At 62.2% G+C, this 54,652-nt stretch carries 54 protein-coding genes and 1 riboswitch (2 of these 55 cut by a window edge); of the genes, 20 read left to right on the forward strand and 34 right to left on the reverse strand.

Going from position 1 to position 54,652, the window contains the following annotated elements:
* On the forward strand, nt 1-1,527 hold the 3' portion of the coding sequence (locus tag ACNAZA_RS15620) for an efflux transporter outer membrane subunit (RefSeq protein ID WP_415797515.1). The gene continues 54 nt to the left of window position 1, outside the view; 1,527 of the gene's 1,581 nt are visible here — the last part of the coding sequence; the start codon falls outside the window, past its left edge; it ends in the stop codon at nt 1,525-1,527.
* Nucleotides 1,528-1,538: 11 nt separating this feature from the next.
* Here the strand turns inward: ACNAZA_RS15620 and ACNAZA_RS15625 are convergent, their stop codons facing one another.
* Entirely contained in the window at nt 1,539-1,904 is a 366-nt protein-coding gene (locus ACNAZA_RS15625; RefSeq protein ID WP_415797467.1) for a hypothetical protein, read from the reverse strand.
* Nucleotides 1,905-2,024: 120 nt separating this feature from the next.
* Here ACNAZA_RS15625 and ACNAZA_RS15630 point away from each other — a divergent pair, with 120 nt between their 5' ends.
* The gene (locus ACNAZA_RS15630; RefSeq protein WP_415797468.1) at nt 2,025-2,693 is read left to right on the forward strand and encodes an ABC transporter ATP-binding protein; all 669 of its coding nucleotides are present in this window, start codon (nt 2,025-2,027) and stop codon (nt 2,691-2,693) included.
* Between the two features lie 23 nt (nt 2,694-2,716).
* Here the strand turns inward: ACNAZA_RS15630 and ACNAZA_RS15635 are convergent, their stop codons facing one another.
* Genes ACNAZA_RS15635 through ACNAZA_RS15650 form a run of 4 tightly spaced genes read right to left on the reverse strand, consistent with a single transcriptional unit; the run spans nt 2,717 to nt 5,370 of the window.
* Nucleotides 2,717-3,538, reverse strand: coding sequence for a LytR/AlgR family response regulator transcription factor (locus tag ACNAZA_RS15635; RefSeq protein WP_415797470.1), 822 nt, complete (start codon nt 3,536-3,538; stop codon nt 2,717-2,719).
* Nucleotides 3,535-4,605 (reverse strand): sensor histidine kinase, encoded by a 1,071-nt coding sequence (locus ACNAZA_RS15640; protein ID WP_415797471.1) that lies wholly within the window; start codon nt 4,603-4,605, stop codon nt 3,535-3,537. The genes ACNAZA_RS15635 and ACNAZA_RS15640 overlap by 4 nt, the downstream gene beginning before the upstream one ends.
* A gap of 52 nt (nt 4,606-4,657) precedes the next feature.
* Nucleotides 4,658-4,954 (reverse strand): 2TM domain-containing protein, encoded by a 297-nt coding sequence (locus tag ACNAZA_RS15645; RefSeq protein ID WP_415797473.1) that lies wholly within the window; start codon nt 4,952-4,954, stop codon nt 4,658-4,660.
* Nucleotides 4,955-4,968: 14 nt separating this feature from the next.
* On the reverse strand, nt 4,969-5,370 hold the full coding sequence (locus ACNAZA_RS15650; RefSeq protein ID WP_415797516.1) for a DUF2306 domain-containing protein: 402 nt from the start codon (nt 5,368-5,370) through the stop codon (nt 4,969-4,971).
* Between the two features lie 307 nt (nt 5,371-5,677).
* Between ACNAZA_RS15650 and ACNAZA_RS15655 the strand changes: the two genes are divergently transcribed.
* On the forward strand, nt 5,678-7,846 hold the full coding sequence (locus tag ACNAZA_RS15655; RefSeq protein ID WP_415797517.1) for a TonB-dependent receptor: 2,169 nt from the start codon (nt 5,678-5,680) through the stop codon (nt 7,844-7,846).
* Nucleotides 7,846-9,093: a PepSY-associated TM helix domain-containing protein gene (locus ACNAZA_RS15660; protein WP_415797475.1), complete on the forward strand. Its 1,248-nt coding sequence runs from the start codon at nt 7,846-7,848 to the stop codon at nt 9,091-9,093. Before ACNAZA_RS15655 ends, ACNAZA_RS15660 begins: the two co-directional genes overlap by 1 nt.
* Nucleotides 9,094-9,154: 61 nt before the next feature.
* On the opposite strand, the gene ACNAZA_RS15665 is transcribed toward ACNAZA_RS15660, so the two are convergent.
* Complete coding sequence (locus ACNAZA_RS15665; RefSeq protein ID WP_120971228.1) at nt 9,155-9,433, reverse strand: PsiF family protein; 279 nt, start codon at nt 9,431-9,433, stop codon at nt 9,155-9,157.
* A gap of 203 nt (nt 9,434-9,636) precedes the next feature.
* Here ACNAZA_RS15665 and ACNAZA_RS15670 point away from each other — a divergent pair, with 203 nt between their 5' ends.
* The gene (locus ACNAZA_RS15670) at nt 9,637-10,461 is read left to right on the forward strand and encodes an undecaprenyl-diphosphate phosphatase (protein WP_415797477.1); all 825 of its coding nucleotides are present in this window, start codon (nt 9,637-9,639) and stop codon (nt 10,459-10,461) included.
* A gap of 127 nt (nt 10,462-10,588) precedes the next feature.
* On the opposite strand, the gene ACNAZA_RS15675 is transcribed toward ACNAZA_RS15670, so the two are convergent.
* Both ACNAZA_RS15675 and ACNAZA_RS15680 read right to left on the reverse strand, forming a co-directional pair.
* The gene (locus ACNAZA_RS15675) at nt 10,589-11,464 is read right to left on the reverse strand and encodes an alpha/beta fold hydrolase (protein ID WP_415797478.1); all 876 of its coding nucleotides are present in this window, start codon (nt 11,462-11,464) and stop codon (nt 10,589-10,591) included.
* An 81-nt stretch (nt 11,465-11,545) separates the two neighbouring features.
* Nucleotides 11,546-12,541 carry a proteasome-type protease gene (locus ACNAZA_RS15680; protein ID WP_415797479.1) on the reverse strand — a complete coding sequence of 332 codons (996 nt, stop codon included), beginning with the start codon at nt 12,539-12,541 and terminating at the stop codon, nt 11,546-11,548.
* A gap of 271 nt (nt 12,542-12,812) precedes the next feature.
* Here ACNAZA_RS15680 and ACNAZA_RS15685 point away from each other — a divergent pair, with 271 nt between their 5' ends.
* Complete coding sequence (locus ACNAZA_RS15685; protein ID WP_415797480.1) at nt 12,813-14,738, forward strand: methyl-accepting chemotaxis protein; 1,926 nt, start codon at nt 12,813-12,815, stop codon at nt 14,736-14,738.
* 52 nt (nt 14,739-14,790) lie between these two features.
* Here ACNAZA_RS15685 and mutS read toward each other — a convergent pair whose 3' ends face one another.
* From mutS to ACNAZA_RS15700, 3 genes are all read right to left on the reverse strand, one after another.
* Nucleotides 14,791-17,382, reverse strand: a complete 2,592-nt coding sequence (gene mutS / locus ACNAZA_RS15690; RefSeq protein ID WP_415797518.1) for a DNA mismatch repair protein MutS — start codon at nt 17,380-17,382, stop codon at nt 14,791-14,793.
* 165 nt (nt 17,383-17,547) lie between these two features.
* On the reverse strand, nt 17,548-18,639 hold the full coding sequence (locus ACNAZA_RS15695; protein WP_415797481.1) for a sterol desaturase family protein: 1,092 nt from the start codon (nt 18,637-18,639) through the stop codon (nt 17,548-17,550).
* Between the two features lie 160 nt (nt 18,640-18,799).
* The gene (locus tag ACNAZA_RS15700; protein ID WP_415797482.1) at nt 18,800-19,696 is read right to left on the reverse strand and encodes an inositol monophosphatase family protein; all 897 of its coding nucleotides are present in this window, start codon (nt 19,694-19,696) and stop codon (nt 18,800-18,802) included.
* 248 nt (nt 19,697-19,944) lie between these two features.
* Here ACNAZA_RS15700 and ACNAZA_RS15705 point away from each other — a divergent pair, with 248 nt between their 5' ends.
* The 3 genes from ACNAZA_RS15705 to ACNAZA_RS15715 all read left to right on the forward strand — a co-directional run bounded on the left by ACNAZA_RS15705 (nt 19,945) and on the right by ACNAZA_RS15715 (nt 22,469).
* Nucleotides 19,945-20,745 (forward strand): RNA methyltransferase, encoded by an 801-nt coding sequence (locus ACNAZA_RS15705; RefSeq protein WP_415797483.1) that lies wholly within the window; start codon nt 19,945-19,947, stop codon nt 20,743-20,745.
* 39 nt (nt 20,746-20,784) lie between these two features.
* Nucleotides 20,785-21,627 carry a serine O-acetyltransferase gene (cysE, locus tag ACNAZA_RS15710; RefSeq protein ID WP_415797484.1) on the forward strand — a complete coding sequence of 281 codons (843 nt, stop codon included), beginning with the start codon at nt 20,785-20,787 and terminating at the stop codon, nt 21,625-21,627.
* 182 nt (nt 21,628-21,809) lie between these two features.
* The gene (locus ACNAZA_RS15715) at nt 21,810-22,469 is read left to right on the forward strand and encodes a nitroreductase (protein ID WP_415797519.1); all 660 of its coding nucleotides are present in this window, start codon (nt 21,810-21,812) and stop codon (nt 22,467-22,469) included.
* Between the two features lie 112 nt (nt 22,470-22,581).
* Here ACNAZA_RS15715 and ACNAZA_RS15720 read toward each other — a convergent pair whose 3' ends face one another.
* On the reverse strand, nt 22,582-23,808 hold the full coding sequence (locus tag ACNAZA_RS15720; protein ID WP_415797485.1) for an ABC transporter substrate-binding protein: 1,227 nt from the start codon (nt 23,806-23,808) through the stop codon (nt 22,582-22,584).
* 263 nt (nt 23,809-24,071) lie between these two features.
* Between ACNAZA_RS15720 and ACNAZA_RS15725 the strand changes: the two genes are divergently transcribed.
* Nucleotides 24,072-24,731, forward strand: coding sequence for a nitroreductase (locus ACNAZA_RS15725; RefSeq protein WP_415797486.1), 660 nt, complete (start codon nt 24,072-24,074; stop codon nt 24,729-24,731).
* A gap of 71 nt (nt 24,732-24,802) precedes the next feature.
* Nucleotides 24,803-24,932: riboswitch (TPP riboswitch) on the forward strand.
* Nucleotides 24,933-25,233: 301 nt separating this feature from the next.
* Nucleotides 25,234-27,177: a phosphomethylpyrimidine synthase ThiC gene (gene thiC, locus ACNAZA_RS15730; protein WP_415797487.1), complete on the forward strand. Its 1,944-nt coding sequence runs from the start codon at nt 25,234-25,236 to the stop codon at nt 27,175-27,177.
* Between the two features lie 349 nt (nt 27,178-27,526).
* On the opposite strand, the gene ACNAZA_RS15735 is transcribed toward thiC, so the two are convergent.
* From ACNAZA_RS15735 to ACNAZA_RS15765, 7 genes are read right to left on the reverse strand one after another with little or no spacing between them, the layout of a single operon-like run.
* Nucleotides 27,527-28,318: an SDR family NAD(P)-dependent oxidoreductase gene (locus tag ACNAZA_RS15735; RefSeq protein WP_415797488.1), complete on the reverse strand. Its 792-nt coding sequence runs from the start codon at nt 28,316-28,318 to the stop codon at nt 27,527-27,529.
* Between the two features lie 5 nt (nt 28,319-28,323).
* Nucleotides 28,324-28,884, reverse strand: coding sequence for a DUF3833 domain-containing protein (locus tag ACNAZA_RS15740; RefSeq protein ID WP_415797489.1), 561 nt, complete (start codon nt 28,882-28,884; stop codon nt 28,324-28,326).
* A complete protein-coding gene (locus tag ACNAZA_RS15745) occupies nt 28,881-30,176 on the reverse strand; it encodes an MFS transporter (RefSeq protein WP_415797490.1) in 1,296 nt (431 codons plus the stop codon). The genes ACNAZA_RS15740 and ACNAZA_RS15745 overlap by 4 nt, the downstream gene beginning before the upstream one ends.
* Before the next feature lie 18 nt (nt 30,177-30,194).
* On the reverse strand, nt 30,195-30,785 hold the full coding sequence (locus tag ACNAZA_RS15750) for a hypothetical protein (protein ID WP_415797491.1): 591 nt from the start codon (nt 30,783-30,785) through the stop codon (nt 30,195-30,197).
* Nucleotides 30,782-32,068 carry a class I SAM-dependent methyltransferase gene (locus ACNAZA_RS15755; protein ID WP_415797492.1) on the reverse strand — a complete coding sequence of 429 codons (1,287 nt, stop codon included), beginning with the start codon at nt 32,066-32,068 and terminating at the stop codon, nt 30,782-30,784. The genes ACNAZA_RS15750 and ACNAZA_RS15755 overlap by 4 nt, the downstream gene beginning before the upstream one ends.
* The gene (locus ACNAZA_RS15760; protein ID WP_415797493.1) at nt 32,065-32,817 is read right to left on the reverse strand and encodes a DUF1365 domain-containing protein; all 753 of its coding nucleotides are present in this window, start codon (nt 32,815-32,817) and stop codon (nt 32,065-32,067) included. Before ACNAZA_RS15760 ends, ACNAZA_RS15755 begins: the two co-directional genes overlap by 4 nt.
* Nucleotides 32,814-34,151: an NAD(P)/FAD-dependent oxidoreductase gene (locus tag ACNAZA_RS15765; protein WP_415797494.1), complete on the reverse strand. Its 1,338-nt coding sequence runs from the start codon at nt 34,149-34,151 to the stop codon at nt 32,814-32,816. The genes ACNAZA_RS15760 and ACNAZA_RS15765 overlap by 4 nt, the downstream gene beginning before the upstream one ends.
* Nucleotides 34,152-34,291: 140 nt before the next feature.
* Between ACNAZA_RS15765 and ACNAZA_RS15770 the strand changes: the two genes are divergently transcribed.
* Complete coding sequence (locus tag ACNAZA_RS15770; protein ID WP_415797495.1) at nt 34,292-34,930, forward strand: TetR/AcrR family transcriptional regulator; 639 nt, start codon at nt 34,292-34,294, stop codon at nt 34,928-34,930.
* Between the two features lie 126 nt (nt 34,931-35,056).
* On the opposite strand, the gene ACNAZA_RS15775 is transcribed toward ACNAZA_RS15770, so the two are convergent.
* The 5 genes from ACNAZA_RS15775 to yjgA form a co-directional block, all read right to left on the reverse strand.
* Nucleotides 35,057-35,746, reverse strand: a complete 690-nt coding sequence (locus ACNAZA_RS15775) for a glutathione S-transferase family protein (protein ID WP_415797496.1) — start codon at nt 35,744-35,746, stop codon at nt 35,057-35,059.
* On the reverse strand, nt 35,724-36,221 hold the full coding sequence (locus ACNAZA_RS15780; RefSeq protein WP_415797497.1) for a nuclear transport factor 2 family protein: 498 nt from the start codon (nt 36,219-36,221) through the stop codon (nt 35,724-35,726). The genes ACNAZA_RS15775 and ACNAZA_RS15780 overlap by 23 nt, the downstream gene beginning before the upstream one ends.
* 218 nt (nt 36,222-36,439) lie before the next feature.
* A complete protein-coding gene (locus ACNAZA_RS15785) occupies nt 36,440-37,579 on the reverse strand; it encodes an ABC transporter substrate-binding protein (RefSeq protein ID WP_415797520.1) in 1,140 nt (379 codons plus the stop codon).
* 480 nt (nt 37,580-38,059) lie between these two features.
* Entirely contained in the window at nt 38,060-38,680 is a 621-nt protein-coding gene (gene mog / locus ACNAZA_RS15790; protein ID WP_415797498.1) for a molybdopterin adenylyltransferase, read from the reverse strand.
* Nucleotides 38,673-39,371, reverse strand: coding sequence for a ribosome biogenesis factor YjgA (gene yjgA / locus ACNAZA_RS15795; RefSeq protein WP_415797499.1), 699 nt, complete (start codon nt 39,369-39,371; stop codon nt 38,673-38,675). The genes mog and yjgA overlap by 8 nt, the downstream gene beginning before the upstream one ends.
* A 64-nt stretch (nt 39,372-39,435) precedes the next feature.
* Here yjgA and pmbA point away from each other — a divergent pair, with 64 nt between their 5' ends.
* Complete coding sequence (gene pmbA, locus ACNAZA_RS15800) at nt 39,436-40,857, forward strand: metalloprotease PmbA (protein WP_415797500.1); 1,422 nt, start codon at nt 39,436-39,438, stop codon at nt 40,855-40,857.
* An 82-nt stretch (nt 40,858-40,939) separates the two neighbouring features.
* Here pmbA and ACNAZA_RS15805 read toward each other — a convergent pair whose 3' ends face one another.
* Nucleotides 40,940-41,293, reverse strand: coding sequence for a winged helix-turn-helix domain-containing protein (locus tag ACNAZA_RS15805; protein ID WP_415797501.1), 354 nt, complete (start codon nt 41,291-41,293; stop codon nt 40,940-40,942).
* A gap of 76 nt (nt 41,294-41,369) precedes the next feature.
* Here ACNAZA_RS15805 and ACNAZA_RS15810 point away from each other — a divergent pair, with 76 nt between their 5' ends.
* The gene (locus tag ACNAZA_RS15810; RefSeq protein ID WP_415797502.1) at nt 41,370-41,927 is read left to right on the forward strand and encodes a hypothetical protein; all 558 of its coding nucleotides are present in this window, start codon (nt 41,370-41,372) and stop codon (nt 41,925-41,927) included.
* Between the two features lie 190 nt (nt 41,928-42,117).
* Complete coding sequence (locus ACNAZA_RS15815; RefSeq protein WP_415797521.1) at nt 42,118-43,005, forward strand: EamA family transporter; 888 nt, start codon at nt 42,118-42,120, stop codon at nt 43,003-43,005.
* 16 nt (nt 43,006-43,021) lie between these two features.
* Here the strand turns inward: ACNAZA_RS15815 and ACNAZA_RS15820 are convergent, their stop codons facing one another.
* A complete protein-coding gene (locus ACNAZA_RS15820) occupies nt 43,022-43,273 on the reverse strand; it encodes a VF530 family protein (protein WP_120969922.1) in 252 nt (83 codons plus the stop codon).
* A 154-nt stretch (nt 43,274-43,427) separates the two neighbouring features.
* Complete coding sequence (locus ACNAZA_RS15825) at nt 43,428-44,516, reverse strand: tartrate dehydrogenase (protein WP_415797503.1); 1,089 nt, start codon at nt 44,514-44,516, stop codon at nt 43,428-43,430.
* A gap of 83 nt (nt 44,517-44,599) precedes the next feature.
* Between ACNAZA_RS15825 and ACNAZA_RS15830 the strand changes: the two genes are divergently transcribed.
* On the forward strand, nt 44,600-45,520 hold the full coding sequence (locus tag ACNAZA_RS15830) for a LysR substrate-binding domain-containing protein (RefSeq protein ID WP_415797504.1): 921 nt from the start codon (nt 44,600-44,602) through the stop codon (nt 45,518-45,520).
* A gap of 121 nt (nt 45,521-45,641) precedes the next feature.
* On the opposite strand, the gene ACNAZA_RS15835 is transcribed toward ACNAZA_RS15830, so the two are convergent.
* Nucleotides 45,642-46,088 carry a GatB/YqeY domain-containing protein gene (locus ACNAZA_RS15835; RefSeq protein WP_415797505.1) on the reverse strand — a complete coding sequence of 149 codons (447 nt, stop codon included), beginning with the start codon at nt 46,086-46,088 and terminating at the stop codon, nt 45,642-45,644.
* Nucleotides 46,089-46,211: 123 nt separating this feature from the next.
* Complete coding sequence (gene rpsU / locus ACNAZA_RS15840; protein WP_003052999.1) at nt 46,212-46,424, reverse strand: 30S ribosomal protein S21; 213 nt, start codon at nt 46,422-46,424, stop codon at nt 46,212-46,214.
* Between the two features lie 427 nt (nt 46,425-46,851).
* Between rpsU and ACNAZA_RS15845 the strand changes: the two genes are divergently transcribed.
* Complete coding sequence (locus ACNAZA_RS15845) at nt 46,852-47,892, forward strand: BMP family protein (RefSeq protein WP_415797506.1); 1,041 nt, start codon at nt 46,852-46,854, stop codon at nt 47,890-47,892.
* A gap of 48 nt (nt 47,893-47,940) precedes the next feature.
* Here ACNAZA_RS15845 and ACNAZA_RS15850 read toward each other — a convergent pair whose 3' ends face one another.
* A complete protein-coding gene (locus ACNAZA_RS15850; RefSeq protein WP_415797507.1) occupies nt 47,941-49,230 on the reverse strand; it encodes a BaiN/RdsA family NAD(P)/FAD-dependent oxidoreductase in 1,290 nt (429 codons plus the stop codon).
* Nucleotides 49,231-49,395: 165 nt separating this feature from the next.
* Between ACNAZA_RS15850 and ACNAZA_RS15855 the strand changes: the two genes are divergently transcribed.
* The gene (locus tag ACNAZA_RS15855) at nt 49,396-49,896 is read left to right on the forward strand and encodes an acyl-CoA thioesterase (RefSeq protein WP_120969904.1); all 501 of its coding nucleotides are present in this window, start codon (nt 49,396-49,398) and stop codon (nt 49,894-49,896) included.
* A gap of 91 nt (nt 49,897-49,987) precedes the next feature.
* Here the strand turns inward: ACNAZA_RS15855 and cobA are convergent, their stop codons facing one another.
* The 3 genes from cobA to ACNAZA_RS15870 all read right to left on the reverse strand — a co-directional run bounded on the left by cobA (nt 49,988) and on the right by ACNAZA_RS15870 (nt 52,798).
* Entirely contained in the window at nt 49,988-50,788 is an 801-nt protein-coding gene (gene cobA, locus ACNAZA_RS15860) for a uroporphyrinogen-III C-methyltransferase (protein ID WP_415797508.1), read from the reverse strand.
* A 44-nt stretch (nt 50,789-50,832) separates the two neighbouring features.
* Nucleotides 50,833-51,852 carry a DNA-binding protein YbiB gene (gene ybiB / locus ACNAZA_RS15865; protein ID WP_415797509.1) on the reverse strand — a complete coding sequence of 340 codons (1,020 nt, stop codon included), beginning with the start codon at nt 51,850-51,852 and terminating at the stop codon, nt 50,833-50,835.
* A 145-nt stretch (nt 51,853-51,997) separates the two neighbouring features.
* On the reverse strand, nt 51,998-52,798 hold the full coding sequence (locus ACNAZA_RS15870) for a cation efflux transmembrane domain-containing protein (protein ID WP_415797510.1): 801 nt from the start codon (nt 52,796-52,798) through the stop codon (nt 51,998-52,000).
* A 71-nt stretch (nt 52,799-52,869) separates the two neighbouring features.
* Here ACNAZA_RS15870 and ACNAZA_RS15875 point away from each other — a divergent pair, with 71 nt between their 5' ends.
* Nucleotides 52,870-53,274, forward strand: coding sequence for a MerR family transcriptional regulator (locus tag ACNAZA_RS15875; RefSeq protein ID WP_462936557.1), 405 nt, complete (start codon nt 52,870-52,872; stop codon nt 53,272-53,274).
* A gap of 78 nt (nt 53,275-53,352) precedes the next feature.
* Entirely contained in the window at nt 53,353-53,736 is a 384-nt protein-coding gene (locus tag ACNAZA_RS15880) for a DUF1090 domain-containing protein (protein ID WP_415797511.1), read from the forward strand.
* 297 nt (nt 53,737-54,033) lie between these two features.
* Here ACNAZA_RS15880 and ACNAZA_RS15885 read toward each other — a convergent pair whose 3' ends face one another.
* Nucleotides 54,034-54,652, reverse strand: the 3' portion of a protein-coding gene (locus ACNAZA_RS15885; RefSeq protein WP_415797512.1) for a LysR family transcriptional regulator. The gene runs 287 nt beyond the window's last position; the window shows 619 of its 906 coding nt (coding positions 288-906); the start codon falls outside the window, past its right edge; it ends in the stop codon at nt 54,034-54,036.

The following is a 54,652-nucleotide window of genomic DNA, read 5'->3' on the forward strand; positions in this document are numbered from 1 at the left end:
TTGGTGGCGGCGCTGTTTCTGGCAGCTTGCTCCATGCAGCCGCTCTACCAAGTGCCCCAGATGCAAGTGCCTGCCCAGTTCAAGGAGGCCACACCCCAGGCCGCGCAGTTCGGCATCTGGCAGGCGGCCCGACATGGTGCAGACGGCCAACCCGTGCTCGTGTCTGCACAGTGGTGGACGGTGTATGGCGATGCCGTGCTCAACCAGCTGCAGGATGCAGCTGCCAAGGCCAACCCCAGCGTGGAGCAGGCCGTGGCCCGCTTGCGTGCGGCCCAGGCCAGCGTGGCCAGCAGCCGCGCCGCGCAACTGCCCACCCTGGGCACCACGGGCAGCGGCAGCCGCGCCCTGACCGGTGGCGGCACCTATAGCAACACCAATGGCGAGAACGTGGCGCGCAGCGGCAGCATCAACAACAACTTCTCGCTGGGGCTGAGCGCCAGCTGGGAGCTGGATCTCTGGGGCAAGCTTTCGGGTGCGGTGGACTCCAGCCGCGCCAGTGCCCAGGCCAGCGGCGACGATCTGGCAGCGGCCCGCCTGTCCACCCAGGCCTCGGTGGCGCAGACTTATTTCTCGCTGCGCGCGGCCGAAGCCCAAGCTGTTTTGCAGCAGGAAAGCCTGGAGGCTTACGAGCAGAGCCTGAAGCTGACGCAAAACCGCTACAAGGCCGGCGTAGTGTCCTCGGCCGACGTGGCCCAGGCAGAGTCGCAATACAAGAGCACGCAAGCGCAACTGCTGGAATCGCAAACCACACGCGCCCAATATGAGCATGCCCTGGCCGCCTTGCTGGGCAAGGCGCCGGCGGCCTTCAGCCTGCCGGTGACCGGCGTGCTGCCCACGCCGCCTGCCGTGCCCGCCATGCTGGCTTCCACCTTGCTGGAGCAGCGTCCCGATATCGCGGCGGCCGAGCGCCGCGTGTTTGCGGCCAATGCCCAGATCGGCGTGGCGCGTGCGGCCTACTTCCCATCGCTGACCTTGTCGGCCAGTGCGGGTTATCGCAATTCCATGCTGTCCGAATTGCTCAACGCGCCCAATCTGTTCTGGTCGCTGGGCCCGGCGCTGGCGCTGAATCTGTTTGACGGCGGTGCACGCAATGCGGCCGTGGAATCGGCCCGCGCATCGCTGGATCTGGCGGCGGCCACTTACAAGCAAACCGTGCTCACGGCCTTGCAGGAGGTGGAGGACAACCTGGTGGCCGCCACCCATCTGACGCAAGAGGAAGCCCTTCAAGGCGAGGCCCTGGTGGCCGCCCAAAAATCGCTGACGGTGGCCAACAACCAGTACAAGGCAGGAATCGTGGCCTATCTCAATGTGCTCTCGGCCCAGACCACGGTGCTCAGTGCGCAGAACAATTTGATCAGCGTGAAGAACCGCCGGCTGACGGCGGTCAATACCTTGCTCAAGAATGTGGCCGGGCGCTGGGAGCCCGTGGACGGCAAGGCAGTTGCCCAGGCCGCAAATCAACCCGTTACTCAGTCCGTTACTCAGTCCGTTACTCAGTCCGTTACTCAGCCCGCTGCTGTGCAGTGAGTCGCTGCTGCTCAGTTATCGAGTTCGAAGGCCTCGCGCAGCGCATCGCCAAACTGCTGCGAACCTGAAATCGACAGATTGACGGTGGTGCGGCCCGGTGCCGCGGCGGCCAGTTGCAGGCGGCCGCTGGCGGCGTCAAATCCCGCAGGCAGCGAGGCGCCGTCATCGTCCTGGGCCTGCAAGTCGTAGTCCCAGTCGAAACCGTCGTCCACCGCGCCCTGGCGGCCGGCAAACGACTGCTGGGCCCAGCGCAGCAGCTGTTCAATCTCGGCGGCCAGCGCCGGTACTCGCTCGGCTTTCACACAGGCCATGGCGTCCCAGGTGCCTGTGCCTTCTTCGTCTTCGCTGTAATCAAAATCCAGATAGTCCAGGGCCATGGCATATTGCGGGTCAACAAAACAAGGCGGCTATTTTGCCCGCTGCAGCCTGGACCGGGTGGTCGGCGGGTTTTTGAATAAATAATGCCTGTAGCCCCAATGGAGTAATCGCGGATAGCTATGAATTCAGTAGTAAATGCATTGCAGAGCCAAGCAGCCATGGTGCAGGCGGACGGCCTGCGCTTTGGCTACCCCGGTCTGGTGCTGGCCGATGCTGCCAGCCATGTGTGGCCCGCAGGTCTGTGTCTGATTCAGGGCGATGAAGCCACAGGCAAGAGCAGCTGGCTTAAAACTTTGGCGGGTCAGCTCAAGCCCCAGGCCGGAGCGCTGAGTTACCTCTTTGCCGCAGACGGTCGCTTGCCTGCACATGAGCTGTACTGGCAGGACCCGCGCCAGATTTTGAGCGAAGCGCAAAGCCGCGTGCTGGTGGCCGACTGGGTAGCACAGCAGCAATCGTTGTACCCGCACTGGTCCGCGCCCGAGATGGCCAGACATGTGCAGGGCTTCGGGCTGGAGGTGCATTGGCACAAGCCGTTGCTGGCGCTGTCCAGCGGTTCGCTGCGCAAGCTGTGGATGGCGGCAGGCTGGGCCAGTAGTGCGGCTCTGACCTTGCTGGACGAGCCGCTGGCGGCGCTCGATCTGGCGTCGGAGCGCTATGTGCTACAGGCGCTGGCGCAGATGGCCGATGGCCTGAAAGACCCGGCCCGGCCGCGTTCCGTCATCGTGGCGCACTGGGATGCCATGCAAGGCATTGGCTGGGATGATGTGCTGGCGCTTGCGCCGCGCTGAGGTGCTTTGGTCCGAGTGGCTCTTCACATGGGCTTGAAGCGCGTGGCATAGAGACGGCTGACGGCCAGCTTCTCGGGGCGGTGGTGCAGCAGCAGCCACATGCGCCCGGCCTCGTCGCGCTGCACGCGGTCTATGGCGGCGGCCCGCACCACGGTGGCGCGATGGACTTGCCAGAACTGATCGCCATCGAGCTGGAGCAGCAAGTCCTTGAGCGGGGTGCGCAGCAGATATTCCTGGGTGGCGGTGAGCACGCGCACGTATTTGTCTGCCGCTTCCAGATAGACGATGTCCTGCACCTTCACCATATGGATCTGGCTGCCCACGCTGGCCTGAATGATTTGCAGCGTTGCGGCCCCTTGGTTGCTGATTTTGCGCAACTGCTGCTGTATTTGCTGCAGCTGCAGCAGCTGTTCCAGGCTTTGCTCCAGGCTGGCGGTAGCGCTCTGCTGCTGGCGGCTGGCCCACCAGTTTTGCAGGCGTTGCACGCTGCGCTGCAGCTTGTCGGCCTGCACGGGCTTGATCACATAGTCCATGGCCTGGGCCTCAAACGCGGCCAGAGCGTACTGGTCGTAGGCGGTGACAAAGACCAGGGCCGGTAGAGGCAGATCGGCGGGCCAGCGGTCGGCAATGTCGGCGGCAGCGTCCAGCCCGCTTTGACCGGGCATGCGGATATCGAGAAACAGCATGTCGGGCAACTGCTCCAAGGCCTGCTGCGCCGCGCTCAGCCCGTCGGCCACGCTGGCGATGATCTCCAGCCCGGGCCAGGCCTGGGCCAGTGCCTGCTGCAAGGCCTGAGCCAGCAGGGGTTCGTCTTCGGCAATCAGGGCGCGTGGTGCTGCAGTCATGGCGAGGCTGGGTTCAAGGGAAATTGAATGGTAGCCTGCGTACCACCTGCGCCAGCTGCTATCAGTTCGAGAGTGGCTGTCTGGCCGTAGCGGGTGGCCAGGCGCTCGCGAATCTGCTCCAGGCCAAAGCGGCTGCCTTCGGTGGCCGGACTGGTGCTCATGTCTTGGTCTATGCCGCAGCCGTTGTCGCTGACGCTCAGTTGCAGGTACTCGCCCATCTGCCTGGCCTGCACCTGTATATGGCCGCCCGCCAGCTGGGGCTCCAGCCCGTGGCGAATGCTGTTTTCCACCAGCGGCTGCAGCAGCAGTGGCGGCACAGGCAGCTGGCTTAGCGATTCGGGCAGGTCCAGCGCAAAGCTCAGCCGGGAGCCCATGCGGATCTGCATCAGGGCCAGATAGTCGGCCAGCAGGGCAAATTCGGCCTGCAGACTGTGCGTGCCGCTGCGCGAACCGCTGAGGGTGGCGCGCAGATAGGCGATCAGGTGGTCCAGCATATGTGTGGCACGCTGCGGGTCGCTGCTTATCAGCACGCGCAGATTGGCCAGGGTGTTGAACAGCATGTGCGGCTCCAACTGGGCCTGCAACAGGCCCAACCGGGCTTCGGCGGCCTGGCGCTGCGCTTGTTCGGCCTGCATCTGCAGATGGCGCGCCTTGCCCACCACATAAAAGCCCCAGGACATGAGGATGCTGGTGGCAATGGTGATGGCCATGGGAAACAGCATGGAAGGTGGTGCGGCCTGCTGTAGCTCGGGCCGCAGGGCACGGATGTAGCCCTGGCCTATGAGGCTGCCAAAACCAAAGCCCAGGGCAATGCCCAGCACCACGATGAAGGGGCCGCGCAGGCCGCGCGGCCAGGGAATCTCCTGCGACTGGCTCCAGCGCAGTCTGGCCAGGTCAATGGTCAGCCAGCTGATCAGGCCTATGGCCAGCGAATAGACCAGGTTCACATCCCACGGACCTTTGCCTGCGGCAGTGAGTGCGGCCGTGATCAGCAGGCACGCGGTCAGCGTGACGGCACCGTGACGCAACAAGGTGCCGGCAAGCGATGAAGTGGGCAGGGAGGGCATGGGCTTATGGTACGTGGGCCAGGGTGTAGCGAGGTAGAGGCTGGATGAGTGGCTAGCGCTTTTCGGTGGACTGCAACTGCTCGAGTTCGCGCTCCACCATGCGCTTCCACCAGGGGCTGTTGGGCGAGGTCAACCAGACCGCTAGCCCATGCGCCAGCAGGCCCAGACCCCAGCCCAGAGCCGGATAGAGGGCCCAGTGCCGTCCCTGGCTCCAGGCCAGAGTGATAAGGCCCAGATTGACCAGCACATAGACCATGGCGTGCAAATACCAGCCCAGCTTTTTGCCGGCGCTGCGGCGGGCTTGCTGATATTGGGCGGCTTGAGAGTCCTGGGTGAAGTTGCGGTTCATGGTGATGTCCTGTTTCAAGCAAGTGATTGAACAAGCAGGTCGCCCAGCAGACGACCCGGCAGCAGGGTGAAAAGCCCGGCCGTCACGCAGGCGCCAAAGTAGAGCTTGCGCATGATGCGGCGGTGCTGCTCCACACGGTGGTGGGCCAGATGCCAGAACGACAGGGCCAGGCTGACCAGCGTGATGGGGATCAGCAGGTGGATGGGCGTGTAGCCCCAGAGGTTGGGCAGCCGCCAGTCGCGGATGAACAGGGCCGACAAGGCGGCACCCAGCATCAGCGTGACAAAGGCATAGCCGGCGGCACGATGCATGCGGGGGCGGGCTTCCGAGCCGTTGCGGCGTGCCCACAAAGCCACCGGGCCTATGGCGGTGGCACCTATGGCGCAAAAAGCGTGAATGGCGATCAACGGTGTCAGCTACATGGCGTCTCTCCTGGGCTTAGGGGAGACTTTGCAAGCGAGCCGGCAGCCAAGCCAGGGCTTTGCGATCAAGCGACGAAAGCAAGGCCTGAAATGCGCGAGAGCGGCGCGAACGGCGGCGACGGTACGCTGCTGGCGGTGTCATGAAGCAATTGCTCACACAGGCCTATAGCGCGATTTTCCATGGGTGGCTAGCTGTTTGTGCAGAAGGCAGTCTGGCTGCAAGGATGTTTCATATCTGCTGGCAAACCGGAAACTTCTGTTTTGTAATGCTGATGAAAATAATTCTCAATTCCATTTCATGATGTTCTCCATTCGCCAGATTTCCTTGGCTGCGATTGCCCTGTGCAGCCAGCAGGCCTTGTTTGCCCAGACTGCCCAGCCCGCCGAAGCCACGCTGCAGGCCGTGACGGTGGAGGCTAGTGCCGATGCTTCGGCTCAGGGTCTGGCCAAGCCCTTTGCCGGCGGTCAGGTGGCAACCGGCGCACGCATGGGCGTGCTGGGTACGCAGAACTGGAAGGACTCCTCCTTCTCTTCCACGGCCTATACCGGGCAGCTGATCGAAGACAGCCAGTCCAAAAGCGTGGGCGATGTGCTGCTCAATGATCCTTCCGTGCGCCAGGCGCGCGGCTTTGGCAATTTTCAGGAGATGTACATGCTGCGCGGCATGCCGGTGTACTCCGACGACATTGCCTACAACGGCCTTTACGGCCTGCTGCCGCGCCAGTACGTGGCAGCCGAATTCTTCGAGCGGGTGGAAGTGCTGCGCGGTGCCAATGCTTTCCTCAACGGCGCGGCGCCGGGCGGCAGCGGCATTGGCGGCGTCATCAGCCTCTTGCCCAAGCGTGCAGGCAGCGAGCCGTTGTCCCAGGTGGCGACCGGCATTCAGACCGGCGGCCAGGCTTATGCCTCCACCGATCTTTCGCGCCGCTTCGGCCCGGATCAGAGCGCGGGCGTGCGCCTGAATGCGGTGCACCGTGAAGGGGGCACGGGCATCAAGGGCGAAGACCGCTCGCTGACGGCCATCGGTCTGGGACTGGACTGGCGCAGCCGCGATGTGCGCCTATCTGCCGACCTGGGCTATCAACGCAACAGCTACCGTGGCGGCCGTCCCAGCGTGACGCCTTCGGACTTCATTCCTGCCGTGCCGGACAACAAGACCAATTACGGCCAGGACTGGACTTATTCCAAGGAGCGCGATCTGTTTGCCACTTTGCGCGGCGAATGGGATATCAATGCCACGACCACCGCCTGGGCGGCTGGCGGTCTGCGCCGCAGCAAGGAAGACAACTCCAACAGCGGCGTGACCATGCTCAACACCGCCGGCGACACCACGGGAACGCGTTTTGACAACACGCGCAAGGACCGCGTGGGCACGGCGGAAGTCGGTATCCGCACCCGCCTGCAGACCGGCAGCGTGGGCCATGAACTGGTGGCCTCGGCCAGCACCTATTCCGCCACCGAGTCCGGCGCCTGGGCCATGGGGCTGGGGGTGAGCAACAACCTGTATCGGCCTTATGCCAGCGCAGCACCCGACTATGTGTTTTTTGGCGGCAGCCTGGGCAATCCCTATAAGGTGGGCGAGACCCGATTTGACAGTTTTGCGCTGGGCGACACGCTGTCCATGCTGGACGACCGCCTGCGCGTGACGCTGGGCTTGCGCCATCAGCGCATGGACCAAAGCAGCTATGACTACAACACGGGTGCGCAGACCGACAGCTACAAGAAGTCCGCCACCACGCCATCGCTGGCCTTGGTGTTCAAGGCCACGGACGATGTTTCCGTCTACGCCAACTACATCGAAGGCCTGACCAAGGGCGCGGTGGCCCCGGCTCTGGCCAACAATCTGCCGGTGTTCAATGCCGGGCAGGTGTTTGCGCCCTATAAATCCAAGCAAAAGGAAGTGGGCGTGAAGTGGCAGCGCGGCGATCTGGGCGCGACGGCTGCCTTCTACACTACGGATGTTCCCAGCAGCTATGTGCTCAACCAGGTGTTCGGCCAGAACGGCAAGCAGCGCAACCAAGGTCTGGAATTCAATGTGTTTGGCGAGCCGCTCAAGGGCTTGCGCCTGCTCGGCGGCCTGACGCTGACGGATGCCAAGATCAAGCAGGCGGCTGATGCCAGTCAGAACAACCGCTATGCCATCGGCGTGCCCAAGCGCCAGGCCACGGTGGGCGTGGACTGGGATGTGCCGGCAGTCTCCGGCCTGTCGCTCAATGCGCGCGTCATCCATTCCTCCGGCCAGTACGCCAATGCCAGCAACACCATGAAGGTGGCGGGCTGGACGCGTACCGATATCGGCGCGCGCTATCTGGTGGATCTGGGCAATAACCGCATGCTCACGCTGCGCGCCCGTCTGGACAATCTGTTCGACAAGAACTTCTGGGCCTCGGTGGGCGGCTACCCAGGCTCCAACTATCTGGTGCAGTCGGCTCCGCGTACGCTGTCGCTCAGCGCAACCGTCAACTTCTGATGCGCGCACTCTGGACGATTGTTCACCGCTGGGTCGGGCTGTTTCTGGCGGGCTTTCTCGTCATGGCCGGGCTCACGGGGGCTGTGCTCTCCTGGGATCACGAGCTCGATGACTGGCTCAATGCCGACATGCTGCACACGCCGGGCAAGGGCGCACTCAAAACGCCGCTGGAGCTGGCGGCTGTGGTGCAGGCGGCCGACCCGCGCGTGGACATTTCCTATATGACCCTGGGTCTGAGTCCAGGCGAAGCGGCGTCCTTCATGGTGCGCCCGCTGGTGGACCCCGCCACGGCCAAGCCTTATGTGCTGGACTACAACACGGTATTCCTGGACCCGGTGACGGGCATCATCACCGGGCACCGAGATTCCAAGAGTGTGGCCTTGAGCCTGCGCAACCTCATGCCCTGGCTGCGCAATCTGCATGAAAGCCTGCTCAGCCCCACGTTTGCCGGCAGCAACCGCTGGGGTTACTGGTTCATGGGCGCCCTGGCGCTGCTGTGGCTGGCAGACAGCTTCTGGGCGCTGGTGCTGACGCTGCCGGTCAAAAGAAAGCCGGCTCAGGGCAAGGCCGAGAGCGTCAGTCCTGGAAAATCCTGGTGGCAGCGCTGGTTGCCGTCCTGGCGCATCCGCTGGGGCGCCGGTGCTTACAAGCTCAACTTTGACTTGCACCGTGCCGGTGGCCTGTGGATCTGGGGCGTGATCGTGGTGGTGGCCTTTACCTCGTTCTCGATCAATCTCTACCGCGAGGTGTTCTATCCGGTGATGAGCAAGGTCTCCACCACCACGCCGGGGCCGTATGAAACCCTCAAGCCCGCGCCTTTCGGCAGCTTTATCGAGCCCAAAATCTCGTTTGCCAAGGCCATAGAGATTGCCAGGCTGGAAGCTCCCAAGCTGGGCATTGCCACGCCGGCCGGCGGCATCTGGTATGGCGGCGATTTCCCGTTCTACAACATCTCCTTCTTTGACCCCGAGAACGAGGTTGGCGCCATGGGCATGGGGCTGTCCAATGTCTATGTGAGTTCGGACACCGGCCAGGTGCTGGGCAGCTATCGTCCCTGGCATGGCACGGCGGCCGATGTGTTTGTGCAGCTGCAGCTGCCGCTACACAGTGGGCGCATTCTGGGCACTTTCGGCCGCGTGCTCATGTCTTTTGTCGGTGTGATGGTGGCCATGCTGTCCATCACCGGCGTGGTGATCTGGTGGCGCAAGCGCCGCGCGCGGCGCAAGCCAGGCGTGGTGATCGCCTGAAGCAAAAACGCCACGGTGTATGCCATGGCGTTTTTGCTTTTGGTGAGAGGGCTGTGCGGGCTCAGCTCTTTTTCAGGCACTCGCTCATAAAGGCTTTGCGCTCGTCGCCTTTTTTGCCAGTTGCATCGGCGTTGCAGGACTTCATGCGTTCCTGCTGGCGCTTTTTGCCGTCGGACAGGCAGGACTTCATGAACTCCTTGCGTTCATCGCCTTTTTTGCCCGTGGCTTCGGTGTTGCAAGTGCCCATGAGCTGCTGCTGGGCTGTTTTGGGTTTGTCCTCTGCGGCCATGCCCATGCTGCAAGCCAGAGAAGCAACTGCCAAGACAAGGAGTTTTTTCATGATGGTGTGATGCTTGAAAAACGCCGACAGCCGGCGCGCAGCCATTGCAGCACAGCTTGGCGGCTTTGCCTATCGCCTCAGCGCGTGCGTGTAAAAGTTTGCGATTGCGGCCACGCTACCGGGGCTTGCGCATAGGCATGCCATCGGTGCGGCGGATAATGGTCGGCTTTGTTTCCCAACCCTGCATCCTAAGGACGATTCGCGTGGATACTTTATTGCTGGTCAAGGCCGCCATCATGGGCATTGTGGAGGGGCTGACCGAGTTCTTGCCGATTTCCTCAACCGGCCACCTGATTCTGGCGGGTTCGCTGATGGGCTTTGTGGATGCCAAGGCCAAGGTCTTCGAGATCGCCATTCAAACCGGCGCCATTTTTGCCGTGATGCTGGTGTACTGGCAAAAGATTCGCAGCACGCTGGTGGAGCTGCCTACCAGCCGCCAGGCGCAAAAATTTGCGCTCAATGTGATCATCGGCTTCTTGCCCGCCGTGGTGCTGGCGCTGATTTTCGGCAAGTACATCCAGGAGCATCTGTTCACCCCCGTGGTGGTGGCGACCACCTTCATCCTGGGCGGCTTTGTGATTCTCTGGGCCGAAAAGCGCCCCGCATCGGCCACCCGCGTGCAGTCGATTGACGACATGACGCCGCTGGATGCGCTGAAGGTGGGTGTGGTCCAGTGCTTTGCCCTGGTGCCGGGCACCAGCCGCAGCGGCTCCACCATCATTGGCGGCATGCTCATGGGCTTGTCGCGCAAGGCAGCCACCGATTTCTCCTTCTTCCTGGCCATGCCCACGCTGATTGGCGCGGGAGTCTACAGCCTCTACAAGGAGAGGGCTCTGCTGTCCATGGCCGACGTGCCCATGTTTGCCGTGGGTCTGATCTTCTCCTTCATCAGCGCTTGGCTGTGCGTGCGCTGGTTGCTGCGCTTCATCTCCACCAACAGCTTTGTGCCCTTTGCCTGGTACCGCATTGTCTTCGGCATCATCGTGCTGGTGACGGCCTATACCGGCGTGGTGAACTGGAACCACTGAGCGCCGCTTCACCCATCAAAAAAAGCCACTTCATGTGGCTTTTTTTGATGGTGGCTTGTGTTTTTTGAATGAAATAGACCTCAAGCCCAATCCATACAATCGCAATAGGCTATTGATTCAGGAGCGTTCAGGCTGCGCTTTTTTGCAGCAAGGTTTGCTCCATATTGAGCAGAGAGGCCTCGATGGCGGCGGCCGTGGCCTCGGGGCGTTCCATGGGAAAAAGGTGGCTGCCGTCCAGCATCATGATGCGGCCCCGTGTGATGCGGTTCGTCATCTCCATGCCCACCTGGCGCATTTCCACCGAGGAGCGGCCGCCGATAAAGGACACGGGGCAGCGCACGGGGTGGCGGCGCAGCTGGTTGTTGAGGTTGCTGGGCAAGGTGTTGTAGATGGCGGTTTCCACTTCGCGGCTGAAGAGCAGGCTGCGCTTGCCATCAGCGTCCACCAAGCCATGCTCCACATAGTCTTGCAGCACTTGCGGATGCCATTGGGCAAAGGCTTTCTTGCTGCGAAAGTAGCTAAGCGCCTCGGCATTGTCGGCCCAGGTATTGCGCCGGCGCTGGCTGATCTTGCCCGGTGAGATGGAGCCCACAATCTGCGTCTGCTTGACCAGGCCCAGGGCATTGGCCTTCCAGCCGCCCAGCAGGGGCGAGTCGATCAGCAGCACGCCTCGCACCAGATCGGGGCGCTTGGATGCCGTCTGAAAACTCAGAATACCGCCCAGAGAGTGACCCAGCAGGTAGACACTGTGGCCCAGGCGCTTGACTTCGCTTTCGGTAAATTCGACCAGCTCATCGACCAGATGGGGCCAGTGGTTGGTGACCGGGTGCTTGGCATCATGGCCGAAGCGCTGCACGCCGCTGGCCTGGATGCCGCGCTGGGCCAGCAGGGAAAACAGCAGGCTGTAGGTGGGCAGGGGAAAGCTGTTGGCATGGGCAAACACCACAGGCAGGGTCTGGGGTTCTGCAGGCAGGGCTTTGGTGGGGGCGGTTGCCTTGGTCATGGGCATGGTGGGCTGGATAGGGCTCGGTGGTGTCTTCAGGCAAACAAAACGCACCCTCAGGTGCGTTGGCAATCGCAGGTATCAGCGCTTGGGAAAGAAGTTGCTGCCCTGGTGTTGCAGGCGGGCCTGCTCGGCCTCGGTCTGCATGCGCTGGTACTCCTTGGCCGTCAACAGGCTGACCTGAACGGGAACCATGGGCTGGCGCAAGGCCGTGGGGGGTAGATTGCCTGCGCCCTGATGCTGGCCTGCCGATTCGCTCAGCGGCGGGGGCGCAGCCACCTTGACCAGGGGATGGGCCAGGCGGCTGTGCACGCGAATCGGTGCATCGGTTTCGCCACCGCCCCAGGCCGGGTCTTCAATGCTGTCGAACACATGGCGCAGGCGCTCGCCCCAGCTGTCGTGCAGCATGCGCAGATAGGGGTTGTCGGCATCCAGACAGACGATTTTGTCGGTGGCGAAACGGTTTTTCTCGTAGACGATCAAGTCCAGCGGCAGGCCTACCGAGAGATTGGACTTGAGCGTGCTGTCCATGGACACCAGCGCGCACTTGGCGGCTTCATCCAGCGGGGTTTCCAGCGTGATGACGCGGTCGAGCACGGGTTTGCCGTATTTGGATTCGCCGATCTGGAAATAAGGGGTCTCGCCCGTGGCTTCGATGAAGTTGCCGGCCGAATAGACTTGGAACAGGCGCATGGTTTCGCCCTGGATCTGCCCGCCCAGCACCATGGAGATATTGAAATCCACGCCGGCACGCTGCAGGGCGGCGGCTTCGCGGTCATAGACATGGCGCACGGCAGCGCCCAGCACGCGGGCCGCATCGAACATGCTGCGCACATTCCATATCGTCAGCGCCTCGCCAGTGGCTTCGTCCTCAAGCTGAAAGCGCTCCAGCAGCTCGCGCACGGACTGCGTGATGGACAGGTTGCCGGCCGCCAGCAACACCATGAAACGGTCGCCGGGCTTTTCATAGACCATGGCCTTGCGGAAAGAGCTGATCTGATCCAGTCCCGCATTGGTGCGCGAATCGGACAGGAACACGAGACCGGCGTTGAGCTTGAGAGCGACGCAGTATGTCATGGGTGATAAATATAATAATGAAAACCGTATGAAATCCAGATCTGGTAAGCGTTTAATGCTTCAGAAAAGATAGCGATAAGCACGCGCTGCAACGCGATTCTAGAAGGGTTTGAATATTGCCGGTGGCGGCATTGGAACATCGGCCGCAGCCATGCCCGTACCCAGGTGCAGATTCCGGATGAGGAAGTCCCTGAGACACATGGAGTTGACGCATAAAAAGATGCAATTCCTTTTGGATGCAATTACTTACTGTTGGCCGGAGGAGGGCCCAATGCACGTGTTTCGCAATCTGTCGATACGGACCAAGCTCATGTCCAGCATGGTGGCTTGCCTGCTGCTGTTCGTGGCCGTCTCCACGGTGCTGGGCTTTGTGCTGACGGGCGCCAGTTTGAGCGAGCGGGTGGTGAGCCAGGAGCTGCCCGCCGTCGTGGGTGAGATCCGCAACGACATTTTGCGCCAGATCGGCATGCCGCTGGCCATGGCCAAATCCGTGGCAGGCAACAGCTTTGTGCTGGACTGGGAAACCGCCGGTGAACCAGAGGGCGGCAACGCGGCCTGGGCCAAGTACGCCCAGGCCGTCAAGCAGCAGGCCAGGGCTTCTTCGGTGTTCTGGGTGTCGGGCAGCACGGGCCAGTACTTTGGCGAGCAGGGCCTGGTGCGCAAGCTGGCGCCCCAGGGCGAGGGTGACAAATGGTTCTACGACCTGCTTGCCAGCGACAAGTCGCAGGTACTGGAGATCGACAAGGATGCGAGCTCCAACGTCTACATGCTCTTCATCAACGTCAAGTTCGACGCGGGCCAGGGCAAGCAGGGCATTGCGGGTCTGAGCCTGTCGGTGGATGAGCTGGCCCAGGCCGTGCGCGGCTACAAGGTGGGGGAGTCCGGTTCGATTTCTCTGGTGCGCGGCAATGGCAGCATCCTTGTGCACCGCGATCCGGCGCTGGTGGACGGCAAGCACTGGCTCAAGGATAGGCCTGGCTTCAGCGCTGATCTCAGCGCCTCGCTGCTGAAGCGCGAGCGCTTTGCCCACGCCATGTACGATGCGCCGTCGGGCCGGCAGCTGATTGCCTCCTCCTATGTGCCAGAGCTGGACGTGTACGTGATCGCGGAGCTCCCCGAGGCACAGGTGCTGGGCGGCGTGCGACGCACCATTGCATTGACCTCGGTCGTGGCTGGCCTGGTGGGCGGCGGCATCGGCCTGCTGGTGATCTGGCTGGTGAGCCGGGCCATTGCCGCACCCGTTGGCCGCGCGGCGCGCATGCTGGAAGAAATTGCTGATGGCCATGGCGACCTGAGCAGGCGCATGCCAGTGGAGAGCAATGACGAGGTGGGCGCGCTGGCCTCGGCCTTCAATCGCTTCGTCTCTTCGCTGGAGCGCATGGTGGGTGCGGTGCGCCAGGCGGCCGATTCAATTTCCGTGGCCAGCTCCGAAGTGGCCCAGGGTAACCAGGATCTGAGCCAGCGCACCGAGCAGGCGGCCAGTGCGCTGCAGCAGACAGCTGCATCGCTGTCGGTGTTGACGGATAGCGTGCAGACCAATACTGAGGCCACGCGCAGCGCAGGCGGTTTGGCGCAGTCGGCGCGCGGCGTGGCCGAGCGCGGTGGCGCGGCCTTCCAGCAGGTGGTGGTGACCATGGAGGGCATCAATCACTCCTCGCGCAAGATCGTCGACATCATCGGTGTGATCGACGGCATTGCCTTCCAGACCAATATTCTGGCGCTCAACGCAGCCGTGGAAGCTGCGCGTGCCGGCGAACAGGGCCGCGGCTTTGCCGTGGTAGCGGCCGAGGTACGCAGCCTGGCTCAGCGCTCGGCCGAAGCGGCCAAGGAGGTGCGCCAGCTCATCACCGATTCCGTAACCCAGGTGGGCAGCGGCTCGCAGCAGGTGGAGCATGCGGGCGCCACCATGCAGGAGCTGCTGGACGCCGTGGTCAAGGTGACGCAGATCATCGAGGAGATCAGCGACGCTTCACAGACGCAGGGGCGCGGCATTGCCGAGATCAATCAATCCGTAGCCGGGTTGGACGACGCCACGCAGCAGAACTCCGCGCTGGTCGAGCAGTCGGCAGCCGCCGCGACCAGCTTGCGCGAGCAGGCCGTGCGCCTGATGGGAGAGGTGTCGGCTTTCAAACTGGGCGACAAGCCCCTGCGTAGCCCGTCTCCGCAGCCCAGGCCGCAACATTTGCTGGAGGCCTGAACCCGAACGCATGGCCTGAGGATTCAAAGGCCCGTGTTCAAGTTCGGAAGGATCAGGCAGCGCTATTGCTCAGCTTCTTGAGTTGGTACAGCGCTTCCAGGGCTTCACGCGGGCTCAGTGCATCGGGGTTGATGGCGGCCAGGGCCTCGGCAAGCGGGTCGTGAATCGCCGACGTGTCAGGCATGTCGGGGGCGTCAAACAGATTGACCTGCAACTCATTTTCGCCGGCCTGGTTCTCCAGCGCCTCCAGCGCATGGCGGGCGTGGTGCAGCACGGCAGCAGGCATGCCGGCGAGTTTGGCGACCTGAATCCCGTAGCTGCGACTGGCCGGACCGGCCTGGATCTCGTGCAGAAACACGATATCGCTGCCTGATTCGGCCGCGCCCACGTGCACGTTGACGGCTGCGCGGGCCTTGGCCGGCAGCTCGGTCAGCTCGAAGTAATGGGTGGCAAACAGCGTGAAAGCCTTGGTCTTGTCATGCAGCTGGCTGGCAATTCCGCTGGCCAGGGCCAGACCGTCAAACGTGCTGGTGCCGCGGCCGATCTCGTCCATCAGTACCAGGGAGTGGGGCGTGGCGGCATGCAGAATCTGCGCGGCCTCGGTCATCTCCATCATGAAGGTGGACTGGGCATTGGCCAGGTCATCGGCCGCGCCAATCCGGGTGTGGATGGCGTCGATAGGCCCCAGGCGGCAGCTGGCTGCAGGCACATAGCTGCCCATGCTGGCCAGCAAGGTGATCAGCGCCACCTGGCGCATATAGGTCGATTTACCGCCCATATTGGGGCCGGTAATGATCTGCATGCGCGTGTTGGTGTTCATGCGCGTGTGGTTGGCAATGAAGCTGCCGCTGGACGATTCGGCCATGCGCGCTTCCACCACGGGGTGGCGGCCGGCCTCGATCTCTATGCAGGGATGGCTGACGAACTCGGGCTCGCTCCAGTTGAGCGTCAGCGAGCGCTCGGCCAGCGTGCACAGCACATCCAGCGCCGCAATCGCTTGCGCCACGCGGGTCAGGGCCGGCACATGGGGCTGCAGCTGATCGAGAATCTGCTCGTACAGCCATTTTTCACGCTGCAGGGCGCGTTCCTGGGCCGATAGCGCCTTGTCCTCGAAGACCTTGAGCTCGGGCGTGATGTAGCGCTCGGCGTTCTTGAGCGTCTGGCGGCGGCGAAAACGCTCGGGCACCGCGTCCTTGTAGCTGTTGGTGACTTCGATGTAGAAGCCATGCACCTTGTTGAACTGCACGCGCAGATTGGGAATTCCGGTCAGCAGCTTTTCCTTGGCTTCCAGCTCCAGCAAAAACTCGTCGCAGTTGTTCTGAATGGCGCGCAGCTCATCCAGCTCGGCATCAAAGCCGGTGGCGATCACGCCGCCGTCGCGCACCAGGGCGGCGGGTTCTTCCATGATGGCCGCAGCCAGCAGCTCGGCGCAGCCTTCGGGCGGCATCAGATCGGTAAAAATCTGAGTCAAATAGGCCGAAGGTGTAGACCCAGATTGCGCGAGCAGCTTTGATTTTTGTAGCGTTTTGGACAAACCCACCAGTTCGCGCGGCCGCACCTGGCGCAGCGCCGTGCGGGCGGTGATGCGTTCCACATCGCTGACGCCCTTGAGCTCGGCGCGCAGCGCTTGCCAGGGTGCCATGCCGGCACCGCTGCCACGCAGCATGCGTATGGAATCGAGCCGCTGCATGGCGGCCTTGCGGTTGCGTTCGGGCTCCAGCATCCAGGTCTTGAGCAGGCGGCTGCCCATGCCGGTCATGCAGCTGTCCAGCAGCGAGAACAGCGTGGGCGAATCTTCGCCGCGCAAGGTCTTGACCAGCTCCAGATTGCGACGGGTGGCCAGCGGCAGAGCAATCAGCTCGTCATCGCGCTGCACGGCAATGGCGTGGATATGGGTGAGGTTGCGCCCTTGGGTGTGCTCGGCGTACGACAGCAGGGCGGCGCTGGCGGCATGGGCCAGGGCCAGGTTCTCGGCCTCCCAGGCCTTGAGACTGGCGGCGCCCAGAAGCTCGAGCAGCTTGCGCTCGCCCAGGCCGGAGTCGAATTGCCAGTCGGGGCGCGGCGACAGCGGGCAGGTAATGGCGCCGCTGTGCTTGATGGCCAGCAGATTTTGCTCGAAGCGCTCGGTCACGCCGGCGCTGTAAATCACTTCGCTGGGGCTGATGCGCGACAGCCAGGCGCCCAGCTCGTCGGCCGCGCACTCGGCCATGTGGATGCGGCCCTGGGTCACGGCCATCCAGGCCAGGCCCACGCGCTGACGGCCTGCGGTGTGCACGGCGACCAGCATGGCTTCGCTTTTGTCCGAGAGCAGCTCGCTGTCCGTCAGCGTGCCGGGCGTGACCACCCGCACCACCTTGCGCTCCACCGGGCCCTTGCCCGCGCCGATCTCGCCGACCTGCTCGCAAATCGCCACCGATTCGCCCATCTTGATCAGGCGGCCCAGGTAGTTCTCCAGGGCATGAAACGGCACGCCGGCCATGGGAATCGGCTGGCCTGCGGTCTGCCCACGCGAGGTCAGCGTGATGTCCAGCAGGCGGGTGACTTTTTCGGCATCGCCAAAGAACAGCTCGTAAAAATCGCCCATGCGATAGAAAACGAGGGTATCGGGGTACTCGGCCTTCAGGGGCAGGTATTGCTGGAACATCGGCGTGTGCGCCGAGAGGTCCGTCATATCGGGAAAATTGGCCAGCGACGGGTTTACTGTACTTTTCTGGGTCATCGCTTCAGCGTTTGGCAATCAGGGGGCGCGGCAGCGGTGCTGCGCCAAACCGCAGATTATCGGCGATGACCAAAAGCTCTGTGCTTGAGCCTATTTCATCGAGCCCACCGAGCCCACCGAGGCTTGAGAGGCCGCAGGGCCGCCGCTGCAAGTGTTTGCTTCGTCCACATCGTGGACAGGGCGATAGCCGGGACCAAAGGAGACATCGCCCAGTCGCCAGCCCGCGCGGCAGCTGAATGCACCCCAGAAGCGGCGCAAGGTGTACCACTGCATGGCAATCAGACCGCGCTCGTTGTCGGCATCGACTTCGGGGTCGCTCACACCTGTGGGGCGCAGAGCCTCGTGGTGATAGAGGGCCGTGCCAAACAGCTGGTCCCACCAGGGCAGAACCTGACCGAAGTTGCAGTTGTGGCGCTGGGGCCGCTCGGCATCCCGCAGCATATGGTGGTTGCGGTGAAAGCGCGGGCCGACGAAGAGGCGCTCGCCCAGCTTGCCGACCCAGCCGAGGCGCAGCGCCACATTGGCGTGCGAGAAGTTTTGCACCAGCTCGCTGAGCAGGCCCAGCAGCGCAAATTCCGAAGGCTCCACCCCCATGAGCAGCCCGACGCTGGCCAGAACAAAGCTTTGCAGCATGCCGTCCAGGTAATGGCTGCGGTCGTTGCTCCAGCAGCTCATCTGGCGCTGGCTGTGGTGCATGCTGTGCATGGCCCACCACCAGGGAATCACATGCTGGGCCCGGTGCATCCAGTAATACGTGAGGTCGTAGATCACGTAGTACAGGGCAAACAGCAGATAGGGATGGTGCTCGAACCAGGGCAGCCAGGCCTTGAGGCCGCTGGCCTCTTCGGTGGCCGGCCCGCCGCCCAGCATATGGGCCACGGGCATCAGGATCAGAAAGCTGAACAGCGGAAACAGACCCAGCAGCATGAGCAGCGTCATATTGCGGTCCACCGTGGTGTGGCGGCGCTGGGTCCAGCGCTCGGCCGGGAGCAGGCTCTCCAGCGGCCGCATCACGCAGGCGATGAGAAACAGCTGCAGTGCCGCAATCAACATCGCTTCGGCAATCTCGCGCGGATTGCCTGCGGCTTGGGCCACATCCAGGGCGTTGACCACGGGAATCACCACGTGGCCCGAAATCCAGTCGATTGCCAGCGACCAATGTTGCCTGAAAAAATCAGTCATGAATGTCTACCAATGCCTGCATCGGCCGAAATTCTTGCGCCTGAATTTGTGATTTGTGTGGAGACGTCCGGCGAGCACAGGCAAAAAAAGAGCCCGATCCACCGGACCGGGCTCTTTCCGCAGCCGTGGGGCGACCGCTTTTTTATCTTGTCAGTGCCGCTTATTCAGCGTCGGACTGGTCTGCCTGGGCAGATTCCTCGTCGGCACCGCTGTCGATGGCTTGACGCACGTCGGCCTTTTCACCGGCGGTGGCGAACTTGCTGTACTTGCCGATCACGGGGATCAGGGCGCCGTAAATGCGGGGGTTGGCAGCCATGCATTCCTTTTGTTCCAGGAAGTCGGCTTCGCCGGTGAAGTTGCCGACCAGACCGCCGGCTTCGCTGACCAGCAGCGAACCTGCAGCCACGTCCCAGATGGACAGGCCGGATTCAAAGAAGCCGTCGGAGAAACCGGCAGCCACATAGGCCAGATCCAGAGCGGCGGCACCGGGGCGACGCACGGCAGCCGTGCGTTGCATCACATCGCCCAGCATGTTCATGTATTGCTTGAAATTGTCGCCACGGCGGAAGGGGAAGCCGGTGGAGATCAGGCAGTCCTTGAGCTGGCTGCGCTTGGAGACGCGGATGCGGCGCTCATTCAGGTAGGCACCACGGCCACGGGTGGCGGTGAACAAGTCGTTGCGGCTGGGGTCGTACACCACGGCCTGCTCGATCTTGCCCTTGTAGGCCAGAGCGATGCTCACGCAGTACACGGGGAAGCCGTGGATGAAGTTGGTCGTGCCGTCCAGGGGGTCAATGATCCAGACATAGTCCGAACCCTTGGTGCCGTGTTCGTTGCCCGATTCTTCGGCCAGGATGGAGTGTTGGGGATAGGCGGTGAGCAGCGTCTCGATGATGGCGCGCTCGGAGGCCTGGTCTACCTCGGTCACAAAGTCGTTTACCTGCTTTTGCGCAACGCGCACCGATTCCACATCTAGTGCGGCACGGTTGATGAGGGCGCCAGCGGCGCGAGCAGCCTTGATGGCCACGTTGAGCATGGGGTGCAGGGAGTTCGACATAAATTGTGATTGCGTTGGCGCAGCAGTCAGGAAAACAGGACTGCTCGACGCGGGTAAGAACGTAAAAAGCCGCGACCGGCGATGCGGGGCGGCGACAATAGGCGCAATTCTAACCAGCCTGCGTTTTTTGTGTTGCTCGGCCCGCTGTTTTGTGGGCCTTCTAGGGTGCTCTATTCCTGCGCACCAGAGAGAGCCGCTTGCGCGAGGCCACCGTCTTATCTGGGCCACAAGTGGGGCCTTTAGTCTTGATGAAAACCCGATTCGTATTGATTGAAACCAGCCATGCCGGCAATGTGGGCGCTGCAGCTCGCGCGCTCAAGACCATGGATTTTGATGATCTGGTGCTGGTGCGCCCGCGCTGGGCCAATGTGCTGCGCAAGGAGGAAACCATTCAGCGGGCCAGCGGCGCGCTGGATGTGCTCAACCAGGCCCGCGTGGTCGAGACGCTGGAGGAAGCCCTGGACGGCATCAGCCACATGTGCGCCACGGCCATGACGCCGCGCGACTTCGGCCCGCCCACGCGCACGCCGCGCCAGCATTTCGAGATGCTATTGAAAGGAGAGCTGGATACGCGCTCTGAACCTTCGGTTGATGGCGATTTGACCGATAACGCCGCCACGCCGGGCGCTCTCTGCAACCAGAAGGGCGTGGCCTTTCTGTTTGGCTGCGAGCGCTTTGGCATGAGCAACGAGGATGTGTACCGCTGCGATGTGGCCTTGTCCATTCCGTCCAATCCCAAGTTCGGCTCGCTCAATCTGGGTTCGGCGATTCAGGTCGTGGCCTATGAGTGGCGTCTGGCGCTGGGCGGTTTTCCGCAGGCAGAGATCACGCCTGAGGTGAACCGGGCCGACATGGCCCAGGTCCAGGGCATGCTGGGCCACTGGGAGCAGGCACTGGCCCATATCGGCTTTCTGGACCCGGCGGCGCCCAAGAAGCTCATGCCCCGGCTTAACCAGCTTTTCAATCGCGCGCAGCTGACCCAGGAAGAAATCCATATTCTTCGCGGTGTTGCCAAAGCCATGCTGAAGGCGCAGCCGCCAAGCCGCTAGACTGAGCATCCCTGTCAATCTTTACCTTATAAGCTTTTGATGCTTGCTCGCCTGCGCTCCGACATCCAGTGCATTCTCGACCGCGATCCTGCGGCCCGCAGCACCTGGGAGGTCATCACCTGTTACCCGGGCTTGCATGCCATCTGGCTGCAGCGACCCGCGCACTGGTGCTGGACGCATGGTTTCAAATGGCTGGGTCGTTTCATCTCCCATATGGGCCGCTGGTTCACGGGCATTGAAATCCATCCCGGGGCCGTGATCGGCAAGCAGGTCTTCATCGACCACGGCATGGGCGTCGTGATCGGCGAAACCGCCGTGGTGGGCGACGGCTGCACGATCTATCACGGCGTCACGCTGGGTGGCACCTCGCTGTATAAAGGCAGCAAGCGCCACCCCACGCTGGGTAAGAACGTGGTGGTCAGCGCGGGCGCCAAGGTGCTGGGCGGTTTCGAGGTCGGTGATGGCGCCAAGATCGGCAGCAATGCCGTGGTCATCAAGCCCGTGCCGGCCGGCGCAACCGCCGTGGGCATTCCGGCACGCATCATTGCCAGCAAGAACGGCCACAGCGCCGATGTGACTGACGTGGTCGAGACCGATGCTGCATCCAAGGCGGCGCCGGCTTCCGAGGCGACAGCCGCTGCGGGCGAGGCGGAAAAATCGGGCTTTTCCGCTTATGGCATTACCTCGGAAGTGGACCCCGTGGCTCTGGCCATGCGCGGCCTGTCCGAAGGTGCGGCCTGCCATGAAAAGCAGATTGCGCTGCTGTGGGCGGCGATCGAGAAGCTGTCGATTCAGGGCAAGGTGTCGGATTGCATGCCCTGCGAGTCGGAGCGTCCCCAGGCCTTCCAGAAAGACAAAATCGATCAGATCATGGGTAAATAGCCTTCAAGCGCTTGTCATTCAAGCGCTGTCAGCTGCGTATTCAATAGCAAAAGCCGGAGTCGTCCGGCTTTTTTCATGGGGCGATGGATGCGGCTCAGTGCTTGCCATTAGTTGATTTGAGGGGCGGCGGGCCGGCCTCTGCGCTTGAGACTGGGCCGGTTTCAACCCCGGACTCAAGCATGATGAATGTGGAACAGGCACTGCAGCAGCGCCATTCGGTGCGCGCGTTCTTGCCGCAGACCGTCGATGGCGCGCTGGTCAAGACCTTGCTGGCTGCTGCAGGCCAGGCGGCATCGGGCGGCAATCTGCAGCCCTGGCGCGTGATCGCGCTGACAGGCCAAAGCCTGAACGACTTGCGCGCCGCCATGGCCACGGCCGTGCCCAACCCGGATCCTGCTCTGGTCTACCCGGCCCGGCTGTGGGAGCCGTACCGCAGCCGCCGCTTCGACAACGGCGAGCAGCTATACCAGTCGCTCCAGCTGCCGCGCGAGGACAAGCATGGCCGCTTGATGCAGCTGGCCCGCAATGCCCAGATGTTTGGCGCACCGGTAGGCATTTTTGTCGCCGTGGAAGAGCGCATGGTGCATACGCAGTGGGTGGATCTGGGGCTTTATCTGCAGTCGTTGATGTTGCTGGCCACACAAAAAGGGCTTGCGACCTGCGCCCAGGGCTTCTGTCGCAACTATGGCGATTTTGTAGCCCGTCAGCTGGCGCTGCCCCAGGGCTACCAGATCGCCTTTGGCATGGCGCTGGGCTATGAGGACAAGACGGCGCCCATCAATCAGTGGCGCTCCACCCGTGCACCTGTGACCGACTGGTGCGAGCTGCGTGGTTTTGATTGAATTCGCCTGCAGCCTTTATCAATAAAACGGTGAGTGCTTCTGTTTATATAGTGACGGCTGGATGTGAAAAAGCCGGGCGTTTTGCCCGGCTTGTCTTGGACTCAATGCAGCCTTATTTCCACAGCGCGCATTTGCTTTCTTCCTTGGTGGTGAAGACCTGGTCTGCGGGCAAGGTCTTGGCCACCTTGAAGTAATCCCAGGCCTTTTTCGATTCGGCCGGAGACTTGACCTGCAGCAGATACATATCGTGGGCATAGCGGCCGTCGGGGCGCACCACGCCCTTGGCGTAGAAGTCGGACAGCGGCGTGGCCTTGAAGCCGGCCATGATCTTGTCTGCATCCAGCGTGCCCAGTCGCTCTGCCAGTTTCAGGTACTGCATGGCGGCCGAGTAATTGGCGGCTTGCAGCGAGGTCGGCATTTTCTTGAACTTGGCAAAGAAGCGGTCTGAGAACTTGCGGCTTTCCGGGTTCAGGTCCCAGTGCCAGCTGTCGGTAAACATCAGCCCTTCGGTGGCCTTCAGACCCAGGCTGTGAATGTCGGAGCTGAACAGCAGCAGGCCGGCCAGCTTCATGTTCTTGGTCAGGCCAAATTCACGCGCCGACTTGATGGCGTTGATGGTGTCGCCACCGGCATTGGCCAGTCCCAGAATCTGGGCCTTGGAGTTCTGGGCCTGCAACAGGAAGGAGGAGAAATCCGCCGTGTTCAGCGGGTGCTTGACGCTGCCCAGCACCTTGCCGCCAGAGGCATTGATGACACGGGTGGTGTCGGCTTCCAGTGCATGACCAAAGGCATAGTCGGCGGTCAGAAAGAACCAGCTCTTGCCGCCCAGCTCCACCACGGCCTTGCCCGTGCCCTTGGCCAGGGCCACGGTGTCGTAGGCATAGTGCACAAAGTAGGGGCTGCACTGCTCATTGGTCAGGGCCGAAGAGCCCGCACCGTTGATGATGTAGACGCGCTTTTTCTCGTCGGCCACCTTGCCCATGGCCAGACCGGCGCTGGAGGTGGTTCCGCCAATCAGCATGTTCATGCCCTGGGTGTCAAACCACTCGCGGGCCTTGCTGGCCGCAATATCGGCCTTGTTCTGATGGTCTGCCGTCAGCACTTCAACCGGTTTGCCCAGCAGCTTGCCGCCGTAGTCGTCCACCGCCATCTGTACGGCCAGAGCGCCGCCCTTGCCGTCCACATCGGAATACAGGCCCGACATGTCGGTGATAAAGCCTATGCGCACCTTGTCCTGGGCGTGAACCGCGCCGGCTCCAAAGGCCAGACCCAGGGCCAGCATCAAGGTGGAGGCTTGGGGCCATGATTTGCGTAGCGAAGAAAAAGCAGAACCACTCATTAAATGCATCTCCTGCAAATGTCGGACGGACGGGTCTTACTGGAACGCTTGCACCCGCCATCTTGCGTGCAAGCAGGCTGCATGGTGGCAGGCCGTCAGTGCGATGCCATTAGGGCAAGCACGGCTCAGGTGCAGTCAAGCGATGAGCTGTTGCTTGCGGCACCAGAGCGTTTGCGGGCTGTTGCCTGCGGTACACGGGCTAATGCCTGAGCCGCATACACTGCGGCGCAATCTTTTGACGGATGAAGACAGGTGATTGAGTGATGACCATGGAAAATTTGCTGCAGCAGCGCCGCTCGGTGCGTGCTTTTCTTCCCCGCGCGGTGGACGCAGCGACCGTGCGCCAGCTGCTGGAGACGGCGGCGCAAGCCCCGTCGGGCGGCAATATGCAGCCTTGGCGGGTGACTGCCGTGGGCGGTGATGCGCTGCAGGCGCTTGGCGCCAAGGCCAGCCAGACCGAGCCGGTATCGCGCCCCGGCCTGTCCTATCCGCCCGGTCTGTGGGAGCCGTATCGCAGCCGCCGTTTTGACAATGGCGAAGACCTGTATCGCGCCATCGGGATCGGCCGCGAGGATAAGGCCGCCCGTCTGCAGCAACTGGCCAAGAACAGCCAGATGTTCGGCGCTCCCGTGGGTGTCTTCGTGGCGGTGGAAGAGCGCATGGGCTATGCGCAGTGGGTGGACCTGGGCATTTATCTGCAGTCCTTCATGCTGCTGGCGGTGGAGCAGGGCCTGGCCACCTGCGCCCAGGGTTTCTGGCGCTTGTACAACGACATGCTGATAGAGCAGCTGGCGCTGCCCGCCGGCTATCAGATCGCTTTTGGCATTGCGCTGGGTTATGAGGATCCATCGGCTTCCATCAACCAGTGGCGCGCCAGCCGTGCACCCGGCGGCGAATGGCTCACGCTGCAGGGTTTTGATTGAGCACCGGGCAGTCAAAGCTGTTGCAACGGGTTTGTGCGGGGCTTGACCTGCCAAAAACCTCGCCTATACTGGCCGCTGCTCCGGGGTGTGCGAAAGCGCTGAGAGACCAGAATTGGATCTGTCGAAAGACATATCCATCAAGGTTAACCCGACGAACTTGATCCGGTTCATACCGGCGGAAGAAGAGCGGGACCCTGAAGCGGGGCCGATGGATGACAGGCAAGGCAGCTGTTCAAGCGCCGTACCTTTAAACCATGCGGCACAGCACACCCCAGGCGCCTCGCGCACTGGGGTTTTGTCTTTTATGGACTGACCTCGGGACGCGTCGGCCATGGCCGGAATCCAGAAATTCCGGTGGTGAACTCCAGGCACTGGCCAGCCAGTGCCCATGTTTCACCCAGGTGCAGGTGGTTGATGGCAGAAAGCCGGCAGCCACCAGATCAGAGCAGGGCCGGCACTCCACGGAGCGTTTGATGAATTCACACGCTTTGAGGAGACTGACATGAACGCCCCCGATTCCATCTTCACCCCTGCTGCTGGCTATGCCCCGGATGCGAGCCGTTTTGCCGACTTGCTGGCCCAGTCGCTGGAGCCGTTTCCTGCCTCCGTCAAGAGCTATCTGCCAGGTCAGCTGCACACCGGCCTGCGCGTGCCGGTGCGCGATATCGCACTGACCAATGGCGAGCTGGTCAGCGTGTACGACACCTCCGGCGCCTACACCGATCCGTCTGCAACCATCGACGTGCGCAAGGGCTTGGCCAGCGTGCGCGGTGGCTGGATTGATGCGCGTGGCGACAGCGAATACTACGTGGGCCGCCAGCGCGTGGCGCTGGACGATGGCGGTAAGCGCGGCGAAGAAGACCGACGCGTGGACCAGTTGCGTGCCGAGGCCGCCGCCCTGCAGCGCCAACCGCGCCGTGCCAAAAGCGGTGCCAACGTGACCCAGATGCACTACGCGCGCAAAGGCATCATCACGCCCGAGATGGAATATGTGGCCCTGCGCGAGAACGGCCGCCGCGAATGGATGGCCGAGTACCAGCAGGATGCGGCGCGTGAAGCGCGCCTGGCTGGCAACAGCCTGGGTGCCGCCATCCCCAAGATCATCACTCCCGAATTTGTGCGTGACGAAGTGGCCCGCGGCCGCGCCATCATTCCCGCCAACATCAACCACCCCGAAGTCGAGCCTATGGCAATAGGCCGCAACTTCAAGGTCAAGATCAATGCCAACATCGGCAACTCGGCCGTCACTTCCAGCATCGAGGAAGAAGTTGAAAAGCTGGTCTGGGCGATCCGCTGGGGTGCGGACAACGTCATGGACCTGTCCACGGGCAAGAACATCCACACCACGCGTGACTGGATCGTGCGCAACTCGCCCGTGCCCATCGGCACCGTGCCCATCTATCAGGCGCTGGAGAAAGTCGGCGGCATTGCCGAAGACCTCACCTGGGAAATCTTCCGCGACACCCTGGTCGAGCAGGCCGAGCAGGGCGTGGACTACTTCACCATCCACTCCGGCGTGCGCCTGGCCTATATCCACCTTACGGCCCAGCGCCGCACCGGCATCGTCTCGCGCGGCGGCTCCATCATGGCCAAGTGGTGCATGGCCCACCACCGCGAAAGCTTCCTGTACGAGCACTTCGAAGATATCTGCGACATCATGAAGCAGTACGACGTGAGCTTCTCGCTGGGCGACGGCCTGCGTCCCGGCTGTGCATCGGACGCCAATGACGAAGCCCAGTTTGCCGAACTCAAGACCCTGGGCGAGCTGACGCAGATCGCCTGGAAGCACGATGTGCAGACCATGATCGAAGGCCCGGGTCATGTGCCCATGCACATGATCCAGGCCAATATGACCGAGCAGCTCAAGCACTGCCATGAGGCCCCGTTCTACACGCTGGGCCCGCTGACCATAGACATTGCCCCCGGCTACGACCATATCGCCTCCGCCATCGGCGCGGCCATGATCGGCTGGATGGGTACGGCCATGCTGTGCTACGTCACGCCCAAGGAACACCTGGGTCTGCCCGACCGCGACGACGTCAAGCAAGGCATCATTGCCTACAAGATTGCGGCCCACGCAGCCGATGTGGCCAAGGGCCATCCGGGCGCCCGCTCACGCGACGATGCCCTGAGCCAGGCGCGCTTTGACTTCCGTTGGGAAGACCAGTTCAACCTGGGCCTGGACCCCGACACCGCCCGTGCCTTCCACGACGAAACCCTGCCCAAGGACAGCGCCAAGGTGGCGCACTTTTGCAGCATGTGCGGCCCCAAGTTCTGCTCCATGAAGATCACCCAGGAAGTGCGCGACTTTGCCAAGCAACAAGGCGTGGCCGCCGAGCAAGGCATTGCCGTAGGCATGCAGGCCAAGGCCCAGGAGTTCAACAAGGCCGGTGGCGATTTCTATATTCCCATCGTCAATGCATCAACCGACACCACGGCGCGTTGATTCAAAGTGAAATGGGGTTGAAACGCTTATATATAAAGCGCTGATAGCTATCAAATAAAAAGCGCAGACGGGGTCTGCGCTTTTTGCTTTGCAAAGGGGCGATTCAGAGTTTGAGGTCGACATTTGATTCATGCGCGAGCGCAGCCAAACGACCCATGCGAACACTTGTCTAGGTTTTCCAGGTGATCCATTGATACCGATCGCTGTCTGTCAGTGACGAGTGGTTTGCCCAATTCAGTCTTCTTCAATATTTGGGTTGCGCGAGGCATTGTTGATCGCCAATTTTCGCGTGCAGCTGCCCAGTGGCCGCAGCTTTTGTTTCGAGCTATGCAGTGAAAAAACTCGGATGTCAGCTTTCTGTGATGCGGCGTACGGCCGAAAAATACCAAGCGTCGGGCAGGCAGCGCAGCAATCGCATCCAGCGCGTGAAGCGGCGCGGAAAATTCATCTCGAAGCGCCCCTGCGCCCAGCCCTGCAGCATGTGCTGAGCCGCCTCGTCGGCACCGATCAGGGCCGGCATGCTGAAGCTGTTTTGTGCCGTCAGCGGCGTATCGACAAAGCCGGGGTTGATGATGGACACGCCCAGGCCCAGGCTGTGCAGATCCAGATAGAGGTTTTCCGCCAGGTTGTTGAGCGCCGCCTTGGTCGGGCCATAGGCCAGGGACATGGGCAGTCCGCGATAGCCGGCCACCGAGCCGACCAGGGCCAGATGACCCTGGCCAGCCGCCAGCAGCATAGGCAGCACGGCGTCCAGCAGGTGCAGCGCGCCGCCATAGTTCACGGCCAGGTGGTGCTGCATCTCGGCCAGGTCGAACTCCGTGGCGCGCAGGGGCCGGTAGTGGCCTGCGCAGTAGAGAACCAGGTCAGGCGCCCGGCCCGCATGGGTCAGTACGGTCTGGGCTGCAGCAGCCACGGCCTGGGCATCGGTCACGTCCAGGGGCAGGGCCAGACAGCCTTCGCGGCCGCGCTCGAAATCCTGCAGCGCACCGGCATGTCGCGCAGAGATGATCACGCGCGCACCCTGTCTGTGCAGCGCTTCGGCCGTGGCGCGCCCTATGCCCGAGGAGGCTCCCAGAATCCACACCGAGCGGCCCTTCCAGTCGCGTAGCGGCGGATTCAGGCGGCGAGAGAGCAGTGGCATGGCAATCACTCCTTGATGATGGCCAGCGTCACGTCGCCCAGGTGCAGGCCGAGCTTGCTCATGGCCGTGCGGTTGAGCAGGGTGCGCCCGTCCATCAGATACATCCAGTCGTCCATGCTGACGTTCCAGACCCTGCCGTCCACGGGCAGGGCCAGCACATAGCTCCAGCGGATGGCATTGCCCGCGCTCTGGCCCTGGGCCTCGCCCACCACGTCGTCGGCCCGGCCGCTGTAGCGGCCGTCGCCCAGGTGGCGGATATGCCAGGTACGCTGCTGCGTGCTTCCATCGCTGTAGACAAAGTGCTCTTCCAGCGTGCCTTCGTCGCCATTCCAGCGGCCCGTCATGCGCACGTTAAAGCGCTTGACCACCTTGCCCGAGCGGTCCGTGAATATGCCGTGTGCCGTCAGCGGTCCGTTGAAATACTGGCGCAGGTCCAGCTGCGGCTGCTCCTTGGCGTAGTCCTGCACCGAAGGCCCGGCGCAGCCTGCAAGAGACAGTGCCAATGCCGCCCCCAGGCAGGCGCGCCGCAGTGGCGAAAACGAAGCGTAGTGGGTGATGTGGCTCATATGTGCCTCCAGGAAGAATGCAGTCGCTCGGCGCGCCAGAGCAGCAACGCCGCCGCCAGCTTGAGCAGGCAGGGCAGCCCGCCATAGGCCCAGGCCAGCGCTTGCAGGCCGGCCGGATCGGTGCCGCCGCTGCGGTAGCCCGCAGCGGACAGCAGGGGCAGAGCCAGGCCGGCAGCCAGGGCCAGGTTGAGCTTGGTGGCGCAGGTCCACCAGCCCAGGTAGCGGCCCTCGCCCCGGCCGCCCTGGCCGGACTCGTGGATCACGCCCGTGAGCAAGGCGCCCGGCAAGGCCAGATCCGCGCCCAGGGCCAGCCCGCTGACCAGGCAGATCATGGCAAAGGCCAGGCTGTCGCCCGCGCCCAGCCAGGGTGTGAAGCCAAAGGCCAGCACGCTGGCCAGCATGCCCGCGCGCCAGCTGGGCGCCAGACCCCAGCGTGAGACGGCCTTCACCCACAGCGGCAGGCCCAGGGCCGCCGTGCCAAAAAAACACAGCAGCAGCAAGGGCTGCAGCGCGGACGCCTGCAGCCGGTCGGCTACGAAAAAGGGCAGCAGCGTGGCAGGGATGGCGGCGGCCACGCCATTGAGCATGAAGATGGCCAACAGCCTGCGAAAGCCGGCGTCCGCCCAAGGTGAGGCCTGATGAGCAACAGCGGTGGCACTGGCTGCTGTGGCCTGCTCCTGCAGCGCCACCGGAGCCTTGAGTCGGTACAGACCGGTCAGGGCTAGCACAAGACCCAGAGCCAGTACGCCACTGGTCGCATCAAAGCCCATCCATGCCGGCAGCGCGCTGGCCAGCAGCACGCCCGCCAGCGTGGCACCTTCGCGCCAGGCGGTCACCCGGGCACGCCATGCAGGCTGGCCGCCCCAGCGGGTGCCCCAGGCCTGGTGGAGGATGGTGACAAAGCTATAGGCCAGCGTGCACACCAGCAGGCTGCAGGCCAGCCAAGCCAGCATGGCGGCCTGGGTTTCGCGTGGGGGATGCCAGAGTGCCCAAAAGCCCAGCACCATCAGCAGACTGCCCAGCGCCGCCGCGCACCAGGCTGACCGCGTACCGCTGCGCAGCAGCCTGTCGGCCTGGCGGCCGATGGCGGGGTCGACCAAGGCATCAAAGGCGCGTGTGGCCAGCAGCACGGCGCCCAGCCCGGCCAGCGGTGCGCCCGCCACGCTGGCGTAGTGGTAGGGCAGGTTCACATACAGGGGCAGGGACACAAAGGCCAGGGGCGCGGCCAGCCCGCCATAGGCCAGCCCTGTGCGCCAAGACAGCATAGGGGCGGTGGCAGGGTGGGAGGCCATGGCGTAGTCCCTTGGCACTCAGCCCAGGCCTAGCAGCGAGGTGCGCATGGCTGGCGCCGAGGTCTGCGGCGCCAACCAGATGCCGAAGAACAGACGTGCATAGTCGGCGTCGCGCAGCTGCGCAGTCTGCCGGCCGTTGTGAAAAAAGCGCACCTGGCCCTGGCCGTCGTTCAGGCCCAGCAGCCGGTCTTGCGACACCACATCGGGGAAGGCCTGCTTCATCAAGGTCAGCCATTGGCGGGTCTGCTCCTCGGTGAAGCTGCCGACCCTGCGCATTTCGGCGATGGAGCGTTCGGCAATGGCCGCGCCTTCCAGCTTGCGGTCATAGACCAGCTCCAGCGCAAACGGGTAGCGGGCGTAGTCCTCGGGCAGGAATCCGGGCGCGGCCCACAACCGGGCTTCGTAAACGCGCAGGCCGAAGAAACGCAGCACGGCCGTGCCCACCAGGCGCGCGGCCGGCAGGGCGCTGCGCAGTTCGGCCGGAAGGTCTGTATTTGAGGTCATGGCATGTAGTGCGTTGGACATGGTGATCAAAGACGGTGCAAGAGCACAGGTGGCGCCCCAGGTCAGGGCCTGGCGGCGTGATGTGCGGTGTGGCTGGACTGTCATGGCAGAGGCTTGCGCAGCGTGAACTGGACGACATCGGTGTTGCCGGTGTCGAAGGCTGCCTCGCAGTAAGCCAGGTAGAAGCTCCAGATGCGTACAAAGCGTTCGTCAAAGCCCTGAGCGCGCACGGCTTCGATGCGCTCCTCAAAGGACTGACGCCAGCGCCTGAGTGTTTCTGCATAGTCGCGGCCGAAGGCCATGCGGCCTTCCACCACCAGGCCGGCGCGACGCGCCTCCTGCTCGAAGGCGGGGATGCTGGGCAGCAGGCCGCCCGGGAAGATGTATTGCTGGATGAAGTCGGTGGAGCGCAGATAGCGTGCGAACAGGTCCTCGCGCAGCGTGATGGTCTGTATGCAGGCCAGGCCGCCAGGCTTGAGGCAGTCGCGCAGCGTCTGGAAGTAGCCGCGCCAGTATTCGCGACCCACGGCCTCGAACATTTCGATGGAGACGATGGCGTCGAAGGGCTCTTTTGCATGCTGTGCAGGTAGGTCGCGGTAGTCCTGGTAGCGAAGCTCCACGGCGTCGGTCAGGTCGGCCTGTAGCATGCGCCGCTGTCCCCAGACCAGCTGCTCGCGCGACAGCGTGACTCCCGTGACCCGGGCACCGAACTCGTGCGCTGCCGCTTCGGCCAGCCCACCCCAGCCACAGCCGATTTCCAGCAGGCGCTGGCCGGGCTGCAGCCGCACCTCGTTCAGCGTGCGCCTGAACTTGGCCTGCTGGGCGTCCTGCAGGTCGGCCTGGTGCAGCAATTGGCCCGTGCGGCCCTCGAACCAGGCCGCGCTGTAGCTCATGCCGGGGTCCAGCCACAGGTGATAGAAGTCATTGCCCAGGTCGTAATGGGCATGGATGTTTCTGGCGCTGCCGGCCCGCGTATTGCGTTGCAGCAGGTGGCGCAGGCGGTAGCCCAGCCGGCCCCACCAGTTGCCGTAGACCAGGCTTTGCACATGGTCGCGGTTGCTCATGCACAGCCGCAGCAGGGCGGCCAGGTCGGGGCTGTCCCATTCGCCGGCGATATAGCCTTCGGCCAGGCCGATGTCGCCAGATTTGAGCGTGCGCTCCAGCGCCTGCCAGTCGTGCAGCACGCAATGCGCGTCGGCAGCACCGGATGGCTGATGCTGCAGATGTGGGGAGCGAGGCAGGTGCAGCAGCCGGCCGTCGGGCTGCTCCAGGTCCAGTTGCCCGTGGGGCAGGCGTTCGAGCAGGTTCAGCACACGGCGCGCCCGCGCAGGCGTGCGGCGCGGTGCTGCGGCGGTGGGGCTCAGCAGGGAGGCGGCGGTAGTGTTCATCGTGTGACGAAGCGCTTGGGCTCGGAGGGTTTGCCATGAAAAGGCACGCGCTTGGCCCAAAGGCGCAGCGCCTGCCAGTGGATGCGGGCGACCACGCCCAGCGTCATCAAAGGGGTGCCGAAGAAGGCGCGGCGCACAGTGGCGGCATCCAGCGCGTGCAGCACGCCGCCCACGCTGGTCTGCAGCAGCGGGCCGTCCTCGTCATGCAGGTCCACGCTCGCCAAGGTGCTGTCCTCGCTGCGCTCGAAGCGAAAGCGGTACTCGCCACTCACCTCGCAGAAGGGAGAGACATGGAATTGCTTGTGCGCCATCTGATCGCGGCCCCAGGCCAGATCCGGTCCGGCCAGCAGATAGGCGTGGCGCTCGCCAAAAGTGTTGTTGACCTCGGCCAGCACGGCGGCCAGCGAGCCATCGGCCCGGTGCGCATACCAAAAGCTCACGGGCTTGAATACATAGCCCAGCACGCGCGGAAAGGTGTGCAGCCAGATTTCGCCATCGGCATCGTCAATGCCTTCGCTGTGCAGCAACTGCTCGAACCAGGCCAGCGCATCGGCCCCGCCCTCGCCATGGTCGCGGTCGTAAAAGCTCAGCCAACCCAGCTGGTTGCGCCTGAGCACGGCATCGGGCTGCGTGCGCAGGCTGCGCATGGGGAGCATGAGGAAATAGCCCGGATAGCGAAAGGCATGCTCCACTGGCCGCAGGCGGCGGTGCCAGACATGGCCGAAGCCGATGAGGGGCCGGGCAGTCATGCGACCTCCTCGATGACGGGGCTGGCCGGCAGTGCCTGCAAGGCGTGCAGCAGGCTGTCGGCCGCGTCCAGGCCAGAGCGCAGGCCGTCCTCATGGAACCCGTAGCCGCACCAGGCGCCGCAGAACCAGGTCCGACGCTGGCCTTGCAGACCGGCCACCTGGCCCTGGGCCTTAATGGCGGCTAGGTCAAACACCGGATGGCTGTACGTTATGCGCGCGTGGACTTGGCTGTCGTCAATCGGGCGCACCGGATTCAGCGAGACCATTACGGGCTGCTGCCACGGAAGAGGCTGCAGGCGATTGAGCAGGTAGTGCAGGCAGACTCCGGCCTGGTCCCGCTCTGCATCGGCTGCGCGTTCGTAGTTCCAGGCGGCCCAGGCCGCTTCGTGGCGCGGCAGTACGCTGGCATCGGTGTGCAGCACGGCCTGGTTGGGCTGGTAGCGGATGGCGCCCAGCACGTTGCGTTCCTGAGACGTGGCATCGCTGCCCAGCAGGCGCAGGGCCTGGTCGCTGTGACAGGCCAACACCACGGCGTCGAACTGCTCCGTGCCATGCGCTGTCTGCAGCAGCACGCCATGCGCCACACGGCGCAGGCCCAGCACGGGTGTATTCAGGCGGGCTTCGTGACGGCCATCCTGCTGCAGCGCGGCCACCATGCGCCGCACATACTGGCGCGAGCCGCCGCGTACCGTGTGCCACTGTGGCCGGTCCGTGACCTGGATCAGGCCATGGTTGTGGCAAAAGCGGATCAACGTGGCCACGGGAAAACGCAGCATCTGGTCCGTGGGGCAAGACCAGATACAGCCCATCATGGGCAGCAGATAGTCCTGGCGAAAGGCGGCTCCAAAGCCGTGCTTGTCCAGAAAATCCTCAATAGAGCTGCGCAGCCGCGCTTCATCGCCTTCCTGGGCTATGCGCGTGGCCAGGCGGTTGAAGCGCAGGATCTCGGTCAGCATCTTCAGAAAACGGGGCCGCAGCAGATTGCCGCGCTGGGCGAACACACCGCCCAGCGAGCTGCCGCTCCATTCCAGGCCCGTGCTGCCATTGGCCTGGGGCACCTGCACCGAAAACGACATCTCGGCCGCGGCCGTGGGCACCTGCAGCTCTTCGAACAAACGGGTCAGCAGCGGATAGGTGCGGTGGTTGAACACTAGAAAGCCGGTGTCCACGCCCTGGCTCACGCCGTCCAGCGTCATGTCGACCGTGTTGGCATGACCGCCGAAATGGCTGCCCGCCTCCAGCAGGGTCACGCCATGCCCGCCCGGCGCGCCGGCCAGCCGCCGCGCTGCGGCCAGACCCGCAATTCCCGATCCAATGACTGCGATGCGATGCATGGGAGCGTCTTTCCTGGTTGAATCGACAAGTTAAACCGTAACGGTCAAACTGTGAACTAATGAGTTCAAACTATAAACCAAGAATATCCACTTTGCACTATTTGGTATCAGAGATAACCTGCGAGGTCTAAAATATGCCTATGACAAGCCGCACCTCCATCAAAGAACAGATACAGCGCGTGCGCGAGCAGGCCATCGTGGCGGCCGTCAATCGGTTGCTGGCCACCAAGGGTTACGACGCAATGACGGTGGACGAGGTCGCAGCCGAAGCCGGTATGGCCAAGGCCAGCCTGTACAAGCTGTTCACCTCCAAGGAAGAACTGGCAGGGGCCGCCATGGTCGGCGTGCTGGACCGTGCCCTGGCCTTTGTGGACGGCCTGCGTGAAGAGGCCAGCCAGGCGGCCGAGGCCGGCACGCCGATGCGCCCGTTGGACCAGCTCAAGGCCGTGACACGCTGGGCCATGCAGACCCAGCTGGAGGGTGAGATGCCCTCTCTGCCGGCGCAGAACTCCAACCTCAGCGCTTCCCTGCAATCCAACGACGCCTATATGGACCGGCTGATCTCGCTGAGCAACCGGCTCAGCATCTGGATCACCGAGGCACAGACCAGCGGCCAGCTGCAGGCCACGCTACCGGCCGAGCTGGTGCTCTACACGCTGTTTGCGCGCGCCTGCGATCCCGTGGTGGCCCTGCTCAAGGAATCGGGCCAGTACACGCATGCGCAAATCATTGACTGGGTGTCGAGCACCACGTTTGACGGGCTGGCTGGCGCAAGATGAGCCGCCTGCATCGGTAAATGCACCCAGCCTTGCCGAGGTCGCAGTGAGGAAGCGGCGGCGCGAATCCGTTTTCAGAAGTCCGTTTCTGCTTGACGCTTATCCGGGGAAAGCATGCATTTCTGAGGTTCAGGCTTGCATCACCACCGGCCCGCCCTTGCTCAAGGCTCGCTGATAAGCGGGACGTGACTGCATGCGCTGGCGATAGGCGGTGAGATGGGGCCACGCGGCCTCGTTGCCTCCGCGCATCAAAGCAGCTTCAACGGCAAAGCTCATCTGAAAGTCGGCCATGCTCAAATGCTCGCCAGCAAACCAGCTGTGCGTTGCCAAATGCTCATCCATAAAGGCCAGCGCGGTCTGTACATTGGGCGCAATGAGCTTTTGCTGCACCTTGCTGCACAGGGCGCGAGCGATAGGACGCACGAAAAATGGCATGGGCTGGTGCGGGATGGTGTCGAAAACCAGTTTCATCAGCAACCAGTTCATCAGCGAACCTTCGGCGTAGTGCATCCAGAAACGGCATTGACGATGCTCGGCTGTGCCCCGTAACGGCTCCAGGTGCGAAAGCTCCAAAGGTGCTTGATTGCCATAGCACTCAACCAGGTATTCGATGATGGCGCCGGATTCGGCGACTACGGTGTCTGCGTTGGTAATCACCGGTGATTTGCCTAGCGGGTGCGCAAGCTTGAGCTCTGGCGGAGCCAGACGGGTAGCGGGATCCCGCTTGTAAACACGCAATTCGTAAGGAATACCCAGCTCTTCAAGCAGCCAGAGTATGCGCTGCGAGCGCGAGGTTTCAAGGTGATGAACGGTCAGCATGGATTGTTTTCCTAGAAGCGGAACCTGCTTTACGTAGCCAGCGCATCAGTGCTCCGAGCAGAGGTAATTTCTCATACAGCTCTTCAGCCGTATCCCAGTAATCGCGATGCTGGCTAACGCGGCCTTGCGCATCAAAGCACAGCAGCGTGGCACCGTTGATGCATTGTTCGGTATCGGGTCGCCAGCTTCGCAGTCGAAAGTGAAACTCCCAGGCCAGGAAAGCCTGTTGGCCCTGCACCAGCCTCTGTGTGACCACGAAACGCGGCTGCTGCAACGAAGCAAACATGTGATCGAAAATGCGGGTGATGGCAGTCAAGCCATACACATCGTTGAATGGGTCCTTGAAGTGCGCATCAGCTGTGTAGTAAGTATCAAGTAGCCGAAGATGGGCCGGGGTCAGCCCTTCATAGAATTGCACAAGTCGCTCCACTGAGGCACCAATATCGGGTAGGGAACAGGTTGAATTGGCAGTCATTGATCACAGTTCAGTCATTCAGCGCATACGTGCGAAGTCGCAAGGATAAGGCAGCGGCTTGCAAGCATGAGATGCAACGAAACGCAGTCAAAAGCCGGCTGATACCAGCCATGTCGCGTTGCCTTCGCAGGAAGCAGCAGATCATGGCCGACTGCCTTCATAAAAAAGGCTTTGCCGAAATGCAAAGCCTTTTTATGGAATAGAGCCCGAGCTTTAACTCATCTCCAGTACTGGCACTTGCTTTCCGCCTTGGTGGTCCAGATCTGGTCGGCAGGCAGCTTCTTGATGATCTTGTAATAGTCCCAGGTGCCTTTGGATTCGGCCGGTGACTTGACCTGCATCAGATACATATCGTGCACATAGCGGCCATCTTCGCGGATGAAGCCGCTGCCAAAGAAGTCGTCGATTTTGGTGCTTTTGAGCACGGCCATGACTTTGTCTGCATCCAGCGTGCCGGCTTTTTCCACGGCCTTGAGGTAGTTCATGGTGGCGGAGTAATCGGCGGCCTGGATTTCGCTGGGGCGGCGCTGGGTCTTGGCCATGAAGGCATCGGCAAATTTGCGCGATGCATCATTCATGTCCCAGTACCAGGGGGCGGTGAACTGCATGCCTTCGGTATTTTTCAGGCCCAGGCTGTGAATGTCGGTAAAGAACACCAGCAGGCCGGCCAGCTTCATGTTCTTGGTCACACCAAATTCCTTGGCGGCCTTGATGGAGTTGATGGTGTCGCCGCCGGCATTGGCCAGACCCAGGATTTGCGCCTTGGAGTTCTGTGCCTGCAGCATGAAGCTGGAGAAGTCGCTGGCATTGAGCGGCGTCTTGACCGAGCCTAGCACCTTGCCGCCCTTGGCTTCGATGATCTTGCTGGTGTCCGCCTCCAGTGCATGGCCGAACGCGTAGTCGGCGGTCACGAAGAACCAGTTCTTGCCGCCGGTTTCCACCACGGCCGAGCCCGTGCCCTTGGCCAGTGCCACGGTGTCGAAGGCGTAGTGCACGGTGTAGGGGCTGCATTGCTCGTTGGTCAGGGCCGAGGAGCCGGCTCCGTTGTCGATGAAGATGCGTTTTTTCTCTTGCGCCACCTTGGCCATGGCCAGGGCCGTGGCCGAGTTGGTTCCGCCAAACACCAGGCTGATGCCCTGGGTGTCAATCCATTCGCGGGCCTTGCTGGCGGCGATGTCGGCCTTGTTCTGGTGGTCGGCAGTCAGCAGCTCGATGGGCTTGCCCAGCACCTTGCCGCCAAAGTCGTCAATCGCCATCTGGATGGCGACGGCACCGTTCTTGCCTTCCACATCGGCGTAGAGGCTGGACATGTCGGTGATGAAGCCGACCTTGACCTTGACCTTGTCCTGCTGTGCCATGGCCGAGGGCGCAAACGTGGCCGCCAGCGCCAGGCCCAGAGCCGTGGCGGCATGGGCTTTGAGGCGCGTGCCCGAAGCAGAAAGCACGGATCCAGCTGACGAAATCGAGCGATGCATGAAGTCTCCTGTGAATGACAAACATCAGGCCTCCCGTCACCGGCCGGGGCGAGAGCCTGTGCAGCGTGCATGAGCAAAGTCGCTGCAGTGCAGCACCGATGCTAGGGCGGGTGCGAGCCGCCAGCATCGGGGCAAGCACGGCAGGGAAATCCCAAGGGGCTCATCGAAATTCATAGCGGCTGGCGCTGCATATGGCTTGGGATTCAAGCTGAAATTATTTGAATTTCCTATTAAGCAAGCGCAGGATGCTTTTATTTTGATAGCGATTCACCGACGGGTGCGGTTGGAGTCGGCGCATGAAAAAAGCAGCCCGGGGGCTGCTTTGGTGGTGCTGCTGGCGCTTATCGCAACCAGGGATCGGCTTCAGGTCGTGCGTGGTGCGCGAATCGCATTCTTGGGGCGAAAGGCCTTGCACATGTCGTCGCGGGTTTCCAGATAGGGGCCGCCGATCAGATCGATGCAATAGGGCACGGCAGCAAAGATGCCGTTGACCTTTTGCTTGCCATCGGCGTCCTTCAGGCCTTCCAGCGTTTCGGCAATCGCCTTGGGCTGGCCGGGCAGGTTGATGATGAGGCTGTTGCCGCGAATCACCGCTACCTGGCGCGAGAGAATGGCCGTGGGCACAAAGGCCAGGCTGATCTGGCGCATCTGCTCGCCAAAGCCGGGCATTTCCTTGTCGGCCACGGCCAGCGTGGCCTCGGGCGTCACATCGCGCAGGGCCGGGCCGGTGCCGCCGGTGGTCAGCACCAGGGAGCAGCCCGCGTTCACCAGCTCGATCAGCGTGGCGCTGATGCCGTCTTTTTCATCGGGAATCAGGCGTGCTTCAAACGTGATGGGGTTGTGCAGGGCCTGGCTCAGCCAGGCCTGAAGCGCGGGCAAGCCCTTGTCTTCATACACACCGCTGCTGGCACGGTCGCTGATGGAGACGATGCCAATCTTCACGGCATCGTGCGGATTCAGCGCGGTATCGGGCAAGTTACTCATCGCCTTCTTCGTCTTCGTCGGCGGCAGTGCTGGCACTGTCATTCTTGCCAGCGGTGGACAGTTGCTCGCGCACCAGCTGGAACAGGTCGCGGTAGGCGCGGCCCTTGGTGGTTTCCTTGACGGGAGCGTCCGGGCCGGCTTCGGCGGCGGCTGCTGCGGCATCGGCCTTGGCTTTTTCCAGATCCTTGCGGGCCTGGCGGATCAGCGAACGCAGTTGCTGCACATCGGTATCGGGGAAATGCTCCAGCCAGATGGGCAGGGCGGTTTCTTCGACGATCAGGCGGTCGCGCCATTGCTCGGCCACTTGCAGGGCCATTTTTTCGCCGGCCGAGCCGTTGCGCTGCTCGTCCAGAGCGGCATGGACGGCGGCCAGCTGCGATTCGTCAAGCTTGCGCATCAGCTTGCCTACGTATTGCATCTGACGGCGCTTGCCTTCGAAGTTGGTGATGCGCTTGACTTCGTTGAGCGCATCGGCCAATTGTTCGGTAATGGGCAGGCGTTTGAAGAGGTCGGCGCGCAGCGTCAGCAATTCCTTGCCCAGATCTTGTCGCGCACCCATTTCGCGCTTGAGATCGGTCTTGGTGGAATCGTAGGTGCCTTTGAGTTCGGCTTTCAGCTCCAGGTCCAGTTCGCTGCCTTCGGCGACGAACTTGCCTTTGACGAAATAGCCTTTTTGAGGTTTGCGTGGCATGGTAAGGGGCAATATCGGTGGCTGCACAGGGCGTGCGGCAGTGGCGGCTATCATAGCCGCCGCTATGAAAAAACCTCGTTCCAGCACCACAAGCACTTCTAGTGCACAGGCCCAATCCGAACCGCAAGCCGGTTTCAGCTTCAGCCCCTCGTTTTTTGAAGGCCTGGTGGACCAGGCTTTGCAGCACGCCAAAAAGCTTGGCGCCACCGATGCCGGAGCCGAGGCTTCCGAGGGCTGCGGCCTCTCGGTCAGCGTGCGCAAGGGCGCTCTGGAAACCGTGGAGCGCAACCGCGACAAGTCGCTGGGCGTGACCGTGTACCTGGGGCAGCGCCGTGGCAACGCCAGCACCTCGGACTTTTCGGAAGCAGCCATCCAGCAGACGGTGCAGGCCGCCTACGACATTGCCCGCTTCACCGCCGAAGACCCGTTTGCCCGCCTGCCCGACAGCGCCGACATCGCCTTGCCCGGCACCCACCGCGATCTGCAGCTGTTCCACCCCTGGGCCATCAACAGCGAGGAAGCGGCCCAGCTGGCGCTGCGCTGCGAGGAAGCGGCCTTCAAGACCCACAAGCGCATCACCAACAGCGAAGGCGCGGGCGTGTCGGCCCAGCAAAGCCATTTCTTTACCGCCCATACCAATGGTTTCCGCGGCGGCTATGCCAGCTCGCGCCACAGCCTGTCGGTTGCGCCGATTGCCAAGCTGCCCGGCCGCCATGGCGAGATGCAGCGCGACTACTGGTACAGCTCCATGCGCAATGCGGCCGAGCTGGCTTCCCCGGAGGCCGTGGGCCGCTACGCCGCCGAGCGCACACTGAGCCGCCTGAACAGCCGCAAGATCCCCACCACCGAATGCCCGGTGCTGTTCGAGTCGCCGCTGGCCGCCGGCCTGCTGGGCGGTTTTGTGCAAGCCATCAGCGGTGGTGCGCTGTACCGCAAGAGCACGTTCTTGCTCGATTCGCTGGGCAAGCAGATTTTCCCCAAGCACATCGACATCGATGAAGATCCCTTCATTCTGGGCGGCAAGGGCAGCTCGCCGTTTGACGAGGAAGGTGTGCGCGTGCAGCAGCGCAAGGTGGTGGATGCCGGTCGTGTGGAGGGTTATTTCCTGTCCAGCTACTCGGCTCGCAAGCTGGGCATGAAGACCACGGGCAATGCCGGTGGTTCGCACAACCTGACCATGACCTCGCGCCGTACCAAGGCCGGCGACGACCTGAACGCCATGCTCAAGAAACTGGGCACCGGTCTGTTCGTGGTCGAGCTGATGGGTCAGGGCGTGAACTCGGTGACGGGCGACTATTCGCGCGGCGCCTCGGGCTTCTGGGTGGAAAACGGCGAAATCGCCTTCCCCGTGCACGAGATCACCATTGCCGGCAACCTCAAGGACATGCTCAAGGGCATTGAAGCCATTGGTGCCGATGCCTACAACTACGGTGCCAAGACCGTGGGCTCGATTCTGATCAATCGCATGAAGGTGGCTGGCAGCTGATGGCCCTGGAGGCAGTCGGCTCAACAAAAAAGCAGCCTTGGGCTGCTTTTTTCATGGGTATCGCTTGACTGGGCGCAGAGGTCTAGGCGTCGCGGGCCGCTTGCACGATGCAGGCCGAGAGTTTTTCAAAATGCTGGCGTGCTGCCTCGGTCAGTTCCAGCTGCTTGCGGCGTGCGTCTTCGGTATCGGCCAGCTCGATCCAGCCTTTTTCGCGCATGGATTTGAGGCGCGTGTGAATGGTGGCCGGTGCGCCCAGTTCGTTCTTGGCCATCATGTCGCGCACGCTAAGCCGCTCCTGACGCGCACCCGCATTGGCGATGAGGCCCAGCATGCGCTCCTCCAGCGGGTCCAGCGCCGGGAGCGTGGGCAGCCCGCGAATGGCCTCGGCCAGTTGCAGAAAACGCAGGTAGATATCGGCGGATAGAGAGGTCTTCATTGGGCTGCGGCAGCGAGAATGCGTGCACGGCAGAGCAGATAATACCGCTCTCTCAAAAGACAGTTCCGCTACAAGAATGAAGAGCTTATGGGCCGAGCTGGCCATGGTGGTGACAACCGTGCTGATGTTTCTGCTGGCGCTGCTACTCAATGAATGGTTGTTCTCTTCGTTGAAGTTTGTCACCGGCATCAACTACATCTATCTGCCTGCCGGAATGCGCCTGGTTTGCACGCTGCTGTTTGCCGAGGCTGGGGCCGTTGGCCTGTTGTTGGCTTCCTGGCTGGTCTGCCACTTTTACTTTTTTCCGGACGATGGCATGCGCGCTTTCGCGGGTGGCGTTCTGGCCGCGCTGGCTCCTTATGCCACGTACAAGCTGGCGCAGCGCTGGTATGGGTTGGGCGCCAGCTTGCAGCAGCTCACTCCGGCGCGGCTGCTGGTGCTGAGTCTGGCTTATGCGATTACCAGCCCTTTGCTGCACCATCTGTGGTTTGCGCTCAGCGCAGCAGAGGTCAGCCTCAAAGGCCTAGTATTCATGGTGCTGGGGGACTTGAGCGGCACGCTGATGGTGCTCTACACCGTCAAGGCCTTGCTGAGTCTGCTGCCGCGCCCAGGCAGTGCTTACAAGCTGCATTGATGCAGCTCTCGAAACAAGAGCATTGAGCGCTTGTTTCGATTGAGCTATCGCCCTGTTTTAATCGAAATCCGGTGACAGGAGTGCTTGGCAGAGCGCAGGCATGCCGCCTCGGCCATACTCGGTTCTTCACATAACAACAACTGCAAGTGAGCGTTTCATGAGTTCAGCCTCTTGCGCATCCCAGTCCGGCATGAGCCGGGCTGACTGGTTCAGCGCCATCATCGTCATCGTCGTGTGGGGGCTCAATTTCGTGGTCATGAAATGGGGGCTGGACACGCTCTCGCCGCTGCTGCTGTGCGCGCTGCGCTTTGTCGCGGCATCGCTGCCGTTTCTGCTGTTCGTGCGTCCGCCCAAAAACCTCTCCTGGGGGCTGTTGGCGGCTTATGGGCTGGTGCAGGGCGTGGGCCAGTTCGGCCTGCTGTTTGCCGGCATGAAGATGGGCATGCCTGCGGGCATGGCCTCGGTGGTGTTGCAGACCCAGGCCTTCATCACCATGTTGCTGGCGGCCGTCATGCTGGGCGAGAAGCCCCAGCGCTGGCAATGGCTGGGCCTGACGATTGCCATCGGCGGCCTGATTCTGATTGGTGCCGCACACGGCGACGGTGCGGCGGATATGACGCTGCTGGGCTTTGTGCTCACCGTGGGGGCTGCGGCCATGTGGGCGGGCTCCAATCTGCTCACGCGCGTGGCGGCCAAACAGGGCTCGTATGAGCCCGTGTCGTTCATCGTCTGGACCAGCGTGTTCCCCATTGCTCCGCTGCTAGGGCTTTCCGTGTGGCTGGAGGGCGGCGATGCCGTGCTGGCCCAGCTGCAGCAGGTGGGGGCACGCGAGCTGGGCGTGATTGCCTATCTGGCCCTGCTCTCGACCTTGCTGGGCTATGGCTTGTGGACGCGGCTGCTGCAGCGCTACGCCGCCAGCACCGTGGCACCGCTATCGCTGCTGGTGCCGGTGATAGGTCTGTTGTCGGCCATGGTGCTGCTGGGCGAATTTCCCAGCGGCGTGCAATGGCTGGGCACGGTGGGCGTGCTGCTGGGCATGATGGTCAATCAGTTTGGAGGGCGCTGGATGCGGCGCTGAACCGGGCGGCGCTGCTTCAGGGCTGGCGAGGGGCGTTTCGGCGCTGCTCGCGCAGCATGTAGAGGTAAAGGCTCTCCACTTTTTCGCGGGCCCAGGGGGTTTTGCGCAGGAAGCGCAGGCTGGAGGTGACGCTGGGATCAACGGCAAAGCAGCGCACGGGGATGCGATCGCTGAGCCCCGCCCAGCCGTAGTAGTCCGCAAGATCGGTGACGATGCGCTCCAGCGTCACGCCATGCAAAGGGTTGCGTGGCTGTTCAGAATTAGTCATGGCGCAATTGTGGTGCAGCGGCCGCAAGCCTGTCCTGGCTTGGGCTATTGAGCAGGCGCTGCGCAGCAGACGACAAGCGGCATGAGCATCCGTGCCAAAAATGCTGCTTGCGCTGATTCATCAAGCGCAAGCAGCTATTAATTGCAGAGCGTTATCAGCCCTGGGCAATCACGGCCGCAATCGCCTGGCCCACTTGCGTGGTGTTGGCCGAGCCGCCCAGGTCGGGTGTCTTGGGTCCGGTTTTGAGGGTCTCTTCGATCGCGGTCACGATGGCATCGTGGGCTTCGCGCCATGGGCCTTGGCTGTGGCCCAGAAAATCCAGCATCAGCGCGGCCGACCAGACCATGGCAATCGGGTTGGCAATGTTTTTGCCGTAGATATCCGGAGCCGAGCCGTGGACCGGCTCGAACAGCGAAGGGAAGGTGCGCTCGGGGTTGAGGTTGGCCGAGGGTGCCAGACCAATCGTTCCCGTGGTGGCCGGGCCCAGGTCGGACAGGATGTCGCCAAACAGATTGGTGGCGGCCACCACGTCAAAGCGGCCCGGCTGCAGGACAAAGCGCGCTGTCAGAATGTCGATATGCTGCTTGTCCAGCACCACATCGGGGTAGTGCTGGTGCATGGCATCGGCCTGCTTGTCCCACCAGGGCATGCTGATCGCAATGCCGTTGCTCTTGGTGGCCAGCGTCACATGTTTTTTGCTGCGGCTCTGGGCCAGATCGAAAGCGTATTTCAGCAGGCGCTCCGAGCCCTTCTTGCTGTACACCGATTCCTGAATGCAGATCTCGCGCTCCGTGCCCTCGAACATGATGCCGCCCAGCGCCGTGTACTCGCCTTCGGTGTTCTCGCGCACCACGTAGTAGTCGATGTCGCCGGGCTTGCGGCCGGCCAGTGGGCAGGGCACGCCTTCGAACAGGCGCACCGGGCGCAGATTGATGTACTGGTCAAACTCGCGGCGGAACTTGAGCAGCGAGCCCCACAGCGAGACATGGTCGGGAACGGTGGCTGGCCAGCCCACGGCGCCAAAGAAGATGGCGTCCATGCCGCTGAGCTGGGCCTTCCAGTCGTCGGGCATCATTTTTCCGTGCGCAGCGTAGTAATCGCAATGCGCCCAGTCGAAGTGGTGGAATTCCAGCGGCAAATTGAACTTCTGCGCGGCGGCTTCCAGGGCGCGCAGGCCTTCGGGCATGACTTCCTTGCCAATGCCGTCACCGGCAATTACCGCAATCTTCTTCACTTGGGACATGGCTACTCCTTGGTATGGGCCTGATTCTGAACCATGCTGTAATGAAGTGAATTGTTCTATCGTGCTTTGATTGTTTACAGATCGTGTTCAAAAACCTGTTGCCGGAAGATCTGCGTGTATTTCAGGTCGTGGTGCGCCGCGCCAGCTTTGCTGCGGCGGCACTGGAGCTGGGGGCCTCGCCCGCCTATGTGAGCAAGCGTATTCGCCTGCTGGAGCAGGAGCTGGCCGTCAAGCTGCTGCACCGCACCACACGCCGGGTGGCGGTGACGGAAGAGGGCGAGCGGGTGTTTCAGTGGGCGCAGCGCATCCTGGACGATATCGACCATCTGGTCGAAGAAGTCAGCACCACCAAGAGCGAGCCGCGCGGCCTGCTGCGCGTGAGTTGCAGCTTTGGCTTCGGGCGCAAGGTGGTGGCGCCGGCGCTATCGAAGTTGATAGCGCTTCACCCCGGTATGCAGCTGAGGCTGGAGGTGTTCGACCGCATTGTGGATGTGGCGGCCGAGGGCTTTGATCTGGATGTGCGCGTGGGCGACGAGATTGCACCGCATCTGATTGCTCGCCAGCTGGCGGCCAATCACCGCGTGCTGTGCGCTGCGCCTGCGTATCTGCAGCGCAAGAGCATGCCGCGCAGCGTGGATGAACTGGCCGCCCATGACTGCCTGGTGATCAAGGAGCGCGACCACCCGTTCGGCGTATGGAAGCTGCGCGCCGGGGCCGAAGAGCGCACGCTGAAGGTGACGGGGCCGCTATCGACCAACAACGGCGAGATGGCCGTGCAATGGGCGGTGGACGGGCATGGGGTGGTGCTGCGTTCGCTATGGGATGTGCGCGCCGAGCTGGCTGCCGGAACCCTGGTGCAGCTGCTGCCTGCCTGGCGGCAGGAGGCCAATGTCTGGGCCGTATACCCGGCACGCCTGAGCCGCTCGGCCAAGGTACGCGTGGCCGTGGAGTTTCTGCAGGCGTTCTTTGAAAACTCCGGCTTGGAGAAATCCACGCAGATTTGAATGAAATATGCCGCTAGCCTTTTGCTTGTAAGTGTGGGTAGCTATTCAATTGATAGTTTTTAGCGCGTTTCAAACGCAAAAAAGCGCCCGCAGGCGCTTTTCGGAGTGGCGTGAATCCGCCTCAGGGAGCCAGTGCGGCTTTGACGGCGGCAGACACCAGGCCCATATCGGCCTTGCCGGCCAGCTGTGACTTCACGGCGCCCATGACCTTGCCCATGTCGCCGGGGCCGGCAGCACCGACTTCGGCCACGATGGCTTGGACGGCGGCGGTGATTTCGGCTTCGGTCATGCGCTGGGGCAGATAGACCTTGAGCACTTCCACTTCGGCTTTTTCCACGTCGGCCAGATCCTGGCGATTGGCGCTTTCAAAGGCGGTGATGGAATCCTTGCGCTGCTTGAGCAGTTTGTCGACGATGGCGATGACGGCAGCGTCATCGAGCTCCACGCGCTCGTCCACTTCTTTTTGCTTTATCGCGGCCTGCAGCAGGCGGATGGTACCCAGGCGCACGCTGTCTTTGGCGCGCATGGCGTTCTTCATGTCTTCGGTGATCTGGGCTTTCAAGCTCATGGCTTTTCTCCTGGTGATGGAGGTCACCGCCTGAATCAGAAGCGGTGGCCAGAAAACAAAAAACCCGCGCCTGGCGTCCCGAGCGCGGGTTTGCGGCGTTTAACGGCCGACTGTCCTAACGAATTAGTACAGCTTCTTAGGCAGTTGCATGCTGCGAACGCGCTTGTAATGGCGCTTCACGGCAGCAGCCTTCTTGCGCTTGCGCTCGGCTGTAGGCTTTTCGTAGAACTCACGAGCACGCAGATCGGTCAGCAGACCCAGCTTCTCGATGGTGCGCTTGAAGCGGCGCAGGGCAACTTCATAGGGCTCGTTTTCTTTAACGCGGATGGTAGTCATTAGCGAATATTTCCAGATATCTGTGCTGCTAGAGGGTTCACGGGAGATCGGGCCTGTGAGCCATGTACAGCGGTTGTTCCCCGTCTCTATTAACTAGTATGGCCGACGGGGTAATGCCAGCAAAGTCGAGCATTATAAACGATTGAGAAGGCTCTGTCGAAATAACTGCGCAAGTCCCATTTTACGCGGCACTGCAAACCATGGCAGGGCAGCGGTTGGCTCTGCGGAATGCCTGTGTCCTGGCACATCACTTGCTATCACAACAGAAGTGCTCAAGATAGCTGCAATGGTACGTAGCGACCCTGAGCGGGTTTGTCGCAGTGAAGATTTCAGCTGTTTTGTATACAGTTTTGGAAATTGATTTTCTTTGTTTTTGAATTGAGAAATCAATTCATCAATCTCTGCTGTTGTTGATCCAGGAGTTCTTATGGTGTTGGAGTGTGTTGCACAGAATCTGATTTCGCGTCGCCAGTGGCTGGCATCGGCTGCCGGCGGTGCGGGCTTGCTCGTCCTGGGTGGTTGCGCCAGCCCGGCGGCCCAGCCTGCCAACAAAAATCTGGTGGTCGGTGGTCTGTTTGCGGGCTCGCGCAGCGACAAGGGCTTTATGGAAGCCGGCTGGCGCGGACTGGAAAAGGCCAGAACCGAGCTGGGCGTACAGACGCGTTTCATCGACGGTATTGCGCCCAAAAAAGAGCTGCTGGTGCCGGCGCTCACGCAGCTGGCCGAGCAGGGCGCTCAGCTGGTGATTGCCCATGGCGGCCAGAACAACCAAGCCGTGGCCGAAGTGGCGCCGCGCTTTCCCGGTACGCGCTTTGTGGTCACCCAGGGGCTGGTGCAGGGCAGCAATCTGAGCAGCTATGACGTGCTGCAAGAGGAATCGGCCTATCTGGCCGGAGTGTTGGCGGCGTTGACGACCCAAACCGGCGTGGTCGGTCATATGTCGGGCATTCGCGTGCCGCCAGGCCTCAAGGGTCGCGCAGCCTATGCTGCCGGTGTGCGCGATACCAATCCCCGGGTCAAGCTGCTGACCAACTTCTCGGGAGATCAGGACGACAACGCATTGTCCTATCGCGTGGCGCAGGCGCAGATTGCGGCCGGGGCCGATGTGATCTTCACCATGCTCAATGCGGGCCGCGATGGTGCGACGCGCGCTTGCCGCGAGAAAAAGGTGCGCCAGATCGGCAATGTGATCGACTGGACGCAGGTCGATGCACAGGTTTTTGTGGCCTCGGCCTGGGCCGATGTGGGCATTGGCGTGTTCCAGGCCGTCAAGGACATGACGGTGAATGCTGCGCCGCAGTCCGGCATTGTCAAGATCGGTTTGCAGGACCCGGCCGCCGTGCGCCTGACCACCGCGGCCGATGTGCCCGCTGCCGTACGCAGCCGCGTGGAGCAGGCCAGCCGCGCGATTGCCTCGGGTCAGCTCAAGGTGCCAGAGGCCTATAACGGGCCGGAGTTCTCCATATAAAAGCCTGGGCGGCAGCTTTGCTGGCGTCCTGCAGCGTGCTTCAAGCGCTTAGGATGCTTGCTCCATCAGGCTCTGGCAGCGCTCGGCCAGCGCCTGGGCGCAGGCTGCGGCGCTGGCCCAGGCCCACTGAAAGTTGTAGCCGCCCAGCCAGCCGGTGATGTCCACCACCTCGCCGATGAAATACAGGCCGCTCTGGTTTTTGCACTCCATGGTCTGCTGCGACAGCACCTTGGTATCCACGCCGCCCAGCGTGACTTCGGCTTTTTTATAGCCTTCGGTGCCCGTGGGCGTGATCTCCCAGCGCGAGAACTTTTGTGCCAGCGCAATCAAGGCCTTGTCCGAGGCTTCGGCAATCGGGCGCTGCCAGGCTGCATCCTGCTGCACCCAGGCATCGGCTAGGCGGGCAGGCAGCCATTGGGTCAGCTCATTGGCAATCAGCTTGCGCGAGCGTTGCTTGGCTGCCAGCAGCTCGGCTTCAAAATCCACCTCGGGGGCCAGGTTGATGAACAGCGGCGTGCCGGGTTTCCAGTAGCTGGAGATCTGCAGCACGGCCGGGCCGGACAGGCCGCGGTGGGTGAACAGCAAGTCCTCGTTGAAGGCCATGCGCTCTTTTTTGCTACCTGTGCTGATTTCAACCGGCAGGGCCAGGCCTGCCAGCTGGGCATAAGGCTGCCAGGCATCGCCGTCAAACGTCATGGGCACCAGGCCGGGCGTGCGCTCCACCAGCGGCAGATTGAATTGCTGGGCCAGGCGGTAGCCAAAGTCGCTGGCGCCAATCTTGGGAATGCTCAGGCCACCGGTGGCAATCACCAGACTGGTGGCGTTCACCGGGCCGCGATCCGTATCGATTTGATAGCTTGCAGCGCTTTCCTCATTTGGGCTGCTGGCCAAAATCTCTATTTTTTTGACCCGGCAAGGTTGCCAGCGCTGCACCTGGCCTGCCGCGCATTCAGCCAGCAGCATGGCGATGATGTCCTCGGCCGAGCGATCGGCAAACAGCTGGCCCTTGTGCTTTTCGTGGTGGGCAATGCCGTGCTTGTCCATCAGCGCAATGAAGTCGGCCGGCGTGAAGCGCGACAGGGCTGAGCGGCAGAACTGCGGGTTCTGCCCCACAAAATGCTTGTGCGGCGCCCGTACGTCCAGATCGCGGTTGGTGAAGTTGCAGCGCCCGCCGCCGGAGATGCGGATTTTCTCGGCCACTTTTTCGGCGTGATCGATCAGCAGCACCTTGAGGCCGCGCTGGCCCGCCTGCGCCGCACAAAACAGGCCGGCAGCGCCGGCACCTATGACGACGGCATCAAAAAAAACAGGGGAGGAGGACGGGGCGTGCGCAGACATTCAGACAAAGGAGCAGGGCAGGAACAGGGGGCGATTGTCCCAGAAGCGGCTTGCGCAGGCCTTGGCACAGGCTTATCCGGGCGAATCTGCACGGCTGCGGAAGTCGCAGGGGAATATGCGTGGACGCCAAGCGCTGGCGAGTATTCAAATCTAAAATTGCCGCCCATGAATACCCCTTCCCATCAGCTGAGCATGACGGTGCTCATGTCGCCGGACATGGCCAATTTTTCGGGCAATGTGCACGGTGGCGCCATCTTGAAGCTGCTCGATCAGGTGGCCTACGCCTGCGCCAGCCGCTATGCGGGCCGTTATGTGGTGACGCTGAGCGTGGATCAGGTGATGTTTCTGCAGCCCATCCATGTGGGCGAGCTGGTGACGTTTCTGTCCAGCGTCAATCACACGGGCAAGTCGTCCATGGAAATCGGCATCAAGGTGGTGGCCGAGGACATCCGCAGCCAGGTGGTGCGCCATGTCAACAGCTGCTTTTTCACCATGGTGGCGGTGGATGATGACAAAAAGCCTGCACTGGTGCCGCCGCTGGAGCCTCAGGGCGATGAAGAAAAGCGCCGCTGGCAGGCTGCCATCATCCGCAAGGAGCTACGCAAGGACATGGCAGAGCGTTTTGCCCAGATTCGCGTGACGACCAGCGCGAACGTCACACCCTGAACCTGCAGCCAGCCTCTCTTGAGGGGCCGGCTTTGCTGCTTGTCTTTGGTTTGTGGCGCGCCAGGCCAAAGCGCAGGCGCGCTGAGTGGCGTCAGGCCACAGCGGCTTGCGGCTGTGCGTTTTGCCGGTCTTGCCAGGCGGCCACGCCTTGCACCACGTCACCTACGACGATGATGCTGGGGCTGCCCAGGCCGTTGTCGGCAATGCACTGGGGCAGATCTTTCAACAATGTGAGCGCATGGCGCTGCTGGGGCAAGCTTGCGTGCTGGATAACAGCCACGGGTGTGCTGCCGGGCAGGCCGACCAGCAAGTCTTCGGTAATGCGCTCCACGCTGCTCACGCCCATATAGATCACCAGGGTGAGCTTGGCTGCATGGGCGGTGGCGGCCAGTTGGCGCCAGTCGGGGCCGCTGTCACCGGGCTTGGCATGACCTGTCATGAAGAGCACGCCATGGGCACGATCGCGGTGGGTCAGCGGCGCGCCCAGGCTGGTTAGGCCCGCAAGGCCCGAGGTGATGCCGTTGATGACCTGTACTTCGATACCGGCCTGGCGCAGATGCTCCACCTCTTCGCCGCCGCGGCCAAAGATGAAGGGGTCGCCGCCCTTGAGGCGCACCACCTTCTCTCCCTCTTGCACGGCGGCAATCATCAGCTTTTCAATGAAAGCCTGGGGCGTGCTCTTGCAGCCTCCGCGCTTGCCCACGTAAACCATGCGCGCCTGCGGATTGGCGTGGGCGGTGATGGCATCGCTGACGAGATCGTCCACAAACAAGACCGTGGCTGCCGCAATGGCTTTGGCCGCCTTGATGGTGAGCAGCTCGGGGTCGCCCGGGCCGGCGCCTACCAGCGTGCATTGGCCGGGGTGAAGTGGGGTGTTGTTCGTGCTTGGCATGGCGGTCTCTGTGGGGCTTGCCTGTGGGGCGAAATTTTGTGTGCTCAGTCCGGGCAGCGGTGAAAGCTCTGCACCTGGGCCATGGCTTCGGCACCGGGCTGGTAAACAGCGCGGTGCATGGCCTGAATCTGGGCTATCTGTTGGGTAATCGGTGCGGGAATCGCCAGCGTGCCTGCCAGCATGGCTTCAATGCGCTGGGCCGTCTGGGCGGCGCTCAGCCCCAGGGGCAGTTCTGGCGCCGCAGGCTCGTCGCCCGCGGCTTGGCTGCTGAGCTGGCTGCTGTGAACCGCGCTGCGCTCAAAGCAGATCTGGCCGTCAATCAGGCCCAGGCTGGCGGGTTCGCGGTTGGGCGCTGCCACGGCTTCGCCTTCGGTTCCGCGCAGCAGTAGCGCATTGGCGCTGTGCAGAGCCAGGGTCTCGGCCATGGGATGGGCATAGTCGGGATGGGTGTAGCTGGCCAGCAGCAGGCTGCGCTGTGCCGCAACCGCTGTGCCCGGGCCGTACAAGGGATTGAGCAGTTTGACGATGCTGTGCGTGGGGTTGCGCAAGCCAATCTGGCGGCGCACCTGCAGCAAGCGCTCCAGCGAGGGCAGCAGATGGCGGGTCTGCATCCAGGCCATCTGACCTGCTGCGAGGGGAGCTGGTTTTTGCAGCACCGGCCAGCCCAGTTGCTGCCATACAGCACCTGTGCTGACCCGTTTGTCTTCGGTATCGCAACCGTGCACCAGTACCGGCAAGCCCTGGCGGGCTAGCAGCGCCGCCAGCAGCGGCACCAGATTGGGTAGCTTGCGCGCACCGTTATAGCTGGGTAGCACCACGACGGGGATTGCAGTCGAGGCTGAGGGCCAAGCCGGCAGACGCTGCTGCGTGGCATCCAGAAATCCGGCCAGCTCCTGGGCGCTTTCGCCCTTGAAGCGCATGGCGATGCAGAACGCGCCTAACTCTAGATCGCTGACTTGTCCGTCCAGCAGCTTGCCCATCAGGTCTGCGGCCTGCTCACGCGTAAGCGAGCGAGCACCCTTGGTGCCGCGGCCGATGTCCTTGATATAGGGGCTGATACTCATGATTTATGTAATTGTCCTCATAACGAACAAGTTTCATACGATGAAGTCGTTATAAGCAAATGACGTGCCAGGGCGTCACGCCATCGCGCTTGATACGCTTTGCCCAAACCTTTGGGTGGTCGCTGATTTTCATGGCAATTTGCTGCTAGCCGCAGCATGGATTCTTGGGTGTTGCTGGGGCGATAGCTTCGCAGCAACTGGACTTCTTTGCCGACACAGGCATAGGCATTGCAACTTGGATAGGCTGGCTACAGCAGGAAGATGCAGTAACGTCACTTGAGTCACAGCACGAAACTGCTGATGGCACTTGCAGTGGTGGATCAATCTCTGCAGGAGCGACCTTCCACTGCTGCCATGCCTCATTCAGTACCTGCCATGCCGAGTGCAAAAACAATATTGCGATGGCAAGTCCAACAATGATGTCCGGCCAGAAGCTTCCAGTGAATGCGACTAAGCTTGCAGCAAGGATCACGCTGCTATTGGCCACCAAGTCGTTACGAGAGCACAGCCAAGTTGAGCGCATGTTCAGGTCATCAGAACGGTGCGTGTACAGCAAAGCGAAGCAAATGCCATTGGCAATCAGTGCGAACAGCCCAATGGCCCCCATCCAGTCTGCAGCAGGTACTTCCTGCACCACGAGCTTGTGCATGGCATCAGCGACAACCACCAGTCCAAACAGGAGCATGAACACGCCTTTGAATAAGGCAGCGCCCGCTCTTGCCTTGAGGCTTCGATGCAGCACAAACAGCGTTACAGCATAAACAGAGGCGTCACCCAGCATGTCGAGGGAGTCCCCCAGCAGAGCGGTTGACTGGGCCATCAGACCGGCGATGAACTCCACAATGAAGCCCAGCGCATTGATCGCAAGAACGATGTAGAGAATCTTGCTCTGTTTGGCGCGCAACTGCGCCAACTCTCCTGCTTTGTTCTCACAGCAGCTATCCATCAGGAACTCCAAACATTAGAAAACGATTGATGGATAGACTAGGGCTTATAGGAACTATAAGGTCAAGCGCCGTGAGCAAATTGGCACTCACCATTGGAGATTTGGCGAAATCCACCCAGACCAAGACGGTCACGATTCGCTACTACGAGCAGATTGGCCTGCTTCCGGCCTCCAAACGAAATGAAGCTGGCTATCGCATCTATGACGAAGCCGATCGTGATCGATTGTTGTTCGTGAGACGCAGCCGGTACCTGGGATTCAGCCTCGACGACATTCGCGAACTGCTTGGGTTGGCAGACCAACGTGATGCGTCTTGCGCCTCGGTAGATGCCAAGGTTGCTCAACAGCTAGAGCAAGTCAAAGGACGCATTCGAGACCTGCAAGCGTTAGAGACCGAGCTTAACCGCCTGCTTTCCTGCTGCCACGGCGGGGTGATTGAGCAGTGCCGCATCATCGAATCCTTGAGTCACAGCTAACTGTTGCCGACACTCACTTTTACTTGTCTGTGTGCCTTGCGGCATCATGAGTGGTCCAACTTATCGAAATGGAGCCCTATGCGTACTTCTGTCACTTTGATTGCACTCGCTGTTTCCGCTTTTGCCTCTCATGCTGCATTGGCGCAGCCGGTGCGTGCCACTTGTGAAAGTAAACGTGCGGACATCTCACGCGACATTGAGCACGCCAAGGCTAAGGGCCAAGTGAGCCGAGTACAAGGACTTGAGAAGGCACTGCGCGAAAACCAGGCCCATTGCAGTGACGCAAAACTCGAGCGAGAGCACGCAGCACGAATTGCCGAACAGGAGAAGAAAGTGGAGAGGCGGCAACGTGATCTCGACGATGCGCGAGAAAAAGGCAAGGCCAGCAAGATTGCAGACCGTGAGGCCAAGCTGACCAAGGAAAAGGCTGAGCTTGAAAAACTACACAAGGGCGCACTATGAACGTGGCATGAGCCACCGGCTTTAGACGTATCTGAGAGCTGGCAGTGAACGTCGGCTCCTGGCGGTGAGCTCCGTTTCGCTCGTGACCCCGACAACAGTCACTGGGTGATTTGGAATTCACATCGGACGTCTGCTCTGGGGATTCATGTCGATCGCGCACTCCCGGGCAGATGCACCCGTCCAGTATTGATCCCAGGCTGACCGCTTCATGCTGGCAACAGCTGCTCAGTTCTTCTATGCCAATGTCTGCTGACGTCAATAGCAGACATTGGTTCGACGGTGCTTTCATCATTTGGCTCATTGCGCAATGGCGGTGGCAGCGGAAGGCTGGCGGGCCAGTGCGATGAAGGCCCTCACGTAGTCGATGGCGGTATCCGCCTCGCGTGCTCCCAGGAAGATCTGCTTGGCGATACCGCGCACGCCCAGCCGCACGGGCACCACGTCCATCTTGGCCGCGTACTCCTCGACTAGCCAGCGCGGCAGGGCGGCCACGCCGCGGCCGCTGGCCACCATCTGCAGCATGATGTCGGTGGTTTCGATGGCCTTGTGGCGCCTGGGCGTAACGCCGGCGGGCAACAGGAACTGGTTGTAGATGTCCAGGCGTTCGATGTCCACGGGGTAGCTGATGAGCACTTCCTGGGTCATTTGCTGTGGCTTCACGTAGGCCGCACCGGCCAGTGCATGGCCCCTGGCCACGACGAGCACCTGTTCGTAGTCGAACACCGACTCAAACTTCAGCCCCGGCTTGAACAGCGGGTCGGGCGTGACTAGCAGGTCGATCTCGTAGCCGAAGAGCGCGCCGATCCCGCCGAATTGGAATTTCTGCTTCACGTCCACATCGACGTCAGGCCATGCGGCCAGGTAGGGCGATACCACTTTGAGCAGCCACTGGTAGCAAGGGTGGCATTCCATGCCG

Origin of the sequence: Comamonas aquatilis, from assembly GCF_965139575.1 — a bacterium.
Classification (GTDB): domain Bacteria; phylum Pseudomonadota; class Gammaproteobacteria; order Burkholderiales; family Burkholderiaceae_C; genus Comamonas; species Comamonas aquatilis.

Bases quoted from the DNA above. Each gene is read 5' to 3' on its own strand.
- ACNAZA_RS15655 (WP_415797517.1), top strand. From the start codon at position 5,678: ATGTTCTCCATTCGCCAGATTTCCTTGGCTGCGATTGCCCTGTGCAGC.
- ACNAZA_RS15755 (WP_415797492.1), bottom strand. From the start codon at position 32,068: ATGAACACTACCGCCGCCTCCCTGCTGAGCCCCACCGCCGCAGCACCG.
- rpsU (WP_003052999.1), bottom strand. From the start codon at position 46,424: ATGACTACCATCCGCGTTAAAGAAAACGAGCCCTATGAAGTTGCCCTG.
- ACNAZA_RS15765 (WP_415797494.1), bottom strand. From the start codon at position 34,151: ATGCATCGCATCGCAGTCATTGGATCGGGAATTGCGGGTCTGGCCGCA.
- ybiB (WP_415797509.1), bottom strand. From the start codon at position 51,852: ATGAGTATCAGCCCCTATATCAAGGACATCGGCCGCGGCACCAAGGGT.
- ACNAZA_RS15735 (WP_415797488.1), bottom strand. From the start codon at position 28,318: ATGCCACTGCTCTCTCGCCGCCTGAATCCGCCGCTACGCGACTGGAAG.
- ACNAZA_RS15855 (WP_120969904.1), top strand. From the start codon at position 49,396: ATGAATACCCCTTCCCATCAGCTGAGCATGACGGTGCTCATGTCGCCG.
- ACNAZA_RS15870 (WP_415797510.1), bottom strand. From the start codon at position 52,798: ATGGATAGCTGCTGTGAGAACAAAGCAGGAGAGTTGGCGCAGTTGCGC.
- ACNAZA_RS15720 (WP_415797485.1), bottom strand. From the start codon at position 23,808: ATGAGTGGTTCTGCTTTTTCTTCGCTACGCAAATCATGGCCCCAAGCC.
- ACNAZA_RS15820 (WP_120969922.1), bottom strand. From the start codon at position 43,273: ATGACTAATTCTGAACAGCCACGCAACCCTTTGCATGGCGTGACGCTG.
- ACNAZA_RS15625 (WP_415797467.1), bottom strand. From the start codon at position 1,904: ATGGCCCTGGACTATCTGGATTTTGATTACAGCGAAGACGAAGAAGGC.
- ACNAZA_RS15695 (WP_415797481.1), bottom strand. From the start codon at position 18,639: ATGACTGATTTTTTCAGGCAACATTGGTCGCTGGCAATCGACTGGATT.
- ACNAZA_RS15645 (WP_415797473.1), bottom strand. From the start codon at position 4,954: ATGAACCGCAACTTCACCCAGGACTCTCAAGCCGCCCAATATCAGCAA.
- ACNAZA_RS15845 (WP_415797506.1), top strand. From the start codon at position 46,852: ATGGTGTTGGAGTGTGTTGCACAGAATCTGATTTCGCGTCGCCAGTGG.
- ACNAZA_RS15685 (WP_415797480.1), top strand. From the start codon at position 12,813: ATGCACGTGTTTCGCAATCTGTCGATACGGACCAAGCTCATGTCCAGC.
- mog (WP_415797498.1), bottom strand. From the start codon at position 38,680: ATGAGTAACTTGCCCGATACCGCGCTGAATCCGCACGATGCCGTGAAG.
- ACNAZA_RS15770 (WP_415797495.1), top strand. From the start codon at position 34,292: ATGACAAGCCGCACCTCCATCAAAGAACAGATACAGCGCGTGCGCGAG.
- ACNAZA_RS15640 (WP_415797471.1), bottom strand. From the start codon at position 4,605: ATGCCCTCCCTGCCCACTTCATCGCTTGCCGGCACCTTGTTGCGTCAC.
- ACNAZA_RS15785 (WP_415797520.1), bottom strand. From the start codon at position 37,579: ATGGCACAGCAGGACAAGGTCAAGGTCAAGGTCGGCTTCATCACCGAC.
- ACNAZA_RS15750 (WP_415797491.1), bottom strand. From the start codon at position 30,785: ATGACAGTCCAGCCACACCGCACATCACGCCGCCAGGCCCTGACCTGG.
- cysE (WP_415797484.1), top strand. From the start codon at position 20,785: ATGCTTGCTCGCCTGCGCTCCGACATCCAGTGCATTCTCGACCGCGAT.
- cobA (WP_415797508.1), bottom strand. From the start codon at position 50,788: ATGCCAAGCACGAACAACACCCCACTTCACCCCGGCCAATGCACGCTG.
- thiC (WP_415797487.1), top strand. From the start codon at position 25,234: ATGAACGCCCCCGATTCCATCTTCACCCCTGCTGCTGGCTATGCCCCG.
- ACNAZA_RS15705 (WP_415797483.1), top strand. From the start codon at position 19,945: ATGAAAACCCGATTCGTATTGATTGAAACCAGCCATGCCGGCAATGTG.
- yjgA (WP_415797499.1), bottom strand. From the start codon at position 39,371: ATGCCACGCAAACCTCAAAAAGGCTATTTCGTCAAAGGCAAGTTCGTC.
- ACNAZA_RS15825 (WP_415797503.1), bottom strand. From the start codon at position 44,516: ATGTCCCAAGTGAAGAAGATTGCGGTAATTGCCGGTGACGGCATTGGC.
- ACNAZA_RS15775 (WP_415797496.1), bottom strand. From the start codon at position 35,746: ATGCTGACCGTTCATCACCTTGAAACCTCGCGCTCGCAGCGCATACTC.
- ACNAZA_RS15745 (WP_415797490.1), bottom strand. From the start codon at position 30,176: ATGGCCTCCCACCCTGCCACCGCCCCTATGCTGTCTTGGCGCACAGGG.
- ACNAZA_RS15680 (WP_415797479.1), bottom strand. From the start codon at position 12,541: ATGACATACTGCGTCGCTCTCAAGCTCAACGCCGGTCTCGTGTTCCTG.
- ACNAZA_RS15815 (WP_415797521.1), top strand. From the start codon at position 42,118: ATGAGCCGGGCTGACTGGTTCAGCGCCATCATCGTCATCGTCGTGTGG.
- ACNAZA_RS15810 (WP_415797502.1), top strand. From the start codon at position 41,370: ATGAAGAGCTTATGGGCCGAGCTGGCCATGGTGGTGACAACCGTGCTG.
- mutS (WP_415797518.1), bottom strand. From the start codon at position 17,382: ATGTTCCAGCAATACCTGCCCCTGAAGGCCGAGTACCCCGATACCCTC.
- ACNAZA_RS15880 (WP_415797511.1), top strand. From the start codon at position 53,353: ATGCGTACTTCTGTCACTTTGATTGCACTCGCTGTTTCCGCTTTTGCC.
- ACNAZA_RS15835 (WP_415797505.1), bottom strand. From the start codon at position 46,088: ATGAGCTTGAAAGCCCAGATCACCGAAGACATGAAGAACGCCATGCGC.
- ACNAZA_RS15635 (WP_415797470.1), bottom strand. From the start codon at position 3,538: ATGACTGCAGCACCACGCGCCCTGATTGCCGAAGACGAACCCCTGCTG.
- ACNAZA_RS15850 (WP_415797507.1), bottom strand. From the start codon at position 49,230: ATGTCTGCGCACGCCCCGTCCTCCTCCCCTGTTTTTTTTGATGCCGTC.
- pmbA (WP_415797500.1), top strand. From the start codon at position 39,436: ATGAAAAAACCTCGTTCCAGCACCACAAGCACTTCTAGTGCACAGGCC.
- ACNAZA_RS15665 (WP_120971228.1), bottom strand. From the start codon at position 9,433: ATGAAAAAACTCCTTGTCTTGGCAGTTGCTTCTCTGGCTTGCAGCATG.
- ACNAZA_RS15760 (WP_415797493.1), bottom strand. From the start codon at position 32,817: ATGACTGCCCGGCCCCTCATCGGCTTCGGCCATGTCTGGCACCGCCGC.
- ACNAZA_RS15630 (WP_415797468.1), top strand. From the start codon at position 2,025: ATGAATTCAGTAGTAAATGCATTGCAGAGCCAAGCAGCCATGGTGCAG.
- ACNAZA_RS15715 (WP_415797519.1), top strand. From the start codon at position 21,810: ATGAATGTGGAACAGGCACTGCAGCAGCGCCATTCGGTGCGCGCGTTC.
- ACNAZA_RS15740 (WP_415797489.1), bottom strand. From the start codon at position 28,884: ATGAGCCACATCACCCACTACGCTTCGTTTTCGCCACTGCGGCGCGCC.
- ACNAZA_RS15660 (WP_415797475.1), top strand. From the start codon at position 7,846: ATGCGCGCACTCTGGACGATTGTTCACCGCTGGGTCGGGCTGTTTCTG.
- ACNAZA_RS15700 (WP_415797482.1), bottom strand. From the start codon at position 19,696: ATGTCGAACTCCCTGCACCCCATGCTCAACGTGGCCATCAAGGCTGCT.
- ACNAZA_RS15725 (WP_415797486.1), top strand. From the start codon at position 24,072: ATGACCATGGAAAATTTGCTGCAGCAGCGCCGCTCGGTGCGTGCTTTT.
- ACNAZA_RS15675 (WP_415797478.1), bottom strand. From the start codon at position 11,464: ATGACCAAGGCAACCGCCCCCACCAAAGCCCTGCCTGCAGAACCCCAG.
- ACNAZA_RS15805 (WP_415797501.1), bottom strand. From the start codon at position 41,293: ATGAAGACCTCTCTATCCGCCGATATCTACCTGCGTTTTCTGCAACTG.
- ACNAZA_RS15780 (WP_415797497.1), bottom strand. From the start codon at position 36,221: ATGACTGCCAATTCAACCTGTTCCCTACCCGATATTGGTGCCTCAGTG.